This window comes from Streptomyces sp. 1331.2, assembly GCF_900199205.1.
Classification (GTDB): Bacteria; Actinomycetota; Actinomycetes; order Streptomycetales; family Streptomycetaceae; genus Kitasatospora.
This window is the reverse complement of record NZ_OBMJ01000001.1, coordinates 2,810,169-2,865,059: the sequence shown is the minus strand read 5'-3', so window position 1 is coordinate 2,865,059 and position 54,891 is coordinate 2,810,169. Positions and strand designations below refer to the sequence as shown.

Below are 54,891 nucleotides of genomic sequence, written 5' to 3'. Positions count from 1 at the left end.
GGGGCGTCGGGTGGGCGTTGTCAGATTCGCGGCTGCTCAATGCTGCTCTGCTCCGGGTTCGCGGGCGGGCCGTGCGGCGCGACCGCGGTTCGTGGGCGCCGGGCCCGGCTGGGGCGGGCGGCGGTCGGGTACGGCGTTCTGCGGGACCACCATACTGGGAAGAACTGAGCGGTGAACGGCTTCGGACAGATCCTGATACGTCCGGTTCCTCCGGTATGAGAGTAAGGCCGTGTGTTCCTGACTGCGCGTCGTACGCGGTGCCGTACGGCGTGCGCGGCCGGGGTCAGCGCGGAGGGCCGGGTACCCCGGGGAACCAGCTGGTGCGGGTGGGCAGGGTGGCGCAGATCACGCCGAGGACCGAGCCGGCGAACAGCCAGGCCAGCGAGGTCGCGTTGGACCACAGCACGTTGTCGCCCTCGGGTCGGGGCACGATCATCAGCAGCATCGCCACGAACCAGCCGGCCACCGGGGCGGCCGCGCCGAGCCGGGTGCCGGTGACCCGCAGCCCGGCGTAGAAGGTGGCGGCGGTCGCGGCGAGCGCCAGCAGGACTCCCACGGGCGGCCACAGGGCCTGCACAAAGGATCCGCAGACCGACACCGCGAAACCCAGCAGGCAGAACAGGACATAGGCCGCGATCCGGGCGGCGCGCGGGGGTTGGGGCTCGGCCAGCCGCTCCTCGCGGGTGCCGAGGACGGCCGCCGGGATCGAGCGGCGCGGCGGCGGGGCGGCGGGCTTGCTCATCGGACGCCCTCCCCGGCGCTCGCGGTGGCGTCGTCGAGTTCCGCCTCGACGGGGGCGGTGGGGTCGAGGCCCGCGAACAGGTCGTCCTCCGGCTCGCCCGGCCCGGCCTGGCCGCGCACCAACTGGTAGTACTCGGTGGCGAGCAGCGGCTGGCCGAGGTCGTTGGAGAGCGCGAAGAAGGCGCCGTCCACGGTGATCTGGGTGGCGTGCGCGGCCATCGCGGCGGCCTTGGCCCCGGCGTACGCGGCGCCGTCCAGCACCGTGGTGACCACCTCGTCGGCGACCACGCCGGGGACGTCGGACGGCTGCGCGACGCCCGGGAAGCGGGCCGCGGCGGCGGTCTCGGCGAGCCCGGCCTCGATCACCGAGCGGGGCATCCGGTTCCAGTACACCTTGGCGATCCGCCAGGCCGGGCCCGCCTCCGGGCGGTGCGCCGGATCGGCGGCCAGGTCGTACGCGCGCATCGCGACCCGGTGGGCCTGGATGTGGTCCGGGTGCCCGTAGCCGCCGTTCTCGTCGTACGTGACCAGCACCTGCGGCCGCACCTCGCGGATCACCGCGACCAGGTGGCCGGCCGCCTCGTCCACGTCCGCCTGCCAGAAGCAGCCGGGCGCGTCGTTCTCGGGCACGCCCATCATCCCGGAGTCGCGGTAGCGCCCGGGGCCGCCGAGGAAGCGGACGTCGGTGACGCCGAGGGCGTGCATCGCCTCGGTCAGCTCGCCGATGCGGTACGCGCCGAGGGTGTCGTCCCGATCGGCCGTCAGGTGGGCCAGCTCCGGGGGGATCACCTCGCCGCCCTCGCCGAGGGTGCAGGTCACCAGCGTGACCCGGGCGCCCTCGGCGGCGTACCGGGCCATGGTGGCGCCGTTGCCGATCGACTCGTCGTCGGGGTGCGCGTGCACGAGGAGGAGTCGGCGGCCGGTAGTCGCGGTCATGGGAGGAAGCCTAACGACCGGGCGGTACGGGTCTGGTCGCTCGGGGGTCAGAGCTTCAGGCCATTGATCATTCCGGCGAGGTTGCTGGTGACCTGGCTGATCGACGGGGCGATCGAGCTGGAGGCCAGGTAGAAGCCGAGCAGTGCGCAGACGATCGCGTGCGCCAGCTTCAGGCCGGAGCGGCGGATCAGCACCACCACGATGACCAGCATCAGCACGACTGCGGAGACGTTCATGGCCATGTCGGCTCACACCCCTTCTCGGGCGCGCCACCCCCTGGGGAGGGGCGGCGGTGGGACGGTGCGGGACTGAGGCTGCGGGCGGTCGGGGCCCGGGACGGGGCGACGATCACTCGCCTGACAAGTCATACCCGATGGGTAAGGGACGCATTACCTTCGGTGAGCCCCGGCGTGCCGGGGCGTCGCGGCACTCGCGGGGCGCATGGGCCGGTCGGAGGCGGTTTGGACCTCTTTGGGGCGTACTTGGCGACGATGCTCCGAACGAGTGATCACCAGCCTCCCGGCAGCGGCAGTTCGGCGTCGTAGGGTCTGGTGCCATGACCTCCCACACCCCTGCGGACACCTTCCCCCGGCAGTACGCGCGGACCCTGCGCTACACCGTCGGCGCCCCCCGTTCGTTCTCCGTCGCACCGGACGGCTCGCGGGTCGTCTTCCTCCGCTCGCGCTCGGGCAGCGACCGGGCCAACCTGCTCTGGAGCCTGGACACCGCCACCGGCGAGGAGCGGATCGCCGCCGACCCGGCCGCGCTGCTCGGCGGCGGCGAGGAGGACCTGTCGCCGGCCGAGAAGGCCCGCCGCGAGCGCAGCCGCGAGGGCTCGGCCGGCATCGTCGGCTACTCCCTGGACGCGGCCGGCGCGCGGGCCGCCTTCGCGCTGTCCGGCCGGCTGTTCACGGCCGACCTGGTCACCGGCTCCACCGCCGAACTGCCCGCCCAGGGGCCGCTGTTGGACCCGCGGATGTCGCCGGACGGCGGGTACGTCGCCTACGCCAACACCGCCGGAGAGCTGCGGCTGACCCGGACCGACGGCAGTGGCGACAAGGTGCTCGCCGAGCCGGACGGCCCGAACGTCACCTGGGGGCAGGCCGAGTTCATCGCCCAGGAGGAGATGGACCGCGCCCGCGGCTTCTGGTGGTCCCCGGCGGGCGACCGGCTGCTGGTCGAGCGGGCCGACGACAGCCCGGTGGGCCGCTGGTGGATCGCCGACCCGGCCAACCCGGACCGCGAGCCCGCCGAGATCGCCTACCCGGCGGCCGGCACCGCCAACGCCGAGGTCGGGCTGTGGGTGCTCGACCTGGACGGCGGGCGCACCGAGGTGGTCTGGGACCGTACGGCCTTCCCGTACCTCGGCCGGGTGCACTGGTCGGAGGGCGGCGTGCCGCTGCTGCAGGTGCAGTCCCGCGACCAGCGCAGCCAGCGGATCCTCGGTCTGGACGTGGCCACCGGCGCCACCGAGGTGCTGCACGAGGAGAAGGACGGCACCTGGCTGGAGCTGTTCCCGGGCGTCCCGGCGTGGACCCCGGACGGCAAGCTGGTGCGGATCTCCGACGAGGGCGGGGTGCGCGCGCTGGTGGTCGGCGACCGGGCCGTCACCGGGACCGACCTGCACCTGCGGTCGGTCGTCGCGGTCACCGCGGACGAGGTGTTCTTCACCGCCTCCGGAGGTGAGACCGAGACCGACCCGGAGCCCGGCTGGATCGCCGTCGGCCGGATCAGCCACGACGGCAAGCGGCTCGGCTGGGAGTCCTCCAACGGGCGGCCGTTCACCTCCGTCACCAGCGCGGTGCACGGCGGCGGGATCACCGTGCGCGCCACCGCCGAGCCCGACCTGCCCGGCGCCCTCGTCCAGGTCGCCCGGGACCTGCCGGAGGGCGTGGTCGTCGACGACGTCGCCACCATCGCCTCGTACGCCGAGACCCCGGTCATCACCGCCCGCCCGGTCTTCCGCTTCGCCGGCGAGCGCCGCATCCCGACCGCCGTCTTCCTGCCCACCGGCTACGACCGCGAGCGCGACGGCCTGCTGCCCGTCCTGATGGACCCGTACGGCGGCCCGCACGGCCAGCGCGTCGTCCAGGCGCACAACCCGCACCTCAACTCGCAGTGGTTCGCCGACCAGGGCTTCGCGGTGGTCGTCGCCGACGGGCGCGGCACCCCCGGGCGCGGGCCGGCCTGGGAGAAGTCGATCGCCTTCGACTTCGCCGGGGCCACCCTGGACGACCAGGCGGACGCGCTGCAGGCGCTCGCCGAGGAGTTCCCGCTGGACCTCGGCCGGGTGGCGATCCGCGGCTGGTCGTACGGCGGCTACCTCGCCGCGCTGGCCGTGCTGCGCCGCCCGGACGTCTTCCACGCGGCCGTCGCCGGCGCGCCGGTGACCGACTGGGCCCTGTACGACACCCACTACACCGAGCGCTACCTGGGCGACCCGGCCGAGCGGCCCGAGGTGTACGCCGCCAACTCGCTGGGCGGGTACGCGGCCGGGCTGGAGCGCCCGCTGATGATCATCCACGGGCTGGCCGACGACAACGTGCTGGCCGCGCACACCCTGCGGCTCTCCTCGGCGCTGCTCGCCGCCGGGCGCCCGCACACCGTGCTGCCGCTGTCCGGCGTCACCCACATCACGCCGCAGGAGGAGGTCGCGGAGAACCTGCTGCTGGTCCAGGTCGACTTCGTGAAGCGCTCGCTGGGACTGTGAGCGAGCCGGGGGCGGCAGGCCGCCCCTGACCCGCCCCTTCGCGGCCGGTGCCCCCTGACCGGGGTACCGGCCGCCGGCATGACATCCGTCATACCGAAGGCACGACGGCGGACACTGCCGCCGGGACCGGCCCGCGCGGGACTCTGAGGTGGTGCGAACAGCACCGACCGTGACATCACGAGCGTGACACCATCAGGGAAGAGGAGCCGGGCGATGGACACCGAGGTGGCCGCCTTCCGCGGCGTGGGCAAGAGCTACGGGCGGGTACAAGCCGTGGACGGACTGGACCTCGTGCTGCGGCCGGGCGAGACCGTCGCCCTGCTCGGCCCGAACGGCGCCGGCAAGTCCACCAGCCTGGACCTGCTGCTCGGCCTGCGGGAGCCCGACCGGGGCAGCGTGACGCTGTTCGGCGGCACCCCGCGGGCGGCGATCGCGGCCGGCCGGGTCGGGGCGATGCTGCAGAGCGGCGGGCTGATGTCCGACGTCAAGGTGCGCGAGCTGGTCCAGCTCGCCTGCGACGTGCATCCGCGCGGGCGGTCGGTCACGGGGGTGCTGGCCGACGCGGGGATCACGGAACTGGCGGAGCGCCGGGTCGACAAGCTGTCCGGGGGCCAGGAGCAGCGGGTCCGCTTCGCGCTGGCGATCGCCGGCGACAACGACCTGATCGTGCTGGACGAACCCACCACCGGCATGGACGTCAGCGTCCGGCAGGCGTTCTGGGCGAGCATGCGGGCGCAGGCCGACGCCGGGCGCACGGTGCTGTTCGCCACCCACTACCTGGAGGAGGCCGACTCGATCGCCGACCGTGTCCTGGTCCTGCACCGGGGCCGGCTGATCGCCGACGGCAGCTCCGCCGAGATCAAGGCGCGGGCCGGCGCCCGCCGGATCGCCTTCGAACTCCACGACGCGGACGGGCAGTTCGCGGAGAGCGTGCTGCGCGCCCTGCCGGGCGTGCAGTCGCTGGACGTCACCGCCCGGGTCCCCGGGGTGCGGACGGTGCGGATCCGGACCGCGGACTCCGACGCGAGCGTGGCCGGGCTCTACCGGGCGGGCCTGTACCCGCGCGGGCTGGAGGTCACCGGCGTGGGCCTGGAGCAGGCCTTCCTGACCATCACCGGCGAACTGGACCAGTACGAGGCAGCCATGGAGAGTGCGCGATGACCACCCTGATCAGGCTGGAGATCCTGCGGACCCTCCGTAACCGGCGCTACCTGCTCTTCACCATCGCCTACCCGGCGCTGATGTACTTCTTCTTCATCCACGCCTACGGCACCACCAAGCTGGCCGGCGGACTGCCGGTGAAGACCTACTTCATGGTCTCGATGGCCACCTTCGGAGCCGTCGGCGCGGTGCTCACCGGCAGTGCGCAGCGGATCTCGTTGGAGCGCAAGAGCGGCTGGGTGCGCCAGCTGCGGCTGACCGCGCTGCCCGGCCGGGCGTACACCGTCGGCAAGATCGCGGCGAGCGCGGTCACCACCCTGCCGTCGATCCTGGTGGTCTTCGCGGTCGGCGCGAGCCAGGGCGTCTCGCTCACCGCGGCGCAGTGGGCCGGGCTGGCGGTGGCGCTGTGGCTGGGCAGCTTCGTGTTCGCGGCGCTCGGCGTGGCGCTCGGGTACGCGGCGGCGCCGGACTCGGTGCAGACCATCGTGATGATCACGTACATGCTGATGTCGCTGTTCGGCGGCACCTGGTTCCCGGTGACCGGCACGCTGGAGAAGTTCGCCCGGTTCAACCCGGTGTACCTGTACAACCACCTGGCCACCTTCACCCGGCCCGGGAACTCCCTGGACCTCGTCGCGGTCGCCGGTCTGGCCGGCTTCCTCGCGGTGTTCGTCGTCGCCGCGGCGGCCCTGTACCGCCGCGACACCCGCCAGGCATGATGATCCACATGAGCGACGCGCGTCAGACCCACCGCCCCGACGAGCATCCGGAGGTGGGTGTGGCGCGTGCGTCGTTCATGAACGTCCCCGGCGCCCCGGTGGAGACCCGGCGGCAGATGCTGGTCAAGGTCGCCTGGATGCTGCTGTGGATGCTCTACCTGGCCTACCCGGCGGGCGACCTGCTGAGCGGGAACCACAGCACGGCCGGGAAGGTGTTCGGGTGGTGCTGCCTGGCCGGGTTCGTGGCCGCCTACGTCCTGCTGGTGATCTTCCGCTCGCAGGCGGGGATGCGGCCGCGCGCCTGCGTGGCGATCGTGGCGACGATGATCGGGCTGGCGACCGCCGCCTCGGTGGTGCTCGGCGGCGCGTTCCTGACGCTGTTCATCTACGCCTCGGTGTGCCTGGCGATCATCATCCCGGCGCAGTACGCGCTGCGGGCCCTGCTCGCCCTGGCCGTGCTCACCGCGGCGGTCGGGCTGGGCATCGGCGCCGGCAACGACAACATCACCACCTTCGCGCTCAGCGCCTTCCTCTCCGGCGTCGCGATGACCGGCCTGCAGCGGCTGGTCGCCACCATGAAGGAACTGCGCGAGGCCCGGGCCGCCGTCGCGCACCTGGCCGCCTCCGAGGAACGGCTGCGGCTCGCCCGCGACCTGCACGACCTGCTCGGGCACTCGCTGTCGCTGATCACGCTGAAGAGCGAGCTGGCCGGGCGGTTCATGGACGCCGGCAAGGACGAGGCGGCGCGGGCCCAGGTCGCCGACATCGAGCAGGTCGCCCGGCAGTCGCTGATCGACGTCCGGGAGGCGGTGACCGGCTTCCGCCGGCCCACCCTGCCGGTCGAACTCGCCGCCGCCCGTACGGCGCTGGCCGCCGCCCAGGTCCGGCTGGAGGCCGCGCCCGAGCTGGTGGACCGCTGGCCGGGGCTGGCCAACGAGGAGGCGGGCGCGCTGGCCTGGGCGCTGCGCGAGGCCGTCACCAACATCGTCCGGCACGGCGAGGGCGCCACGGTCTGCACGGTCACGGCGGACGAGAGCTGGGAGTCGGGCGGCGAGCGCTACGCCGTCCTGGAGATCGCCGACAACGGGCGCGGGCCGGGCAAGTCCCAGCCGGGGAACGGGCTCTCCGGGCTGGAGGAGCGGCTGGCGCTGGTCGGCGGGCGGCTGGAGACCGGGCCGGGGGAGCGCGGGAAGGGCTTCCGGCTGCGGGCCTCGGTGCCGTTGCGGACGGTGTCGGCGCCGTCCGAGCCCTCGACGGCGGGTTAGGGCCTGTCCGGGGGCCTGTCTTCAGACCCCCGCCTGCGGGGCTTCAGGCGGACGGGAGTTCCAGCACGAAGCGGGCGCCGCGCGGCGCGTGGGCGACCCGCAGGGTGCCGCCGTGCCGGGTGGCGACGTCGGCCGCGATGGCCAGGCCCAGGCCGCTGCCGCCCGCGTCCCGGCTGCGGGCCTCGTCGAGCCGGGTGAACGGCTCGAAGATCCGCTCGCGGTCCTCCGGCGGCACGCCCGGGCCGTCGTCCCGGACCTCCAGGACGCAGCCGCGCGCGGTCTGCCGTACGGACATCGCGACCTCGGTGGCCGCGTGCCGCCGGGCGTTGTCCAGCAGGTTGCGCACCAGGCGGTGCAGCCGGATCCGGCTGCCGCGCACCAGCACCTCGTCGGGCGCGTCCACCCGCAGGGCGAGCCGGGGGCCGAAGGCCGGGCGGTACTGGTCGGCGAGTTCGCGCAGGACGGCGGACAGGTCGACGGTGGCGGGCCGGCCGGCCGTCTCCGGACGGGTGCCCCTGGCCAGGAACAGCAGGTCCTCGGTGAGCTGTTGCAGCCGCTCGACCGAGGTGAGTGCCTCCTGGGTGGCGGCCGGCCAGTCGGTGCGCTCGGGGTGGGCCAGCGAGACCTCCAGGTTGGTGCGCAGTGCCGCGATCGGGCTGCGCAGCTCGTGCGAGGCGTCCGCGACGAAGCGCTGCTGCTGGGCGGCCGAGCGCTCCAGGCGGTCCAGCGTGGCGTTGGTGGTCCGCGCCATCCGGGTGATCTCGTCGCCGGAGGGCGGCACCGGGACGCGACGGTCCAGCCGGTGCTCGCCGATCTCGGCGAGCTCGGCGCGGATCGCCTCCACCGGGCGCAGCGCCCGGCTGGTCGCCAGCCAGGACATCAGTGCGACCAGCAGCGCGGCGGCCGGTACGCCCGCCTGCAGCACCGGGTCGATGGTGCGCAGCGAGGCCTCGGCGGCGAACGGGGTGGCCAGCACGTACACCGTGAACGGGCCGACCTGCGGCTTCACCTGGTAGCCGTCCTTGCGCAGCAGCGGGCTCCAGCTGCCCATCGCGGTGAAGGTGCGACCCGAGTAGCGGTTGGCGGCGGCGCCCCCCGCGGGGCCGACGGTGATCCGTTGCACCGACTGCCAGTCGTCCGGCGCCAGGTGCGGTACGGCGGGCGGCAGCGGCCCGGCCAGGTGCTGGGTGGTCAGCGGACCGCTCATGATCACCACGTGGCCGTCGCTGCCCAGTACCAGGTACGGCAACTGCCCTTTGTCCGCGAGCTGTTGACCGAACTTGTAGCCGGTGCTGATCTCCCGGGCCTGCGTCCTCGCCTCGGACTCGGCGGCCGCCAGCTGCGCGTCGTAGAGGTGGCCGCGCAGCCACCAGGCGCCGCCGCCGAGCAACAGCAGTGCCGCCAGGCCGGCCGCCAGCGAGGTGCGCAGCCGGGTGGAGAGGCGACTCAGCACGACCCGGCCTCCAGCCGGTAGCCGGCGCCGCGCACGGTGGTGATCGAGCGGACGCCGAACGGGGTGTCCACCTTGCGGCGCAGCATGCTCACGTACACCTCGACGATGGACTCCTCGCCGTCGAAGGCGATGTCCCACACCTCGTCGACGATCCGGCGCTTGGACAGCACCTCGCCGGGGTGCTCGGCCAGGCAGCGCAGGACGGCGAACTCGCGTTCGGTGAGCGTGACTTCGGCGCTGCCCCGGCCGCAGCGGCGGGCCGCCGGGTCCAGCCACAGGTCGCCCACCCGCAGCAGCGGGCCCGGCGTCTGGCTGCGGCGGATCAGGGCGCGCAGGCGGGCCAGGAAGACCAGGTAGGAGAACGGCTTGGTGAGGTAGTCGTCGGCGCCCGTGTCCAGGCCCTCGGCCTCGTCGTACTCGCCGTCCTTGGCGGTCAGCATCAGGATCGGGGTGGTCACGCCGTCGGCGCGCAGCGCCTCGCACACCTTGTAGCCGTTCAGGCCGGGCAGCATGATGTCGAGCACGATCGCCCGGTAGGCGTGCCGGCGGGCCAGCCGCAGGCCGGTCAGGCCGTCCGGGGCGAGGTCGACGGTGTAGCCCTCGGCGTCCAGGCCGCGCCGTACGGCCGCGGCGACCTGGGCGTCGTCCTCCACCACCAGAATCTCCATGCGGATCAGCATGCCACCGGGGCCGGATCCGTTCCTTAAACGGGCTTCAGCTTTCTCAGCCTCGCTTCAGGGGTGCTGACGCATGCTCTCGCCGATCTCGCCGGCCTGTTCGGGCCGGCGCCCGCAGCGGGAGGAGCTGGCGGATGACCGTTCTCCAGGAAGTGCGGCCGGTGCCGGTGCGGCCCGTCCCTCCCGTTCCGTCGGCCTCTCCCGGCGCGGCCGCCCGGCACCGGAAGCCGCGGGGGGCCGTCCCGCCCGGCCTGGTGATGGCGGCGGGCACGGTCGTCTCGCGGGCCACCGGCTTCGTCCGCTCGGCGGTCCTCGTGGCCGTCCTCGGCTCGGGGGTGCTCGCGGACGGCTACACCGTGGCCAACACCGTGCCCAACATCCTGTTCGTGCTGCTGATCGGCGGCGCGCTGAACACCGCGCTGGTGCCCCACCTGGTGCGCGCCGCGAAGGAGTCGGCGGACGGTGGCGCGGCGCACCTCGACCGGCTGGTGACGGTGCTGGTCGCCGCCCTGCTGGCGCTGACGGCGTTGGTGGTGCCGGCCGCGCCGCTCGTCGTCCGGGCCTACACCTCGTACGGGGGCGCGCAGTTGGAGCACACCGTGCTGCTGGCGTACCTGTGCTTGCCGCAGGTGTTCTTCTACGGCCTGTTCACGGTACTGGGCCAACTCCTCAACGCCCGGCGGAGGTTCGCGCCGATGGCGTGGGCGCCGGTGCTCAACAACCTGGTCGTGATCGGGGTGTTCGGCGGCTACGTCGGCCGACCGGCGCTGTCCGCCGCGGACCTGACCGTCCTCGGGGCCGGAACGACGGCCGGTGTCGTCGCGCAGAGCCTGGTGCTGCTGCCCTGCCTGCGGGCGGCCGGGGTGCGGCTGCGGCCGCGCTGGGACTGGCGGCAGGCCGGGCTCGGCGAACCCCTGCGGGCCGCCGGGTGGACGCTGCTGCTGGTGCTGAGCGACCAGGTGAGCTACTGGGTGGTGACCCGGCTGTCCACGCTCGCCGGCGAGCAGGCCGCGGCGGCGGGGCTGCCGGGTGTCGGGTACACCGCGTACAGCAGCGCGTACCTGCTGTGGATCGTGCCGCACGGCGTGGTCACGGTGTCCGTGGTCACCGCCGTCGTCCCCGCGATGAGCGCGGCGGCCGACAGCCCGCGCGCCGTCCGCTCGCTGCTGACCCGGACCGTCCGCACCGTCGGGGTGGCCACCGTCCCGGCGGCCTGCGCGCTCGCCGTCCTCGCGCCGCAGCTGTGCGACCTCGCCTTCGGCCACGGCCGGACCGACCCCGCCGATGTCCGGGCGATCGCCGGCATGCTGGCCGCCTTCGCGCCCGGCCTCGTCCTCTACTCGGCCTCGTACGCCCTGACCCGCGCCTTCTACGCGCTCGGCGACAGCCGGACGCCCTTCCTGCTCAACCTGCTGCCCGTCGCCGCCACCGCGCTCGGCGCCCTGCTCTGCCACCGGCTGCTGCCGCTGCGCTGGGCCGTCACCGGGATGGCCGGCTGCTACGGCGCCTCCTTCCTGCTCAGCTGCACGGCCGCCGGACTGCTGCTGCGCCGCCGACTCGGCCCGCTGCGCGTCCTGGCCGTCCACGCCAGGCCGCTCGCCGCCGCCCTGCCGGCCGCGGGCGCCGCCTGGTGGACCGCCCGCTACGGCCTGCTCCCCGCCGGCGCCGTGCTGGCGGCCTGCTACCTGCTCCTCGCCCGGCTCCTCCGCATCGACGAACTGTCCGCCCTCACCACACGATTGCGCCGCTCATGACTCAGCTGCCCGATGACATCGCCCGTACCCTCGACGTCCTCCTCCCGGAGGGCCACCCCCTGCGCGCCCAGGTCCCGCACCTGCGGGTGGAGTCCCGCTGCCGCTGCGGCTGCAGCACGGCCCTGTTCGCCGGGGTGGCGGACGGCGCGCGCTCGGAGGTGGTGGCCGAGGCGGCCATCGGCTCCGACGGCGAGGTCCTGCTGTTCGCCGACGAGGGCCGGCTCTCCTGGCTGGAGGTGTGCTCCTGGACCGACCCCAAGCTCACCCTCGCCGACGTCGCCCGCTTCCTGCGCGGGGAACCTGCCGGGCCGAGCTGATCGTTCGTCCGACCATGACCACTGTTCTCGTCCTCGGCTTCGACCCGCACGCCGTCCCAGGCATGGACGGCGACGGCCTGCGGGCCGTCCTCGACGCCGAACTCGCCCGCTTCGCCGAGCACGGCATCGACGCCGCCATGACCTTGGTCGCCCCCGACGCCACCGCCGAGCCCGCGATCATCGCTGCGCTCGCGGGGCGCGCCTGGGACGTCGTCGTCATCGGCGGCGGCATCCGCAAGCCCGAACCGGCGCTGCCGTTCTTCGAACTCGTCGTCAACCTCGTCCGGCGCCACGCTCCCGGGGCCGCCATCGCCTTCAACACCAGCGGCGCCGACAGCGTCGAAGCCGCCCGGCGCTGGCTGGAGTAGCCCGGCTGGTCCGGCTATGCCGAGGGGCGGAGGTCGGTGAGGTCGCGGCGGTAGGCGAGGCCGGGCCGGCCGCCAAGGCGGCACTCGTGCCTGAACCGGAAGCCGTTGTGGGCGAGGACGGCCCGGGAGGCGGCGTTGTCGACAGTGGTGGCGGCGGTCAGCGCGGTCAGACCGTACGCCGCGGCGGCGAGCCGGCAGACCTCGGCGACGGCGGCCCGCGCCAGGCCGCGGCCGGCCGCGGATTCGGCGATGCGGTAGCCGAGTTCGGCGCTGCCGTCGACGAGGTCGATCAGGTTGACCCGGCCGACGACCCCCCCGTCCGCGCCGCGGATGACGTGGAACCGGCAGACACCCTCGGCCTGTTCGGCGAGGAGGGCGGCGTGGCGGGCGGCGAACTCGGCGAAGTAGGCGTCGCCGCGGTCCGGGATGCTGCGCGCGAAGTAGGCGCGGTTGGCCCGTTCGAAGGCCAGCACGGCCTCGGCGTGGTCGGGGCGGAGGAGTTCCAGCGTCGACATCCGGCCAGTCTGGCGCGGGGAGCAGTCGCGGACCACCGAAATACCCCGCCGCGGACACGCCCTAAGGTCGTGGCATGAGTGACATTCAGAACGGGGCCTCGATCCGCGTGCTGCTCGCCGAGGATCAGGGGATGGTCCGGGAGGCGCTGGCCGCGCTGCTCGGGCTGGAGGGGGACATCGACGTCGTCGCGCAGGTCGGGCGCGGGGACGAGGTGGTGGCGGCGGTGCTGGCGAACGACGTGCAGGTCGCCGTGCTGGACATCGAGATGCCGGGGATCACGGGCATCGAGGCGGCCGCCGAGCTGCGCCGGCGGGCGCCGGGCACCAAGGTCGTCATCGCGACGACCTTCGGCCGCCCGGGCTACCTGCGCCGGGCGATGGAGTCCGGGGCGGACGCGTTCCTGGTGAAGGACGCGCCCGCCTCCGAGCTGGCCGAGGCGATCCGCCGGGTGCTGCGCGGCGAGCGGGTCATCGACCCGGCGCTGGCGGCGGCCGCGCTGGCCGAGGGCGCCAACCCGCTGACCCCGCGCGAGCGGGACGTCCTGGGTGCGGCGGCCGACGGCGCGGTCAACGCGGACATCGCCAAGCGGCTGCACCTGTCCGAGGGGACGGTCCGCAACTACCTGTCGATGGCGATCCAGAAGACCGAGGCCCGCAACCGGACCGAGGCGGTGCGGATCGCCCGCGAGAAGGGCTGGCTGTAACGCTGCGGACGGCCGTCAGTTGAGCCGGTGCCGCGCCGCCCGCGCCTCCTGGCGGACCTTGGCGGCACCGTCCGGGTCGAAGGCGTCCAGGATCTGCGCGTACGCGTCCATCTCGGCCGAGCCGCCGAGGAAGTCCCCCGTGCGGACGAGGAGCTCGGCCCGTTCCAGGCGGAGCTGGGCCGGGTGCCGGGGGAGCAGCAGGGCGAGTTCGGTGGCCCAGAGCTGGGTGCGGGCGTGCTCGGGGCGATCGGCGGCCCAGGCGCGGATGTTGCCGAGCACCCGCAGCACGATGTCCAGCGGTTGGGCCGGGGTGAGCAGGTCGGGCGTGAACTCGACGCCGGCGGCGGCGACCAGGCCCTGGACGTCCTCCTGGTCGAGCAGCCGCCCGCCGTGGAACGGGTCGGCCAGGACGTACTCGTCGCCGCCGGCCGGGCCGCCGACGGCGACGATGAAGTGGCCGGGCAGCGCGATGCCGTGGATGCTGAGCCCGGCCCGCCGCCCGACCGCCGTCCACACCAGCGAGAGCATGATCGGCAGTCCTCGTCGCCGCCGCAGCACCTCCGGCAGCAGCGAGGACTCCAGCCGCCGGTAGTCCGCCTGGCGCCCGTGGAAGCGCTCCCGCCCGCCCAGGACGGCGGCGAGCAGGGCGGCGGTCTCCTCCGGCCCGGCGGGCGCGCGCTCCGCGACGGCCTGCCGTACGGCCGCCGCGTGCCGGTCCAGCGCGGCCTCGCAGGCGGCGAGCAGGGCGTCCACGCCCGGCGGTTCGCCGGGGTCGCCCGGGTCGAGCGCCGGGCGGTGTTCGGCGGCGGCGAGCAGGCAGAGCAGCACCGGGTCGGGCTGCTCGGCGCGGGCGGCGGTCCGGAAGCGGTCTCTGCTCTGCTCGGTCACGGTGACGGCGACGGCTTTCGTACGGCGAACGGAAAGGACGAACGGACAAGACGGACAGGAAGGGCGGAAACGACCCGACCGCTACCCCTGGGGAAGGAGGGCGTAGTGGTAAGTGTGACTGGTCGTGAAGCCGAGTCCGTCATAGAGCGCGATCGCCCCCGCGTTCTCCGCCTCGACCTGCAGGTATCCGCCGCTCGCCCCCTCCTCCGCCGCGCGCGAGGCGAGCACCGCCATGACCGCCGTCCCCAGCCCGGCCCGCCGGGCGTACGGCTGGACCTCGACCGCACCGAAGCAGGCCCAGGGCCCGTCGATGACACAGCGTCCGATCGCCAGCGGCGGCTGCCCGGGTGCGCCCGGCACGGAGGCGAACCAGACCGACGGACCGCCGTGCAGCACCTGCCGGGCCGCCGCCTCCACCGCCGGGTCGCCGCTCACCCGCCGGTACGCCGACAGCCAGGCCGCGTCGGCCGTCCGCGCCAGCCGGACCCGGTCGTGCCCGGAGCCGGCCCGGGCGAGCCCGGCCAGCGGGACGGTGCGGACCAGGGTGGGCGCGTACCCGGCGCCGAGCCGGTCGAGTTCGGACCGCAGCGCGTCCGGCGACCCGGGGGTGACCACCTCGACGTACGCGGGCAGCCCGCGCTGCGCGTACCAGTCGCGGACGGCCGCCAGCGCCTGCGGCAGCGGCGCGCCCGGGTCGCCGAGGGCCTGGACGGAGTTGGCCCGCCGGGTGAACCCGGCCGCGGCGCGCAGCGTCCACTCGCCGAGCGGCTCCTGCTCCACGGCCGGCCAGCCGCGCCCGGCGATCCGCTGCAGTTCGAGCGGCGTGGCGACCGGCAGCGGAGCGCGCCGGGCCGGGAACGGCGGCACGACCTTGCCCGCGACCAGCAGCTTCTCCGGGAAGGAGACCGGTTCGCCGGAGCGGGGCACGATCGTCAACCCGTGTTCGTCCCACGATGTGAGCACGCCGATCGAATCGCGGAAGACCGGACGGTCGTCCACGAACTCCGACAGGCGCCTGACGGACACGCGTCGTCCCACGTCAGAGCGATCTATCCGGACCTCCGGACGGTCGCCCGCGGGGTTCCCGGTCGTCACTTGACCACCTCCTGTGCATTTGCGGTCTCCGACCCGCGATACTAGGGGCGGGCATCGACGACGCCGCGCTCACCGCGCACGCGAGCAGAACAGAACGGGCCGCCAGGCCCTTCCGAGGAGGAACGACAGCGTGACCTACGTCATCGCGCAGCCTTGTGTCGACGTGAAGGACAAGGCGTGCATCGAAGAGTGCCCGGTTGACTGCATCTACGAGGGCGAGCGATCGCTCTACATCCACCCGGATGAGTGTGTCGACTGTGGCGCATGCGAGCCGGTCTGCCCGGTCGAGGCGATCTTCTACGAGGACGACACTCCGGAGGAGTGGAAGGACTACTACAAGGCGAACGTCGAGTTCTTCGACGACCTGGGTTCGCCCGGTGGTGCCTCGAAGCTGGGCCTGATCGAGCGTGACCACCCGTTCATCGCCGCTCTGCCGCCGCAGAACGCCGACCACTGACGATCGGTGGCTACCAAGCTGTGAGCACCAACAGCACGCGCGCGCCGTTCCCGGGCCACCCGGGGGCGGCGCGCCGCGTTTCCGACCGGCTCCCCGTCTTCCCCTGGGACAAGTTGGAGCCGTACAAGAAGACCGCGCTGGCCCACCCGGGTGGCCTCTGCGACTTCTCCGTCGGCACCCCGGTGGACCCGGTCCCCGAGGTGATCCAGAAGGCGCTGGCCGCGCACACCGACACGCCCGGCTACCCGACCGTCTGGGGCCCGCTGGAGCTGCGCGAGGCGATCGCCGGCTGGCTGCACCGCCGCGTCGGCGCCGGGATCGGCCCGCAGGCGGTCCTGCCGACCGTCGGCTCCAAGGAGCTGGTGGCCTGGCTGCCGACCCAGCTCGGCCTCGGCCCCGGCGACCAGGTCGCCTACCCGCGCCTGGCCTACCCGACCTACGAGGTGGGCGCGCGCCTGTGCGGCGCCGAGCCGGTCGAGTACGACTCGGTGGACGAGCTGGACGGCTCCCGGGTGCGCCTGCTCTGGGTGAACTCGCCGTCCAACCCGACCGGCCGGGTGCTGGCCGCGGACGAACTGCGCCGCGCCGTCGAGTGGGCCCGGGAGCACGGGGCGCTGCTGGTCAGCGACGAGTGCTACCTGGAGCTGGGCTGGGAGGCCGACCCGGTCTCCGTCCTCCACCCGGAGGTGTGCGGCGGCGGCCACGAGGGCCTGCTGGCCGTCCACTCGCTCTCCAAGCGCTCGAACCTGGCCGGCTACCGCGCCTCCTTCGTCGCGGGCGACCCGGTGGTGGTCAAGGAGCTGCTGGAGGTGCGCAAGCACGGCGGCATGATCGTGCCCGCCCCCGTGCAGGCGGCGACCGTCGCCGCGCTCGCGGACGACGCGCACGTGGCCGAGCAGCGCGAGCGGTACGCAGCCCGGCGCTCGGCGCTGCGGAGCGCACTGGAGGCGTACGGCTTCCGGATCGAGCACTCGGAGGCGAGCCTCTACCTGTGGGCGACCCAGGACCGCCCGTGCTGGGAGACCGTGGCCGAACTGGCCGGGCTGGGCATCCTGGTGGCGCCCGGCGACTTCTACGGGCCGGCCGGCGAGCGCTTCGTCCGGGTCGCGTTCACCGCGACCGACGAGCGGGTCGCGGCGGCGGTGGAGCGGCTGAACGGGGCACGCTGACCGGCGTACGGCGACCGCACGCCGAAGGGGCTGGTGTTCCGCGGAGGAACACCAGCCCCTTCGGCATGAGGACGGCCGCGCGGGCCGCCCCCGGCGAGGGCCTAGAGCGGGAGGCCGCTGATGCTGCCGCCGTTGACGCCGTTCAGCAGCCCGCCGACCGGGCCGAGCGCGCCGGTCAGGCCGGACAGCGGGTTGTTCGGGCCGAGGTCGGCGCCGCCGAGGCGGTTGGCCGAGCCGTGCTCGGCCAGGCCCAGGACGTCGGTGCCGGGCGCGCCGGCCAGCGTGTGCTCGACCGAGCCGAGCGGCAGCGCACGCTCCACCGAGCCCAGCGGCAGGGCGTCGGTGACGGCGTTGGTGCCGGGGACGGCACCGGAGAGCTTGTCGGCGCCCGGCAGGGCCTGGGCGACGGAGCCCGCCTGGGCGACGGAGCCCGCCTGGGCGAGCCCGCCGACCGGGCTGCTGCCGGCGTTGGCGCTGCGGTTCTCCGCGCCCTTGCCGGTGACGGCCTCGCCGAGCTTGCCGGCCAGCGCCGAGGCGACCTTCGGGGTGACGGCGGAGAGCTGGCCGGTGGTGGCGGCGGTCTGGTCGACCGGCGCGGTCAGCGAGCTGGCCTTCTCGTTCGCCTCGGGGAGCTGGTGGGCGATGATGTTGCCGGCCGCGTCGGCGGAGGCCGGTACGCCCGCGGCGACGGTGGCCGCACCGGTGGTGCCGGCGGCCTGGCCGAGCTGGTGGGTGGTGTGCTGCAGGGTGGAACCGGTGTCGGTGTTGGTCAGCTGGCCCAGCGGCGCCGCGAGGTCGCTCTTGGGCAGCAGGGCGTCCCCGCCCAGTGCGGACGCGGAGCCGGCCGCGACCAGCGGGGTCGCTCCGGCGGCCACGACGAGCGCGGCCTGGGCGATCCGGCGCGTGAGGGGGTGAGACATGGGGCTCCTCGAAGGGGGTCTGGGTCCGTCCCGTCCGCCCGCGAGCGACCGGGTGCGGACGACCGGGCGGACGAGGTTGTTACCGCTTGAGAAGCCAGAAGGTTTCGGCCGGTGCAAGGAAAGTGTCTGACCGACGATCGGATCGTATGACTGCCGCGAGGGCGCCTGCCGGGCCCCGCCGGGCGGCGCCGAACCGGTCGCGGCCAAGGGAAGTGACGGTTCTCCACCGCGGGTCGCCGGAATGGGGGTCGGGTCCACCGGGGTTGACCGGAATCACCCGTCCGGCGGCAACCCGAACGTCTGTGCGTCAGCTCTTGTCGGACGGCGCCAGGGTGACCTGGACGAGCTTGGTCGAGGTGCCCGAGGTCTGCGACTGCCAGCCGTCCCCGGACGTGCTCTTGCGCCAGATCTTCCCGTCGTAGGCCACCGTCGCGATGCCCAACTGCTGGGCCTGGGCCACCGCCCAGTGCGCGACCTCCCAACCGCTGGCCCGCTCGGCGCTCACCCCGCCGTCCGCGCCGGAGTCCGACGAGGAGGTCAGCGCGGCGGTCGCCGGGTCCGGGGTCAGCGAGACCGCGTTCTCGGCCCCCTTGATCGTCGAGGCGTACCCGGTGGCCGGCGTGACCGTACGGCCGAACTCCCGGCGCACCCGGTCGGCCAGCACCTGGGCCCGGTCCGGCACCGCGGCCGGGGTGGCCGAGGCGCCCGCGGCGGGGGCGCCCGCCGTCGGGGAGGCGGAGTCCGCCGGATCCGGCTTGGCGTAGTCGTGCACGATGCAGGAGAACGAGGCGGGCTCACGGCCGGCCAGTGCCGACGTCAGCAGGGTCGCCTTGGTCTCGTGCTTGGCGTAGGCCTGCGGGTAGCCGCTCTTCTGCACCGCCTGGGCGGCGTCGGTCAGCGGCAGCCGGGTGTAGCCGGGGACCTTGACCAGGCCGTCCAGGAACTTGTTGGTCGCGTACACCGGGTCCGAGATCTGCGCCGGGGTGCCCCAGCCCATCGAGGGCCGCTGCTGGAACAGGCCGATCGAGTCCCGGTCACCGCCCGCGAGGTTGCGCAGCTTGGACTCCTGCATCGCGGTCGCCAGCGAGATCGCGGTCGCCCGGTCCGGCAGGCCGCGCGAGCGCGCCACCGCGGCGATCGTCGCCGCGTTGGCGGCCTGCGGCAGCTCCAGGGTGCCGTTGCCGGCCGCGGTCTTCACCGTGCAGCCCTCGGACTCGCCCGGCTTGAAGCCGAACCACCAGATGCCCACGACGGCCAGACCCGCGACCAGCGCGAGGCCCAGCAGCCCGACGATCACCAACAGCAGGGCGCGCAGCGGCCCGCGGCGACGGGCGGGCTCCGTCTCGTCGCCCAGCTCCTCGCTGCTCCTTCTCCTGGCCACCGTCGCCCCTCTCGCACCTGCTCCTTGATCCGACACCGTACCCACTCGGACGGATGTGCGGCGCCCCCCGGTTGCTGCTATTCGCGCCGCTCGCCCTGTGATCCTGCTCGGGGCGGGATTCGCGCCGCTCGCCCTGTGATCCTGCTCGGGGCGGGATTCGCGCCGCTCGCCCTGTGATCCTGCTCGGGGCGGGATTCACGCCGCTCGCTCTGTGATCCTGCTCGGGGCGGGATTCACGCCGCTCGCTCTGTGATCCTGCTCGGGGCGGGCCGCCTGCTGGCCCCCCGGGGTGTACGGCCCGCGGACTAGGCTGGCGCCATGAGCAGCCCGAATCCGACGCCCCTGGACCTCACTCTCGACGGCGGCACGCTGACCGCCCGGCTCGTCGACTTCCCCTCGGTGAGCGGCGACGAGCAGGCGCTCGCCGACGCCGTGGAGGCCGCCCTGCGCGCCTACCCGCACCTCACCGTGGACCGGTACGGCAACAACGTGGTCGCCCGCACGAACCTCGGCCGCGACGAGCGGGTCGTGCTCGCCGGCCACCTGGACACCGTGCCGATCGCCGACAACCTGCCCTCGTACGTCGAGGGCGACCTGCTCTACGGCTGCGGCACCTCGGACATGAAGGCCGGCGTGGCCGTCCAGCTGCGGCTCGCCGCCACTCTGCCCGAGCCCAACCGCGACCTCACCTTCGTGTTCTACGACTGCGAGGAGGTGGAGGCCCACCGCAACGGCCTCGGCCACCTGGTCAAGGAGTACCCGGAGTGGCTGGCCGCCGACTTCGCGGTGCTCATGGAGCCCAGTGGCGGCATGGTCGAGGGCGGCTGCCAGGGCACCCTGCGGGCGCAGGTCCGGCTCACCGGCGTGCGCGCCCACGCGGCCCGCAGCTGGCTCGGCGACAACGCCATCCACCACGCCGCCGAGGTGCTGACCCGGCTGGCGAACTACCAGCCGCGCCGGGTGGAGATCGACGGCCTGGAGTACCGCGAGGGCCTGAACGCGGTGCGGATCGACGGCGGCGTGGCCGGCAACGTGATCCCGGACGAGTGCGTCGTCACGGTCAACTTCCGCTACGCGCCGGACCGCAGCGAGGCGGAGGCGGAGAAGCACGTGCGCGAGGTCTTCGACGGCTTCGAGCTGACCGTGACGGACTTCGCCGCGGGCGCTCTGCCCGGCCTGTCCCAGCCGGCCGCGAAGGCCTTCCTGGCGGCCACCGGCGGCCAGGCCCGGGCCAAGTTCGGCTGGACGGACGTCGCCCGGTTCAGCGCGCTGGGCGTCCCGGCGGTCAACTACGGCCCCGGCGACCCGAACCTGGCGCACAAGCGCGAGGAGTACTGCTCGCTGAGCGCCATCGCGGAAGCCGAGGAGCGGCTGCGCGCCTGGCTGACCAGCTGAGTCCCCACCCCGGGAGGCTGATCCGATCAACGGTCGAACGCCATCTTCCGGTTGCCCAAGCGACCTTCCCCCGTTTCCTGAAAACGGGGGAAGGCGGGCGTAGGGTTTCGTCATGACAGGCACAGGAGACGAGAAGCACTACGGACACGGCCCCGAGCAGGTCGGCGAGCCGCGGAAGAAGAAGGCCTGGCCCGAGAAGCAGAAGGGCCCGGTGCTGGTGCGCCGGGACCAGGTCGGCACGAGCACCACGGACCAGCGCCTGCTGGACACCACGGGCCCCACCGACTGGCTGCACACCGATCCGTGGCGGGTGCTGCGGATCACCTCCGAATTCGTCGAGGGCTTCGGCGCCCTCGCCGAACTCCCGCCCGCGGTCAGCGTGTTCGGCTCCGCCCGGACCCCGGCCGACTCGCCCGAGTACGAGGCCGGCGTGGCCATCGGCCGGGCCCTCGCCGAGGCCGGCTACGCGGTGATCACCGGCGGCGGCCCGGGCGCCATGGAGGCCGCCAACCGCGGCGCCTCCGAGGCCGGCGGCCTCAGCGTCGGGCTCGGCATCGAGCTGCCCTTCGAGCAGGGTCTCAACGAGTTCGTCGACCTCGGGCTGAACTTCCGTTACTTCTTCGTCCGCAAGACGATGTTCGTGAAGTACGCGCAGGGCTTCGTGGTCCTGCCCGGCGGCCTCGGCACCCTGGACGAGCTGTTCGAGGCGCTCACCCTGGTGCAGACGAAGAAGGTCACCCGCTTCCCGGTGATCCTCTACGGCACCGCGTACTGGGGCGGCCTCTTCGAGTGGCTGAAGAACACCCTGGTCGCGCAGGGCAAGGCGGCTCCGCACGACCTGGAGCTTTTCCACATCACCGACGAGGTCGACGAGGTCATGAAGATCCTCGCCGACGCCCGCCGGCCGGTGAACGAGATCTAGCGGCCTCCCAGGCCCTGGCGGCCTCCCACGCCCGGCGCGAGCCGAACGTCAGGAGGGCAGCTCACGCCAGCCCCCGGCGGGCTACCGCCGGGGGGCGGGTGCCCCGGATCGAGGCGACCATGTCCAGCACCTGCCGGGTCTCCGCGACCTGGTGCACCCGGTAGACCTGCGCGCCCAGCCAGGCCGAGACCGCCGTGGTCGCCAGGGTGCCGAGCAGCCGCTCGTCCACCGGCTTGTCCAGGGTCTCGCCGACGAAGTCCTTGTTGGAGAGCGAGACCAGCACGGGGAAGCCGGTCGCGGTCATCTCCGGCAGCCGCCGGGTGGCCTCCAGCGAGTGCCGGGTGTTCTTGCCGAAGTCGTGCCCCGGGTCGATGATCACCGCGTCCCGCCGCACGCCCAGCTGCACCGCGCGCTCGGCCAGGCCGACGGTCACCCGCAGGATGTCCGCCATCACGTCCTCGTACCCGGTCCGGTGCGGGCGGGTCCGCGGCTCGACGCCGCCCGCGTGGGTGCAGACCAGCCCGACGTCGTGCCGGGCGGCGACCTCGGCGAGCTTCGGGTCGACCCCGCCCCAGGCGTCGTTCAGCAGGTCCGCGCCCGCCTCGCAGACCGCCTCGCCGACCTCGTGCCGCCAGGTGTCCACGCTGATCACGGCGTCGGGGTGGCGCTTGCGCAGCTCGGCCACGAACGGGACGGTGCGCCGCAGCTCCTCCTCGACCGTGACCTCGTCGCCCGGCCCGGCCTTCACCCCGCCGATGTCCAGGATCGCCGCGCCCTCGGCCATCGCGCGGTCGGCGGCGGCGAAGGCGGCCTCGTCGGCGAAGGTGGCGCCCTTGTCGAAGAAGGAGTCCGGGGTCCGGTTGACGATCGCCATGATCACCAGCTCGTCGTCACCGAATTCCCGCGGTCCCAGGCGCAGTGCCACCGATGTCTCCTCCAGAGCTCCTGCGGGTGCGATGATGGCCCCCGGCCTCACTAGGGGACCATGCTGTCATGATCAGTCTGGTTCCCCGGCACGTGGACGAGGACCGGCCGGGAGTTCGGGAGGACAGCTCGTGTTCTGGGTGATCGTGGTCGCCATGGCCGTGGTGGTCGGCGGCGCCGCCCTGGTGGCGCTCGGCGGGGGCGGCTCGATGCCGGAGGCGGTACCCGACCGCATCGCCGCGCGGCTGCCGCAGGACCGCCCGCTGGGCAAGGCGGACGTGGACGAGCTGCGCCTGCCGATGGCCCTGCGCGGCTACCGGATGGACGAGGTGGACGACGTCCTGGACCGCCTCGGCGCCGAGCTCGCCTACCGGGACGCGCGGATCGCCGAACTGGAGGCCGCCGCCCACCTGCGCGGCGCGGTCGAGGCGACCAACGGCCCCGACCCGGCAGCCGAACCGCTGCCCGGCCTGGAGCAGTTCGCCAAGGTGGTCGAACCGGCCGTCGCACTCACCAAGCCCTCGGCCGAGCCGTCGGCCCCCGCGCCCGAGGACGCGAAGCCGGTGAAGGACCAGTGACCGAGCCCGCCGTCGCCGGTGCGGTGCTCGGCGCGGACGGCCTGCTCCGCTGCGCCTGGGGCGACTCCACCGACGACTACCGGATCTACCACGACACCGAGTGGGGCCGCCCGGTGCACGGCGACGACGCGCTGTTCGAGCGGGTCTGCCTGGAGGCCTTCCAGTCCGGGCTGTCCTGGCTGACCATCCTGCGCCGCCGCGAGGGCTTCCGGGCCGCGTTCGCCGGCTTCCGGATCGCCGAGGTCGCCGAGTTCGGCGAGACCGACCGGGAGCGGCTGCTCGCCGACGCCGGGATCATCCGCAACCGGGCGAAGATCGACGCGGCGATCGCCAACGCGCGGGTCGCCCGCGAGCTGGAGGGCGGACTGGATGCGCTGATCTGGGGGTTCGCCCCGGAGCCGGGCCGGCCGGCCCCCCGCGCGCTGAGCGAGGTGCCGGCCGTCACGCCCGAGTCGACGGCACTGGCGAAGGCGCTGAAGAAGGCGGGCTTCCGCTTCGTCGGCCCGACCACCGCCTACGCCCTGATGCAGGCCTGCGGCCTGGTGGACGACCACCTCGCGGACTGCCACGTCCGCACCGGCATGCAGGGTCAGGTGCAGAGCCGGGGCCGGGCCTAGGCCGTCAACCGTCCTAGCGGCCCACGTACTTGGGCTTCTCCTTGGCGATGAAGGCGCGCACCGCGATCCGGTGGTCCTCGCTCTCCCCGGCCAGGGTCTGCAACTCGTCCTCCTTGTCCAGGAGTTCGTCCAGCGAGTGCGAGGCGCCGTACGCCAGCGAGGCCTTGACGGCGCCGTACGCGACGGTCGGGCCCTCGGCCAGCTCGCGGGCGAAGACCCGTGCGGTGGCGGCGAGTTCCTCGGCCGGGACCACCTTGGTGGCCAGGCCCAGCTCCATCGCCTCGGCGGCCTTGACCGTCCGGGGCAGCATCAGCAACTCGGTGGCCTTGGCGTGCCCGACGAGCCGGGGGAGCGTCCAGGAGGCGCCCGAGTCGGCGGTCAGGCCGATCCCGGCGAAGGCGGTGTTGAAGCCGGCCCGGTCGGACAGGATCCGGAAGTCGCAGGCGAAGGCGAGCGAGGCACCCGCGCCGGCCGCCACCCCGCCGACCGCGGCCACGGTCGGCTTGCGCATCCCGGCCAGCGCCCTGGTCAGCGGGTTGTAGTGCTCGGCGACGGTCCGCAGCGCACCTTCGCCGGTCTCCTCGGCCTGCTTCAGCATCGCCAGGTGCTCGTTCAGGTCCTGCCCGACGCAGAACGCGCGCTCGCCCGCCCCGGTCAGCAGGACGGCCCGGACCTCCGGGTCCTCGGCCGCGGCGGTCACGGTGTCGCGCAGCGCGACCTTGGTGGCCACGTCGAGGGCGTTCATCGCCTCGGGGCGGTTGATGGTGATGACGGCCAGGCCGCCGTCCAGCTCGTACAGCACGGAATCGGACATGGGCGAGGGCTCCCCGGTGGTCGTCGTGGTGTCGGTGTCGTGTGCCAGGATGCCGGAGCACGCGGTGGCCTGGGGAGTGTGAGGTATCGCACCTTCCCGTACGGCCCGTACCGCCGCCACGCCGGGGCTTATGACGCGAATTGCCACGGTTGGGGGCGGTCCGGCCGAGGTTGCACCGAGAGTGATGTTGGTCATCAGCCCGTGGCATGCGGGATAATGGCTTCCGATCAATGCGTTCGATACCGGCGGTGGACGGACTGCCGGTGCGTAGCTGAGCGGTTGCAGGAAGGGGAACGAGCATGGCGGCCATGAAGCCGCGGACGGGTGACGGCCCGCTCGAAGTCACCAAAGAGGGGCGGGGCATCATCATGCGCGTTCCGCTCGAAGGCGGCGGACGCCTCGTGGTGGAGCTCACGCCTGACGAGGCCGACGCCCTCGGCGAGGCCCTGAAGAAGGCCTGCGGCTGACCGCAGCGGGTGCTCACCATCTCCTGGAGATGCGCTGCCGGGCCCGGGTACGACGTCATGTCGGCCCGGGTCCGCGCGTTTTCCGAGGCCCCGGGAAGGCCCGCCGGGCACGTCGGGAAGGCCCGCCGGGCACGTCCTAACGCTTGACCGCGCAGAGCAGCCCGTCCGAGACCGGCAGCAGCGCCGGCAGCAGGGCCTCGCTCTCCCGGACGTCCCGGACCAGGTCCCGGACCGCGCCGGTCTGCGGGTCCTGCAGTTCCGGCTCGGCCAGCCGGCCCTCCTGGAAGACGCCCTCGAAGCAGACCATCCCGCCCGGCCGCAGCAGTCGCAGCGACTCCAGCAGGTACTCGCGGGACTCGGCCGGGTCGCCGTCGCAGAACACCAGGTCGTACTGCCCGTCGGCGAGCCGGGGCAGCACCTCCAGGGCCCGGCCCGGTATGAACCGGGAGCGGTTGGCCGCGAACCCGGCCGCGTGGTACGCCTCGCGGGCCAGCTGCTGGCGCACCGGCTCGGAGTCGACCGTGGTCAGGACGCCGTCCGGCCGCATCCCGCGCAGCAGGTAGACCCCGGACACCCCGGTGCCGGTGCCGATCTCGGCCACCGCCTTGGCGTCCAGGGCGGCCGCCAGCAGCCGCAGGCAGGCCCCGCCGCTCGGCCCGATCGCCCGTATGCCGGTCCGCGCGGACTGCGCCCGGGCGTAGGTGAGCACGGCGTCCTCGCCCACGTAGGTGTCGGCGAGGGCCGCGCGCGCGGGCCCGAACTCGCTGATGGCTGCCTCTTTCGGAGCCCCGGGTGGCGGCCCGGTGCCGGGGGATGTCGATATTTCCTGCCACAGATTACTGGCCGGGCGGGAACCGCGTACGGCGGCGGGCCGTTGTCATCTCGGACCGGGTACGGGAGACCTCCCGGGCACTTTTATCCGGGCTTGACGGGTGAGGTGGATATGGTGGTGGCCCTGCTGGGCAGAAGAGCCGACCGAGGAGGTGTGGCCGAGGGCGACGTCCCCGTGCGGCGGCACTCCCGCGGCACCGCGTCGGCCCGTACGCCGAAGCCCGTGATGAACCAGCCTGCGCACTCCGATCTGGACCAGCCCGCCGCCGAGACGCCGGCTGCCGGTACCACCGAGGCCCCCGCCCTCGCGACCTTCGCCGAGGGCCCCGACGCGCAGACCTGGACTCCGCCCAGCTGGGAGGAGATCGTCGAGGCGCACAGCGCCCGCGTGTACCGGCTCGCCTACCGTCTGACGGGCAACCAGCACGACGCCGAGGACCTCACCCAGGAGGTCTTCGTCCGGGTCTTCCGTTCGCTGTCCACCTACACCCCCGGCACGTTCGAGGGCTGGCTGCACCGGATCACCACCAACCTGTTCCTGGACATGGTCCGCCGCCGCCAGCGCATCCGCTTCGACGCGCTCGGCGAGGACGCGGCCGAGCGGCTCGCCTCCCGCGAGCCCAGCCCGGCGCAGCACTTCAGCGACACCCACTTCGACGCCGACGTCCAGCAGGCCCTGGACACCCTCGCCCCGGAGTTCCGCGCCGCCGTGGTGCTCTGCGACATCGAGGGCCTGTCGTACGAGGAGATCGCCGCCACGCTGGGCGTCAAGCTCGGCACCGTCCGCAGCCGCATCCACCGCGGCCGCTCGCACCTGCGCGCCGCACTCAAGCACCGTGCCCCCGGCTCGGCCCCCGGCCGTGAGCGCCGCGGCGGCTCGGAGGAGCCGGTGCCGGTCGGCGTCGGCGCGGTGGAGGTCGCGGTCGCGCCCGGTGGGCGCGGACGGAGGCGATCGTGAGCGGAACCAGCCGGTCCGGCTCGGACCGGTCGGACTCGTCCGGCCGGTCCCTGAACCGGCGGGGCTGGGCCCTGCCGGGTCGTCGCGGTACCGACGAACCCGGTGAGCCCGTGCTGCCCGCGCTGGCGCTGCCCGCCGACACGGCCCTGCACGCGCTGCCCGTACGGCCCGCCGAGCCCGCCGCAGAGGAGCACCACCTCGGCGAGCGGCTGTCCGCCTTCCTGGACGGCGAACTCGGCCACGACTCGCGCGAGCGGGTCCAGGCCCACCTGGCGACCTGCCCGCAGTGCCTCGCCGAGGCCGACGAGGGCCGCGCCGTCAAGCACCTGCTGACCGGCACCGGCACGCCCGGCCCGTCCTCCTCGCTGATGGCCCGGCTGATGGCCGTCGGCAACCTCCCCGAGGACGGCCCGGCGGACGGCGGCTGGCCGCCCGGGCACGGGCGCCGCGATGACGACGACGACCTGCCCGGCGGCGGGGTCGCCGCCACCGGCACGCTCGGCGGCAGCCGGCTCACCGGCGGCTCCTTCGGCCGCGGCGCCGGGGCCTCCTTCGGCGCGGGCGCGCTCGGCGCGGACACCCCGGTGCCCGGGGTCGACCCGCGCGCCTTCGGGCGCGGCACCGGGCTGCGGCCGCTGATGGGCCGGCGCTCCGCCCGCCCCGAGCCCGCCGCCGGACCGGACCGGGCCGCCCGGCCGCAGCCGGCCGCCACCGCCGTCCGCACCCCCGCGCGGGGGCGTCGCCTGGTCTTCGCCGCGGCGGGCGCCTTCTCCGTCGCCGCGGTCACGCTCGGCAGCGTCGGCGGGCTCAGCCCGCAGGGCGAGGACCGGCACGGTACGACCGTCAGCCCGGCCGGCGGCAACGCCGGTACCGGCCGGGGCGGCCTCGTCCCGATGAACGCGCAGGTCCCGGTGGACTTCCCCGGCCGCCCGATCGCCGCGACCCGCGAGGCATCCCCGCCGTCGTCCCCGGAGCGCCCCGGCGGCGTCGCCGCCCAGCGCCAGCAGATCCGCTAGCGCCCGTCCCGGAGCGCCCCCGGACAGGCAGCCTCCCCTGGCTCGACGCACCCGGCCACCGGCAGGTCTTTACCACGGCTTCATCGCAGCGTGGACCAGGGACTCGCCGGTGGCCATTACCCTGATAGGAACCGTCGTCCGACGAGCTAGGGAGCAAAGGTGTTCAGCGATGTAGGTGGGCTGGAGATCCTGACCCTGATCGTGATGGCGATCATCATCTTCGGTCCGGACAAGCTGCCGAAGCTGATCCAGGACACCATGGGCTTCATCCGGAAGGTCCGCTCCTTCGCCGACAACGCGAAGGAGGACATCCGCAGCGAGCTCGGCCCCGAGTTCAAGGACTTCGAGTTCGAGGACCTCAACCCCAAGACCTTCGTCCGCAAGCAGCTCATGGGCGGCGACGAGGACCCGCTGGGCCTCAAGGACATGAAGGACTCGCTGGACATCCGCTCCGTCCTGGACGACAAGCCGGCGGCGCCGGTGAACGGCCGCAGCGGCAGCGTCAGCTTCGAGAAGTCCGCCCCGGCGCCCGCCTCCGCCGGGGCCCCGCTAACGGCCGGCGAGCGCCCCCCGTTCGACCCCGACGCGACCTGACCGGCCCCTGACCGCCGCCTGAGCGGCACCTGACGGGGGCTCCGGTACGACGCCCCGGCAGCACGCCACCGCCCCGCCCGGCCGCCCGGCTGAGCGGGGCGGTGGCGTGTGCGCCGCTATTGTGCTGATTGTTCCCGCTGAGCCGTCCGTCACATTCCGCGCCGTCATGGCCCGGGACCGGCCCCCGGGAACGCCGCGGTACGCCACCATGGGAGCGCGCCACGGCAGGCGACGTGCGTTTGAGGAGGCCCGGGGATGGACGCGACGAGTCAGGCGGGAGGGGCGACGGTCACGGCCGGCGGCCCGGTGGTCGGCGGACAGGCCGGCCCGGCGGACCCGCTGGTGCCCTACCTGTCCGCGGACTTCCCCTGGTACGGGCTGGACGAGGGCTGGACCGGCCGCCGCTACCTGATGCAGGCCGGCGCCGGCGGCCGGGCCGCGGGCAGCGTCGACTACGGCTCGCTCGGCCACGGCGACGAGCCGGCCAAGCAGTACGAGCCGCGCGACATGCGCAAGTTCGCGGCCGTGGTCACCATGGCCCGCCGGGACAGCCGCCGCAGCGCCGACAACACCGGCACCCTGGAGGCGACCTCCGCGTCCTCCGCCGCCTGGCTGGCCGGCTCCGGCCTGCTCGCCGCGACCTGGCCCGGCCAGCTGGACCGTACGCTGCGCCAGGACTGGCTGGACCAGCAGAGCAGCCTCGCCTGGGACCTCGCCGACGACCTGGCCGGCCCCGGCTGGTCCACCCTCAGCCTGCCGGTCAACGGCCTGCCGCAGCCCTTCCGCTACCGCGAGTCCGAGTACGGCTGGGTGCTGGCCGGCGAGGCCCCCGGCGTCCTGCTCGGCGCCTACGGCCGCGGTGTCAGCGCCTACGGCATCGGCTTCTGCACCGTCCCCGACCTGGCCGCCTACACCCGGCCGTAGGGCCCGCAGCCGAAACACAGGGGCCGGTGATCCGTGGATCACCGGCCCCTGCCGCTGCTCGCCTCAGCCCTGGGGGCCGAGCCGATCACCGGATCAGAACTTGTTCTTGGGCGTCAGTCCGAGCGACATCCCGGACAGCCCGCGCTGGCGGCCGCCGAGCTTGCCGGCCACCGCGCGCAGGGCGGCGCCGGCCGGGGAGTCGGGGGCGGAGAGCACGACCGGGCGGCCGTCGTCGCCGCCCTCGCGCAGCCGGACGTCGATCGGGATCGAGCCGAGCACCGGGACGGTCGCGCCGACCGTGCGGGTCAGCGCGTCCGCGACGGTCTGGCCGCCGCCGGTGCCGAAGACGTCGATCATCTCGTCGCAGTGCGGGCACGGCATGCCGGACATGTTCTCGATGACGCCGACGATCTTCTGGTGGGTCTGCACGGCGATGGTGCCGGCCCGCTCGGCCACCTCGGCGGCGGCCATCTGCGGGGTGGTGACGATCAGGATCTCCGCGTTGGGCACCAGCTGGGCCACCGAGATCGCGATGTCGCCGGTGCCGGGCGGCAGGTCCAGCAGCAGCACGTCCAGGTCGCCCCAGTACACGTCGGCCAGGAACTGCTGGAGCGCGCGGTGCAGCATCGGGCCGCGCCAGACCACCGGGGCGTTGCCCGGGGTGAACATGCCGATCGAGATGACCTTCACGCCGTTCGCCTGCGGCGGCATGATCATGTCCTGGACCTGGGTCGGCCGGCCCTCGACGCCCAGCATGCGCGGCACGCTGTGGCCGTAGATGTCGGCGTCCACCACGGCGACCTTCAGGCCGTCCGCGGCCATCGCGGCCGCCAGGTTGACCGTCACCGAGGACTTGCCGACGCCGCCCTTGCCGGAGGCGACGGCGTAGACCCGGGTCAGCGTGCCCGGCTTGGCGAACGGGATCTCCCGCTCGGGGGCGCCGCCGCGCAGCAGCTGGGAGAGCTCCTTGCGCTGCTCGTCGCTCATCACGTCGAGCTCGACCTCGACACCGGTCACGCCGGGGATCCTGCCGACCGCCTCGCGGACCCGGGTGACGATGGTGTCGCGCATCGGGCAGCCGGAGACCGTCAGGTAGACCGCGACGCGCACCGCGCCGCCCTCGGCGATCTCGACCGATTTCACCATGCCGATCTCGGTGATCGGGCGGTTGATCTCCGGGTCGTTGACGGTCGCCAGCGCCTGGCGTACGGACTCCTCCGTGACGCCGGCCGCGACCTCTGTCTCGTTGGCCATGCCTTGATGGTACGGCGCCGGGCCAACCGGTTGACCCGTCGGTAGCGTGCCGCGGATCACAGCGGCTCGGGGGCCTCCCGGCGCTCCTCGATCTCCCTGAGCAGGGACTGCAGTTCGGAACGGATGAAGTCACGGGTGGCGACCTCGCCCAGCCCGTGCCGCAGGGCCGCGACCTCGCGGGTCAGGTACTCGGTGTCCGCGATGTTGCGGTCGCTGCGGGCCCGGTCCTGCTCCATGTTGACCCGGTCCCGGTTGTCCTGGCGGTTCTGCGCCAGCAGGATCAGCGGCGCCGCGTACGAGGCCTGCAGCGACAGCGCCAGGGTCAGGAAGATGAACGGGTACTCGTCGAAGCGCACGGGCGCCGGCAGCAGCGTGTTCCACGCTATCCAGATGACGACCACCACCGTCATCCAGACGATGAACCGCCCGGTTCCGAGGAAGCGGGCGATCCGCTCGGACAGGACGCCGAAGGCCTCCGGGTCGTAGGAGGGCAGCGAGAGCAGGCCGGGCCGCTCGGTGCGCGGCTGGTCGAGCCGGGTGCGACCGGTGCCGGTGATCGGGGCGGTGTCCGTGCGCCGCTCCCGGCTGCCCGCGCGGGTGCGCAGCTCGCGGAGCTGGCGCAGCTGCCGCAGTTCGCCCTGGAGGCGCCGGCGCGCGGAGTCGTCCGGCCTGCCGTTGCGGTCACCGTCCACCGGTCACCCCTTCCCTCTCGTCGTGCCGGGTGTCGTCGTCGGCGTGCAGCGCGACGTCGCGCCAGTCCTCCGGCAGCAGGTGGTCGAGCACGTCGTCGACGGTCACCGCGCCGAGCAGGTGGTCCATCTCGTCCACGACCGGCGCGGCGACCAGGTTGTAGGTCGCCAGGTAGCTGGTGATCAGCGACAGCGGGGTGTCCGGCGGCAGCGGGTCCAGGTCGTCGTCCACCAGCGAGCCGACCAGCACGTACGGGGGTTCGCGCAGCAGCCGCTGGAAGTGCACGGTGCCCAGGTAGCGGCCGGTGGGGGTCTCGTTCGGCGGGCGGCAGACGAAGACCTGGGCGGCGAGGGCGGGCTTGTGGTCGCGGACCCGGATCCGGGCCAGCGCCTCGGCGACCGTCGCATCCGGCTCCAGGACGACGGGCTCGGTGGTCATCAGACCGCCGGCGGTGTCCTCCTCGTACGTGAGCAGGCGGCGCACCGGCGCGGCCTCGTCCGGCTCCATCAGCTGGAGCAGCCGCTCCGCCTCGTCGCCGGGCAGTTCGGAGAGCAGGTCGGCGGCGTCGTCCGGGTCCATCGCCTCCAGGACGTCGGCGGCGCGCTCCTCCTGGAGCTTGCCGATGATCTCGACCTGGTCGTCCTCGGGCAGCTCCTCCAGGACGTCGGCCAGCCGCTCGTCGTCCAGGGCGGCGGCGACCTCGGCGCGGCGCTTGGCGGACAGGTGGTGCATCACGCTGGCGAGGTCGGCGGGGCGCAGCTGCTCGAAGGTGGCGAGCAGGTTGGCGGCGCCCTGGTCCTGCTCGGGCAGCGCGAAGCCGGTGACGTCCTGCCAGTCCAGGGTCAGCCGCTCGCCCTTGCCCTTGCGCAGCCGGCCGGCCCGGCCGAGCTGGACGAAGACCTTGCTGATCTCCCACTCGCGCAGCCGGGTCTGCACCATGCCGACGTCCAGCACGGTGACGTCCTCAGCGGTCTTGGACCAGGTGACGGTGCGGTCCAGCAGCTCGGCGAGCACCAGGGTCTCGGACGGGCGCTGCTCGAAGCGGCGCAGGTTGATCACGCCGGTGGTGAGCACCTGGCCGGACTCCAGGCTGGTGACGCGGGTCATCGGCAGGAAGATCCGGCGCCGGCCGACCACCTCGACCACCAGGCCGAGCACGCGCGGCGGACGGCCGCCGAGCCGCAGCGAGACGACGACGTCCCGGACCCGACCGACCTGGTCGCCGTTCGGGTCGAAGACCGCGAGGGCGGAGAGGTGGGAGATGAAGACCCGGGTGCCTGGCCCTGCCATGGACTCCCTCGACTCGTTCGACGCCGTGCGTGGTGCACCGGGCACTCGCGGCCAAGGCTACCCGCGAGCGCGGGGCCCGGCCCGACGAGGCACGGTAGCGGTCACAGGAGTCCTCGGCGTGAACCTTTAACGGCGCTTGAACAGCAGTTTGGGCAGGCCGGCCGGGATCGGGCGGCGGGTGGTGGCCGGGGTGGGCATCGGTTCGGCCGCGTGCGAGCCGTCCGGCATCGCGCCCGGGTGCTCGGTGAGCGCGCCGGTGGGCTCCAGCCGCAGCACCCGGCACTCGCGGGCCCAGCGCTCGGTGATCGCGTCGGTGTCGGGCGCGTTCAGCCGCTTGCCCTTGAGCTCCTCGACGGCGCCCCGCCAGGCCTCGCTCTCCGGCGCCAGCTCGACGACCCGGGCGTTCCAGCCGGTGAGCCGGCCGCCCTTGTCCTTGCTGCGGACGGTCACCACGGCCCCGGCGCCGGGGGCCAGGCCGTGCAGCGGCTGCTCGCCGCCCTCGCCGACCACCACGACCGCGCCGTCGTGCCAGGCGTGCCACAGCGCCCGGGCCTGGTCCTGCCCGTCGGCGCGCACCCAGAGCAGGCCGGACTTCTTCGCGGCCTCCTCCAGCAGGGCCTGGTCGAGGAAGGCGTCGGCGGTCGCGGCGGCGGGCGTACGGTCCATGGCGGACAGCGTACGGGTTTCCCCTCCCCTTCCGTCCGCCGAATGTCTCAGCCTCCGGGCGACAGTTCCATTACGGCGCCATGGGCCTTACCGTATGATCGCCCCGCCCATCGCGACCAGCAGAGGAGCGCCGTGCCCGCCGCCCGGCCCGCGACCGCCCCCGCCGTCACCGCCGACCCCGCCCGCACCGCCGACCCGAGGCGGACGCCGCTCCCCACCCTCGACCTGCTGCTGCTCGCCGTCTCGATCGGCGGCATCTCGCTCTCCGGCCCGCTGATCAGCGCCACCGCCGCGCCCGCACTGGCGATCGCCTTCTGGCGCAACGTCATGTCGGTCGGCGTCCTCGGCCCGTACGCGCTGCTGCGCCACCGGGCCGAGCTGCGCGGGATCGGCCGACGGGCGCTGCTGCTGGCGATCGCGGCCGGGGCGCTGCTCGCCGTCCACTTCGCGCTCTGGATGCCCAGCCTGCGGATGACCTCGGTGGCCTCCGCCACCGCCCTGGTCACCACCACCCCGCTGTGGACCATCCTGCTGATGCGGCTGATGGGCGTCCGGGCGCCGCGCCTGGTCTGGCTGGGCACGATCGTCGCCTTCGCCGGCGTGCTGGTACTGACCGGGGTCGACCTCTCGCTCTCCCCGCGGGCGCTGCTCGGCGACGCCCTCGCCCTCGCCGCCGGCCTGGCCGCGGCCGGCTACATGCTGCTGGGCGCCGAGGTCCGCAAGACCGTCAGCACCACCGCGTACACCCTGGTCTGCTACGCCACCACGGCCCTGGGCCTGCTGGTCATCTGCCTGGTCGCCGGGACTCCGCTGGCCGGGTGGCCGGCCGGGGCGTGGTGGCAGATCGCGCTCCTGATGGTCACCGCCCAGCTGCTCGGCCACTCGCTGAGCAGCCGCGTGGTGCGCAACCTCGGCCCGTCGATCACCTCCACCGCGATCCTGCTGGAGACCCCGGGCGCGGCGCTGATCGCGGCCCTCTGGCTGGGCCAGTGGCCGCCGGCGGCCGCCTACCCGGCGGTGGTGCTGATCCTGCTCGGGCTGGTCCTGGTCGCCCGCGGCGGGCGGCGCTGACCGGCGCGGGCGGTCAGAGCCAGCCGTTGCGGCGGAAGCCCCGGTACATCCCGACGCAGATCAGCGCGATCGCACCGAGCACCATCGGGTAGCCGTACTCGTGGTGCAGCTCGGGCATGTAGTCGAAGTTCATGCCGTACACGCCGGTGATCATGGTGGGCACGGCGAAGATCGCGGCCCAGGCGGTGATCTTGCGCATGTCCTCGTTCTGCGCCACCGAGACCTGCGCCAGGTTGGCCTGCAGCAGCGAGTTCAGCAGTTCGTCGAAGCCGTGCACCTGCTCGGCCACCCGGGCCAGGTGGTCGGCGACGTCCCGGAAGTACTTCTGGATGTCCTGGTCCACCAGGCGCTGCAGCGGCTCGGACAGCTGCTGCATCGGGCGCAGCAGCGGCACCACGGCGCGCTTGAACTCCAGGACCTCGCGCTTGAGTTGGTAGACCCGGCCGACGTCGGCGCTGCGGCCGCCCTTGGCCGAGAAGACGCCGTACTCGATCTCGTCCACGTCGTTCTGCAGCCGCTCGGCGACCAGCAGGTAGTTGTCCACGACGTGGTCGGCGATGGCGTGCAGCACGGCCGCGGGGCCCTTGGCGAGCAGCCCGGACTCGTCCGCGTCGGCCTCCAGGCGGTGGCGCAGCTCCTGCAGCGAGCCGTGGCCGCCGTGCCGCACGGTGATCACGAAGTCCCGCCCGGCGAACACCATCAGCTCACCGGTGTCCACCACCTCGCTGGTGGGCGTGAGCTGGTCGTGCTCCACGTAGCGGATGGTCTTGAAGACGGCGAACAGCACGTCGTCGTAGCGCTCGACCTTGGGCCGCTGGTGCGCGTGCACCGCGTCCTCCACCGCGAGCGGGTGCAGCCCGAAGCGCTGGGCGATCCCCTCGAACTCGGCCTCGGTCGGCTCGTGCAGCCCGATCCAGCTGAACGAACCGGCGCCGTCCGGCAGTTGCTGCTCGGCCTTGACCCGGCGGGCGGCCTCGCGCGGGCTGCAGGTCTCGCCCCGGCGCTTGCCGTGCCGGTAGACCGCGCAGTCCACGATGGCCGAGCCGGCGTCGTCGGTGGCGGCGTCGTACACCCCGGCCGCGCCGCGGCGGCGGTTGGTGCGGACGGCGGCGCGCAGGCTGTTGATCATCGACATGGCGGGCTCCCAGAGGCAGGAGCCGTCACACGGCGGCGTGAAGAGGAAACGTTCGGCCGCGGTACGACGGCGAAGAACACCGGTGAAGGGGGGATGAAGGTGCTCTCCCGGCCGGTCCGTCCGCCGTGGGGCCTGCGCTCGGGGCTACTGCGGCTGAATCAGCCGGTCGGGCCTGCGGGGCGCGGGGTACGGAGGAGTCGGGGCCGGGCAGAGCTGCCGGTACTGCATGGTCGGCCGGTATCCACCGCAACCACCTCCTTCGCGCCGCCGCCCCGAGACGGAAGCATCCCGGTGGCCAGTCGCTCACCCTAACATCTGACCGCCCGTCGGCGACCGGGAGCCCCCAGGGGTTTCCGAAGGCTTTACGGACAGCGCGCCCGGAGCGGCTCGGCCCGACCGCAACCGGGCCGTACCCGCGGGTTACGCTCACCGGCATGGCCCACGACTTCCCGCTCTTCGGCGACCCCCACGGCGGCAGCTCCCCGGAGCTCTCCCGGGAGGCGGTGCTGGCCGCCGTCGAGGCCCGGCTGATCTCCACCTTCGGCGAGCCGAGCGGCCGGGCCGCGGTCACCTTCCTCGGCACCGACCGGATCGAGGTGCTGCGCTTCGGCCCCGACGCCGAGGGCCTGGTGCGCTACGCCACGCTCGGCATGGCCGCCGCCCCGATGGCCGACCCCACCTCGCCGGTCGCCGACCAACTGCGCGGCCCGCGCGTCGAACTGGTGCTGACCGTCCGCGGCGGACGCGACAGCGTGCTGCGCAGCCTGGCCACCTTCGCCGCGACACCGCAGGTCGAGGGCCTGGTGGTGGCCCCCGGCGGCTCGCTGGACCTCGGCGCCCCGCTCTGGGAGGGCGCGCCGTTCACCTCGGTGCTGGCCGCCGAGCCGGGCGGCCTGGTCGAGGACCTGGAGCTGGCCGAGCCGGCCGAAGCGGTCCGCTTCCTGCCGCTGCTGCCGATGACGCCCAACGAGGCCGGCTGGAAGCGGGTGCACGGCGCCGCCGCGCTCCAGGAGCGCTGGCTGAACCAGGGCACCGATCTGCGCGACCCGGACCGGCGCGGCGTCCGGCTGGACTGACGCCCGCTCAGCGGGCGATCGGCTTGCCGCCGGTCGCCTGCGCCAGCAGCGCCTCGTACACCTCCGGGTCGGTGGTGTGCTCGCCGAGCCGCACGGTCTTGCGGGTGCCGTGGTAGTCGCTGGAGCCGGTGACCAGCAGGCCGAGCTCCCCGGCCAGGCCGCGCAGCCGGTCCCTGGTCTCCTCGTCGTGGTCGGTGTGGTCGACCTCCAGCCCGCCCAGCCCGGCCGCCGCGAGCTCGGCGATCACCTGCTCCGGCACGGTCCGGCCGCGCTTGACCGCGCCCGGGTGGGCGAAGACCGGCACCCCGCCGGCCGCCCGGACCAGCCGGACCGCCTCGAAGGGGTCGGTCTCGTGCTTGCGGACGTCCGCCCGGCCGCCGTTGGCCAGCCACTCGCGGGTGAAGGCGTCCGAGACGGTGGCCACCACGCCCGCCTCGACCAGCGCGCTGGCGATGTGCGGGCGCCCGACCGAACCGTTGCCGGCGATCCGCTGCACCTGCTCCCAGTCGATGTCCGCGCCGAGCTCCCGGCAGCGCTCGACGATCGCCCGCCCGCGGCGGAACCGGTCGGTGCGCACCAACTCCCGCTCGCGCGCGAACTCCGGCTCCTCGGGGTCGAACAGGTACGCCAGCAGGTGCATGCTGACGCCGTCCACGACGCAGGACAGCTCCGCGCCCGGGACGACGGTCAGCCGGGTGCCGGCGGGCAGCGCGTGCACCGCCTCGGCGGCCTCGGCGTGCCCGGCCACGGTGTCGTGGTCGGTGAGCGCCACCACGTCGAGGCCTGCGGCGACGGCCGCCGCGACCAGCTCGGCGGGGCTGTCGGTGCCGTCGGACGCGTTGCTGTGGGCGTGCAGGTCGATGCGCACGGATCGGGCTCCTGGAGGCTCGTGGGTGCCGCCAGGATAGGCCGTCCGGGCGAGCCCGCGGAGGCCGCGCGGGGCGCGCGGACGCCGGGCGGCCGGGGAGCGCCGGGGGTCAGCCGAGCAGGCGGGGGGAGAGGGCCCCGCAGGGCAGCAGGTCCAGTTCGGCGCCGGCCTCGCGCAGGTCGGTGAGCACCAGCTCGTCGTACATCACCAGGGCGGACTGCTCGGGCCAGGCGATCGCCCAGAGCCACAGCCCGCGGGCCTCTCCGGCGAACACCGCGCGGTCGGCAGGGGCGTCCGGCACGTGGAACATCGGGGTGGGCCGCCCGGCGGCCATCAGCTTGGCGTCGGCGGGCTTGTAGAGGCCGACGGAGTCGCCCGGGTCGGGCCCGGGGAGGCCGGCGTAGCGGGCGCCGAGCCCGACGCCCAGCTCCTCGGCGACGAGCACCAGCTCGCCGAAGCCGCCGAGCGGCGCCGGGCCGGAGCAGGCGACGGCGGTGGCCCGGGCGCCGGAGACGTCGTCGCCGACGTGGGCGATGCCGGTGTAGAGCCAGCCGACCGGGAGCGGCCAGGGCATCCAGACGGGGACCTGCGAGCGGGCGACGGCGACACCCAGGGCCTCGACACTCGGGGGCAGGACGGGCTGCATCGGGTGCACTGCTCCGTGCCGGTCGCACTGCCAGGTGTCTGAGAACAGACCGGGGGCGCGGACCCGACCGGCGCACCTCGGGCAGCTGGGCTCGCCCCTCATAGCCGACAACGCTCCTCCCTCCGGACCGCCGCGTCAAGGACGATCACCCGTACGGAGGGCTCGGCGGCACCTGTCGGTGGCGGACGCCCGGCCGGTGTTGGGTGGGCGCGGCGCGGACGTTTCCCGTTGGGGGATGTCCCGTGGCGGGCGGCGGCAAACGTCCGGGGCCCGGGGCCGGACGCGGCCGCCCGGGGGCGGACGCACTGACGCCCCGTCATCGGCGATCGCGGTGACGGGGCGTCAGTCTGGTATCGGAACGTCCGGATCGGACGATCCCGGCTCGTCGGCGGCGGGTGAGGGCTCCCGGTCGGAGCGGCCGCGCGGGGTCAGACGGTCGGGCACGGGCGGATGAGCAGGCGTTCGCCGGTGCGGGCGGCGGCCTGGACGTGCTCGCGCACGGTGGCGGCGTCCGCGATCACGCGGTCGGTGGCGGAGCCGTTGACGTCGTCCAGTCGGACGATCTCGAAGCGCATGGTCTTCGTCATGGGCGTCTCCCTTCCTGTCCCCGCGGGGCGGGGCGATTGCGGCTGAGTCGGTATCAGCCCTTTCGGGTTCTTGCGGGTCCGGCGGATCGGCCGGGCCGGGCGGGGCGTACGTGCGGCGCTCTGCTGCGGCAAGGGCTCCCCCTGCTTGCCTGGTGCGTCCAGTGCCTCGTGAACCACGGTGTCGTGGCGGTGCTACCGGGCCGTTGCCCGTCCGTGAAGGTCAGGTTTCGGGTGGTGCGCGTCGGCGCAGCGGCCGGCGATGATTCCCGGACAGAATCAAAGATTACCGTAACTAACGAATTTTGTCCTGTGTTGAAGCCGGTCGAAGTTCGAGAAGTGGTGCAGACCACTCCCGGGAGGGCGTGCGGCGGGGGCCGATCAGGCCCAGAACGCGGCCAGCGCCGCGGCGGTCTCGGCCGGCTTCTCGGCGTTGGGGGAGTGGCCGGCGTCCGCGACCACCACCCGGCGGGCGCCCAGCCGCTCGGCCATCGCGGTCTGCTCCGGGACGGGCCAGGCGTAGTCCCGCACCCCGGACAGCACCAGCACCGGCAGCCCGGCAGTGGCGGCGGCCAGCTCGTCCACGCGGTCCGGCGCCGCGATCAGGTGGCCGCCGGTGACCGACAGCGCCCGCGGCACCCCGGCCACCCAGCGGCGGTGCAGGAACGCGGCGACGGCCGGGTCCAGGCGCGGCCGCGGCTGCCCGCTGTCCGCCTCCATCTGCCGCATGACCTGCCAGATCTCCTCCAGGCCCAGCACCTGCAGGGCGTCCAGCAGCAGCTTGGTGCGGGCCGCCTCGGCCGGGTCGATGGCTCCCGGCCCGGTGGACACCAGGGTCAGCGACCGCCACGGCAACGGGCCCTGCGCGGCGGCGGCGATCACCGCCTCGCGCACCACCTGGCCGCCGAAGGAGTGCCCCAGCAGGTGCAGCGGCCCGCCGTCCGCCGCCAGCACCTCGGTGAGCGCCCGGACGTCCGCACCCAGCGCCCCGACGGTGTAGGCCTCCGGATCGTCCGGCCCGCCGGTCTCGTACTGGCCGCGCTGGTCCACGGCCGTCACCCGGTACCCGGCCGCCGCCAGCGGCTCCAGCAGTCCGATGAAGTCCTCCTTGCTGCCCGTGAACCCCGGCACCAGCAGCGCCGACCCGCGCACCGGCCCGTCCGGCTCCGCCCGCAGCGCCGCGAACTCCCCGCGCCCGGTCACCACCCGCTCGGCCCGCGCACACCCGGGCAACCTCACAAACGGCGGCGTGCTCATGGGCTTTTCTCCCTGCTCTGCTGCGACCCGCGACTCGTCGGACGCCTCCGAGCCTAGGGCCTGCCGTCCCTGGTGGCGGTGGCGGGAACGCCCGAGGGGGCGGGCCGGGCCGGGTGGCCTGGCTCGCCCCCTCGGGGGAGACCGGAAGGGTCAGCTCTCCGGGGTGGCCTCCGGAGTGGCGGCGGCCTTGCGGGCCCGGGTGCGCTTGCGCGGGGCCGGCACCTCCGCGGCGGCCTCGGCAGCCGGGGCCTCCGGGGCGGTCTCCGCGGTGGCGGCGGCCTTGCGGGTGCGGGTCCGGGTGGCCGGCTTCTTCTCGGCCGGGGCCTCGGCGGCCGCGGCCTCGACCGTCTCGACGACCTCGGCCTTCGGCTTGCGGGCCCGGGTGGCGCGCTTCTTGGCCGGCGCCTCGGTGGCGGCGACCTCGACGGCCTCGACCGTCTCCACGGCCACGGCCTCGGCCTTCGGCTTGCGGGCCCGGGTGGCGCGCTTCTTGGCCGGCGCCTCGGTGGCGGCGACCTCGACGGCCGCGACAGCCTCGACGGCCTCGACCGTCTCCACGGCCTCCGCCTTCGGCTTGCGCGTCCGGGTGCGGGTCCGGGCGGCCGGCTTCTCCTCCGCCGGAGCCTGCGCGACGACGGCCTCGGCGACGACAGCCGCCGCGACGATCGCCTCGGCGGCCTCGACGACCGGAGCAGCCTCGACCGCGGCCGCGGCCGCGGTCTCGCCCGCAGCGCCGCCGCGCGAGCGGCGACGGCGACGGCGCGGCGCGGCCTCGCCCTCGGTGCCCTCGACGGCCGGAGCCGCCACGGCGGCCCCCGTCACGGCAGCGGCCTCGCCCTCGCCGACCGACGCGCCCCCACGGGTGCGGCGACGCTCACGGGTGCGGCGCGGCTTCTGCTCCTCGGTCTCGGCCGGGGCGGCGGCACCCGGGCGGCCGGAGCCGTCCTTCGGGCCGCGACCGCGACCGGCACGGCCACCGCGGCCGCCGGTCTCGCCGAGGTCCTCGACCTCCTCCGCGCCGAGGCCCGCCCGGGTCCGCTCCGAGCGCGGCAGGACACCCTTGGTGCCCGGCGCGATCTTCAGCAGCTCGTACAGGTGCGGCGAGGTGGAGTAGGTCTCCTCCGGGTCGTTGAACGACAGGTCCAGCGCCTTGTTGATCAGCTGCCAGCGCGGGATGTCGTCCCAGTCGACCAGGGTGACGGCGGTGCCGGAGGCGCCGGCCCGGCCGGTGCGGCCGATCCGGTGCAGGTAGGTCTTCTCGTCCTCGGGGCACTGGTAGTTGATGACGTGCGTGACGCCCTCGACGTCGATGCCGCGGGCGGCCACGTCGGTGCAGACCAGCACGTCGACCTTGCCGTTGCGGAAGGCCCGCAGGGCCTGCTCGCGAGCGCCCTGGCCGAGGTCGCCGTGGACGGCGCCGGCCGCGAAGCCGCGCTGGGTCAGCTGGTCGGAGACGTCGGCGGCGGTGCGCTTGGTGCGGCAGAAGATCATCGCCAGCCCACGGCCCTCGGCCTGCAGGATGCGCGAGACCATCTCGACCTTGTCCAGCGAGTGGGCGCGGAAGATGTGCTGCTCGGTGTTGGCGACGGTGGCGCCGGTGTCGTCCGGGGCGGTGGCCCGGATGTGGGTCGGCTGGCTCATGTACCGGCGGGCGAGGCTGATCACCTGGCCCGGCATGGTGGCCGAGAACAGCAGGGTCTGCCGCTTGACCGGCAGCATGGTGATGATCTTCTCGACGTCGGGCAGGAAGCCCAGGTCGAGCATCTCGTCGGCCTCGTCCAGGACCAGCGCGCGGACCTTGGACAGGTTCAGCTTCTTCTGCCCGGCCAGGTCGAGCAGTCGGCCTGGGGTGCCGACCACGATGTCGACGCCCTTGGTGAGCGCCTCGACCTGCGGCTCGTACGCCCGGCCGCCGTAGACGGCGAGGACGCGCACGTTGCGCACCTTGCCGGCGGTCTGCAGGTCGTTGGTGACCTGGGTGCAGAGCTCGCGGGTCGGGACGACGATCAGCGCCTGCGGGAAGTCGGAGAGCTGCTCCTCGGTGGCCCGGCCGGCGTCCACGTCGGCGCGCACGATGGCCCGCTCGATCAGCGGGAGGCCGAAGCCGAGGGTCTTGCCGGTGCCGGTCTTGGCCTGGCCGATGACGTCGTGGCCGGTCAGCGCGACCGGGAGGGTCATCTCCTGGATGGGGAAGGGATGGACGATGCCGACGGCCTCCAGGGCCTCGGCGGTCTCCGGGAGGATCCCGAGGTCCCGGAAGGTCGTCTTGATGGGTTCAGCGGTGGTGGACAGGGTGCTGCCTCTTCCGTGTGGAGGGGCCGAGAGCGAGCGGCGGGCGGGCAGCCGCGCGGCTGCGTACGGGCCTGGGCGGCCCTGATGACAGCTGCGCGGACGCACAACCGCGCCGGTCCCTGCGGCCGGCCGGTGCGCGCTGCCCTGATGCGGGGCGCGTCGCCGGCGGCGTCGGGGAGGATTCCCTTGAGGGACCTGCGCGGGACCTCCGCCATGGGGCGTGGTCTCGGCGGCCCTCGCTCGGCCACTGATGCGGTGCCAAGGCTTGAAGTCCAAGCCATGGTCGGAGCCGATCGGCTCTCCGACCGGGCATCCGCGTACGTGAGTCCCCGTGCCTCCGGTGCGGAGTCGTCCGGCTGGACGGTGCCGCTTGGGAGCGGGCTTGCGCGGGGTACCGAGACGGCGGTGACACCGTGCAAGCACGACGGGGCTCCGTACCACCATACAGTCAGGCGACGACTCGAACACGTGACGCGTCTGACATCGCCCCTGGCGACGGGTGCCCGAGCAGGCGATTCGGCAGGTCACCCGGGTGCGGCAGGTGGTGGGGGAGCGGGGTGCACGGGACTAAGCTGGCGGGCCATGGAGACCCATGGTGAGACGCAGGACGCGGCCGGCTCGATCGGCGACTGGGCCGCGTGCTCGGCCGACCCCGGTTACCGGGCGGCGGTGCTGGATCTGCTCGGTGCGCTCGCGTACGGCGAGCTGAGCGCCTTCGAGCGGCTCGCCGAGGACGCCAAGCTGGCGCCCGACCTCGCCGACAAGGCGGCCCTGGCCCGGATGGCCTCCGCCGAGTTCCAGCACTACCAGCGGCTGCACGACCGGCTCGCCGAGATCGGCGCCGACCCGCAGGAGGCGATGCGCCCCTTCGTCGAGCCGCTGGAGCTGTTCCACCGGATGACGGCGCCCTCGGACTGGCTGGAGGGCCTGGTCAAGGCCTACGTCGGCGACGCCATCGCGACCGACTTCTACCGCGAGGTGGCCGTCCGGCTGGACGACGACACCCGCGACCTGGTCCTCGGCGTCATGTCCGACACCGGCCACGCCCAGTTCGCCGTCGACAAGGTGCGCGAGGCGATCGAGGCCGACCCGCGGGCCGGCGGCCGGCTCGCGCTGTGGGGCCGGCGGCTGATGGGCGAGGCGCTCAGCCAGGCCCAGCGGGTCGTCGCCGAGCGGGACGCGCTGTCGAACATGCTGGTCGGCGGCGTGCAGGTGCAGGGCTTCGACCTGGTCGAGGTCGGCAAGATGTTCAACCGCATCACCGAGGCGCACACCAAGCGGATGGCCGCCCTGGGCCTGGCCAGCTGAGGCCCTACGCCGGCCGGTGCCGCCGCGGTGCGCGGTGGGCGCCGGCCCGGTGCGGGTGGTGCCGGTGCGCCGGGGCGCGGCCGGCCGCGAGGTCCGGCCGGGCCAGCAGCGAGGTGAGCACGCCCGAGGCCAGCGCCGCGGCCGCGACCGACACCGCCGGGTACCGCCCGTCCAGGCAGAAGTGCGCGATCACCCCGCCCGCCAGTGCCGCCCCGAGCGCGGTGCCCACGGTCAGCGCGCGGGCTGCCCGGAAGTACGAGGGCAGGGCCAGCAGTGCGGCCCCGGCCGTGACCAGGCCGACGAGGGCGAAGGCGATCGACTCGACCAGCAAGAGTGCCTCCCGGGGACGGGCTTGCGGCACCGGCGCCGCACCCCTCGCCGTACCCCGGCCGACCCGGCCGTACACGCAGCGGTGCCCCGCTCCCTGACGGGAACGGGGCACCGGAACGACCGGGCGCCTCAGAGGGTGCCGAAGCCGACCTTGCGAACGGCCGGCTCGCCGATCTCCACGTACGCCAGGCGCTCGGCCGGGACGATGACGCGGCGGCCGTGCTCGTCGGTCAGCGTGAAGAGCTTCTCCGAGCCCTCCACCGCCTTCGCGACCGCGCTCTGGACCTCATCGGCAGTCTGCGAGCTCTCGATCACGATCTCGCGCGGCGCGTTCTGCACGCCGATCTTGACCTCCACGGCTTCCGTCCCTCCGGGGTTGCAGCCTCCACGCACGGGCACCGAACCGCCTGGGACAAGCGTTCGCGGCGACCGCGCCGTACGGCTTCACCATAGAGCACCGGATCACCGGCCAGGCGAAGATCGGGGGATCACCCCTGGTGGGCGGCCTCACCGGGGTGCTCGCCCGGGTGCATCGGGAAGCCCTTCAGACCGCGCCAGGACAGGCTGGCGACCAGCCGCACCGCCTCGTCGCGCGGGATCTCCAGACCCTGCGAGAGCCAGTACCGGGCGGTGATCTGGGCCAGGCCGCAGACCCCGGCGGCGAGCAGCTTGGACTCCGCCTCGGGCAGGTCGGTGTCCTCCTGGATCACCTTGCTGACCAGCGTCGCGCTCGCCTCGGAGGCCCGCTCGACCCGCTCGCGCACGGCGGGCTCGTTGGTCAGGTCCGACTCGAAGACCAGCCGGAAGGCGCCCGACTCGCTGGAGACGTAGTTGAAGTACGCCTCCATGGTGTTGGCCACCCGCTGCTTGTTGTCGCTGGTCGTCGACAGCGCCTCGCGGGTCGACTCGACCAGGGCGTCGCAGTGCTTGTCCAGCAGCGCCAGGTAGAGCTCCAGCTTCCCGGGGAAGTGCTGGTAGAGCACCGGCTTGCTCACCCCGGCACGGTCGGCGATGTCGTCCATGGCGGCCGCGTGGTAGCCGTGCGCGACGAACACCTCCTGGGCGGCACCGAGCAGTTGTTCACGGCGGGCGCTTCGCGGCAGGCGGGCACCGCGCGGGCGCTCCTGCGCCTCCTGGATGGCCGTCACGGCGCTCCTCACTTCGGGTCTGTTCGGGGCTGGCAAGATGGCCGATTCTACTTTTCGGTAACCACGCCCGCGTTCGGCGAAGGCGAGTAAAGCTGGTCGGCCTGGTTGTCAGGAGCCCACAATACGGCGCTGACCTCGGCCTCGGCAGTGGTGTGACGAGGGACGGGACGAGCGGACCTCCCCGGGCCTCCCTGGGCCGGGCTCACTACCATCGTCCACCATGAGCAGCGCTGAGCAGCAGGTACGTACGGTCGAGGTCCCCGGGGCGGTCCTCGCGGTGCACCGGCCGGCCCCGGAGGGCCCCGCGGACGGGCGCGAGCCGGGCCTCTTCGTGCACGGCCTCGGCGGCTCGGCGGCCAACTGGACGGCCCTGATGGACCGGCTCTCCGGACTCGTCGACGGCGAGGCCGTGGACCTGCCCGGCTTCGGACGCTCGCACCCGCCCACCGACGGCAACCTCACCGTCTCCGGCCACGTCCGGGCCGTGATCGGCTACCTGGAGGCCTCCGGCCGCGGCCCGGTCCACCTGTTCGGCAACTCCCTCGGCGGCGCGGTCGCCGTCCGGCTGGCCGCGCTCCGCCCGGACCTGGTGCGCAGCCTCACCCTGGTCTCGCCCGCCCTGCCCGAGCTGCCCCCGCAGCGCTCCGCCTGGCCGACCGGACTGCTCGCGGTGCCCGGGGTGCCCGCGCTGCTGCGCCGGCTGTCCGCGAACGGGCGCGACGCCGAGGCGGCCACCGAGGACCTGCTGCGGCTGGTCTACGGCGACCCGGGCAGCCTGACCCCGACCGCCCGGGCCGAGGCCGTCGCCGAGTACCGGCGCCGGCTGGAGGTGCCGCACGCGATGCAGGCGCTGGTCGGATCGGCCCGCGGCATCGTTTCGGCGTACACCGAGCGCGGCGACCAGGCGCTGTGGCGGCAGGCCGAGGCGGTGACGGCGCCGGTGCTGCTGGTGTACGGGCTGCGCGACAAGCTGGTCGGCTACCGCTCGGCCCGCCGGGCCTGCGCCGCCTTCGCGGACGCCCGGCTGCTGGTGCTGCCGGAGTCGGGGCACGTGGCGATGATGGAGCACCCCGACCAGGTCGCCCGGGCCGTCCGGGAGCTGATCGCGCACACGGCGGGCTGATCACGCACCGGAGGAGCATCAGGAGGCGTACCCGGAGGCGTACCGGAGGCGCATACCGCGGGCGGCCCCGTATACCGCCCGGTAACGGCCCGGTTCGGGCCGAGGTCACGGGGTTTCACTCGTTCAGGTGGCAGCCAGGCATGTGACCGATGGATTGCCCGGGGCCGGTCCTACCTTTCTGCTGTCGGACCGAACAGGTGTGGGGGCGACGCGGCCGCCGGAGGAACCGGAGGACGGCCGCGGCCGGAGGTCCCGGCGGATCGGGCCCGACCGCCGGAGCGGGCGGGCGCCCGGGCGGTGGTCCGGTGGCGCGGCCCCGGCCGTCCGGCCGTCCCCGCCGTCGTGCGGGGGCTCCCCCGGCCGCTGCCCGGGCCGCCCGGCCCGTCCGTCGATCCGTCCCGTGATCCGCCCGCGAATCCGCTCTGCCCTGGAGGTCTCCCGTGCGCGTTGCCCTGCTCACCGAGGGTGCCCCTGCGCATCCCCAGCGTGGCACCGGAGGCTGGTGCGACCGGCTGGCCGCGGGCCTGCCGGAGCACGAGTTCGAGCGGTATCCGCTGACCGGCCCGCAGGGCCCCGGCGCCGCCGGACAGGCCCTGGCGCCGTGGGGGCGCCGGCCGGGCGGGCGGGCGCAGGGAGCGCTGCGCAGACGCCAGTACGCCGCGGCGTACGAACACCTGGTGCGGGCGCTGGTGCTGCCCGCGGAGCGGGCCGGCTTCGGGCCCGGGCTGTACCGGCTGGCGCTGCTCGCCCGGGAGGACGGCAGGCTGCCCGCCTTCCTGGCCTCCGGGCACGCCCGCCGGATCCTGGAGCGGGCCTGGCGGCTGCCCGGCGCGGACACCTCGGCCGGGCAGCCGCTGGTGCGCGACGTGCTGGTCGCGGCCGAGCTGCTGGAGCAGTGCCTGCGGCCGCTGGCCGCGCCCTGGTACGGCACCGGGCCCGGCGGGCTCGGCGCGGCCGACCTGTGCCACGTGGTCGGCGGCGGTCTCGCCGCGCTGCCCGCCCTGGTGGCCCGGCACGTGCACGGAGTGCCGTTCGTGGTCACCGAGCACCGCCTGCACCTGCGCGAGCAGTACCTCGGTGGCTGGGCCGGGAGTCACGCGCCGTACCGGTGGCCGGTACGGGCGCTGCTGCTGTCCTTCTTCCGGGCGCTCACCGAGGAGACCTACCGGCAGGCCGCCGTGCTGACCCCCGGCAGCGCCCACGACCAGCAGTGGCAGCTGCGCTGCGGGGCCGACCCGGCGCGCACCCGGGTGGTGTACGAGGGGACGCCCGCGGTGGACCGCCCGGCCGCCGGTCCGGAGCCGGCCACGCCGACCCTGGTGTGGGCGGGCGCCCTGGAGCCGGGCCGTGACCCGGAGTCGGCGCTGCACGCCTTCGCCCGGGTCCGCGCCGAGCTGCCCGGAGCCCGCCTGCTGGTGTACGGCGAGGAGACGGCGCCCGGCCACCGGTCGCACTGCGCGGCGGTGGCCGAGCGGCTGGGGGTGGCCCCAGCGGTGCACTTCGCCGGCCGGCCCGGCGAGCTCGCCGCGGTCTGGGAGGCGGGCACGGTGGCCGTCTTCTCGGCGCTCTCCCAGCGCGGCCCCCGACTGCTCGCGGACGCGATGCTCAGCGGCCGGGCGGTGGTGTCCACCGACGTCGGGGTGGCCCGCGAGGTGGTCGGGCCGACCGGGCTGCTGGTGCCCGCCCGCGACCCGCGCGCCCTGGCCGGCGCCTGCCTGGCGCTGCTGCGCGACGAGGAGCGGCGCGCCCGGCTCGGGCTGGCCGGACGGCTGCGGGCGCAGGAACGCTTCGCCATCGAACCGGTGGTCGCCGCCTTCCGGGAGATCTACCTGGAACTGGTCTCCCAGTACCCCGCCTTCCCGGGAGCCGGGGGCGGGCCGCTGCCGCGCCCGTTCGCCCGGCCCGCCGAGTACTGGCTCACCGACGGCCCGCGGGAGCGCCGGGGCGCCACCCCGCAGGACGCGGACGGCAGCGACGGCGCCCGGGAGCCGGCCGCGCTCGCCGAGGCCGTCTGATGTCCGGCGGACCGGCGCTCGGCAGCAGCGCGGACCCGGTGCGGGAGGTCATGGCGCAGCACCGGGAGCTGTGCGAGCGCGCCGTCGACCCGCTGGAGATCGCCGCCGGGCTGGAGGAGGCCGGGCTCGGCCCGGACGCCGCCGCCCGCTGCCGGCACGCCGACCTGTTCTCGCTCGCCGAGGAGCTGTACGCCCGGGTGCCCCGTCGCCCGCCGAATCCCGGGCCGGTACGGCCGCAGCGACGCGGGGCCGATGTCCGGCAGGCCCTGGGCGCGGCCGCGCTGGCCGTGCTGCCCTGCGCGGGGGTGGTCGCGCTCGGCGCCCGCCGGCCGGTGGTGGCGGCCGCCGCCGTCCTGCTGGTGTTGCTGCCCGCGCTGACCGCGCCGCCCCCGGCCGAGCCCGGCGGGCGGGCCGGCCCGCGGTACGGGCCCGCCGCGCTCGGGTACGGGCTGGGGCTGGCCGGGCTGCTGCTGGTCCCCGCGGTGGTGCCGGCCGGGGACCGGGCGCCGGGGGCCGCGCTGGTGCCGGCGGCGGCGCTGTCGGTCGGCTCGGCCGAGCTGGTGGCCCGCTGGTACCGGCGGGTCGGCTGCGGCCACCTCGACGCGGCGGGCACCCTGGCCGAGTTCCGGGCCCGGATGCGGCCGGTGCTGCCGGTGGCGCTCGCCCTGCACCTGGCGGTGCTCGCGGTGCTGAGCTACGCCGCGCTGGCCGTGACGGCGATGCTGGCCCCGGGCCACGGCGGCGGGCTGCTGCAGCTGGCGGCCGAGCGGGCCGGCCCCGGGCGGTGGGCGGCGCAGGGCGTGCTGGGCCTGCTGCTGGTGCTGCCCGCGGTGCTGGCGCACTGCGGCCGGAGGACGGCCGCCGCGCTGGGCGCGGTGGCCGGGGCCGCCGCGACGCTCGGGCTGCTCGCCCTGGGCCGCTCCCTGCCGTCGGCCCTGCTGCTCGGCGGCGGCGCCGTCGCGGTGCTGCTGGCGGCGTACGCCTGGGCGGTGCTCGGCCGGGCCGGCTCGCACCGCTGACCCCTCGTGACCGCTCGTGATCCCTCGTGACCGCTCGTGATCCGCGTTCCCCGTTCCGTCCGTTCGTTGATTTTCAGTCCGCCAGGTCGTCCCCGACCTCGCTTCGTGGAAGGACGCCCCCGATGAGGGTGCTGCTGCTGGGCGCCGACGGCTTCATCGGCCGCCGGGTCACCGACCGTCTGCTGATGGACCAGGAGTTGCAGGTGACGGTGCTCGGCCGGCGCGACTCGGCCGACATCCGCTTCGACCTGACCACCGGGAGCCCGGGTGCGCTGGCCCGGTTCCTGGACGCGGTCGCGCCGCAGGTGGTGATCAACTGTGCGGGCGCCACCTACGGCAGCTCGCGCACCCTGATCCGGTCGAACACGCTGGCCGTCGCGACGGTCTGCGAGGCGATCCGGCGCAGCCGGGAGCCGGCCCGGCTGGTGCACGTCGGCTCGGCCGCCGAGTACGGGCCGGTGCCCGGCGGGGTGCCGGTGTCCGAGCAGGCCGAGCCGCGGCCGGTCGGCCCGTACGGGGTGTCCAAGCTGGCGGGGACGGAGCTGGTGCTGGCCTCCGGCCTGGACGCGGCGGTGCTGCGGGTGTTCGACGTGGTGGGGCCGGGGTCGCCGACCGCCTCGCTGTTCGGCCGGCTGGCCGAGGGGCTGCGGCGGGCGCTGGAGCGGGACGAGGGCCAGGTGCGGATGCCGGACCTGTCCGGATACCGGGATTTCGTGGACGTGCGGGACGTCGCGCGGGCCATCCAGGCGGCCGCCGTGTCGGCCGCCACCGGGGTGATCAACATCGGCAGCGGGCACGCCGTCCGGGCCCGGGACGCGGCCCAGCTGCTGGTGCGGGCCTCGGGCTTCGAGGGGTCGATCGTCGAGGAGAACCGGCAGGTCCTGCTTCCGGCGCAGGTCGGCGGGGCGGGCGGCGACCACGGGTCGGGGCACCACCACCAGCCCGGCCCGTACCTGCCCGGTCACCGGGCGGAGGGCCACCGCGGGGACGGCCACCGCGCGGAGGGCCTGCGGCCGGAGGGCCGGGTGGTGTCGGGCGAGCCGGTGCCGTGGCGGCAGGCGGACGTGCGCACCGCCCGGGACCGTCTCGGATGGCGGACACAGGTGCCGCTGGAGGAGTCGCTGGGGGACGTCTGGCTGGAGACGGCCTGCCGGGTCTGAGCGCGCTCCGGGGGTGTCGCGGGCCCGTGGAGCAGCGGCCCGCGGCGCCTTTCGGGGCCCGCTGGGCGGTCCCACGATCCGGCGTCGCCCGTCTCGCCCATCGGACGGGCTGTCTCGGAATAGCGGTGGGACGTGACACTGTTGGCCTAGAGAGCCACCCGAGTGGCGGAGCAACAACCCCACAGCGAGGCTGGCCCTGGCCATCCGAACAAGACATCCATCGGAGTCCCCGTGTCGTTGCCACCCCTGGTCGAGCCGGCCGACGAGCTCACCGTCGACGAGGTCCGCCGGTACTCCCGCCACCTGATCATCCCCGACGTGGGCATGGCCGGGCAGAAGCGGCTGAAGAACGCCAAGGTGCTGTGCGTCGGCGCCGGCGGCCTCGGTTCGCCCGCGCTGATGTACCTGGCGGCGGCCGGGGTCGGCACGCTGGGCATCGTCGAGTTCGACGTGGTCGACGAGTCCAACCTGCAGCGCCAGATCATCCACGGCCAGGCCGACATCGGCCGGTCCAAGGCGGAGTCGGCGCGCGACTCGGTCAAGGAGATCAACCCCTACGTCGACGTGATCCTGCACGAGGAGCGCCTCGACAACTCCAACGTCATGGAGATCTTCTCCGGCTACGACCTGATCGTGGACGGCACCGACAACTTCGCCACCCGCTACCTGGTGAACGACGCCGCGGTGCTGCTCGGCAAGCCGTACGTGTGGGGCTCGATCTACCGCTTCGACGGCCAGGCCAGCGTCTTCTGGGCCGAGCACGGCCCCTGCTACCGCTGCCTGTACCCGGAGGCCCCGCCGCCGGGCATGGTCCCCTCCTGCGCCGAGGGCGGCGTGCTGGGCGTGCTGTGCGCGTCCATCGGCTCGATCCAGGTCAACGAGGCGATCAAGCTGCTGGCCGGCATCGGCGATCCGCTGGTCGGCCGGCTGATGATCTACGACGCCCTGGAGATGAACTACCGCCAGGTGAAGGTCCGCAAGGACCCGAACTGCGCGGTCTGCGGCGAGAACCCGACGGTCACCGAGCTGATCGACTACGAGGCCTTCTGCGGCGTCGTGTCGGAGGAGGCGCAGGCCGCCGCCGCCGGTTCGACCATCACCTCGGCGCAGCTCAAGCAGTGGCAGGACGACAAGGAGGACATCTACCTCATCGACGTCCGCGAGCCCGGCGAGTACGAGATCGTCAACATCCCCGACGCGGTGCTGATCCCGAAGAACGAGTTCCTGATGGGCGACGCGCTGGAGAAGCTGCCGCAGGACCGGAAGATCGTGCTGCACTGCAAGTCGGGCGTGCGCTCGGCCGAGGTGCTGGCCGTGGTCAAGGCCGCGGGCTTCGCCAACGCCGTCCACCTGGGTGGCGGCGTGCTCGGCTGGGTCAACCAGATCGAGCCGCACAAGCCGGTCTACTGACCGACGCGTCCACGACGAAGGGCCCGCCTGTCCGGCGGGCCCTTCGTCATGCGGTCGGCGCGCGTCCGTCCGGTCAGAGCGCGTGCCTGCGCTGCAGCACGTTGTAGGCGATCCAGCCCGGCAGGACGGGCAGCCAGAAGGTGAGCGCCCGGTAGAGGAACACCGCCGGGGTGGCCACCGCCGGGGACACGTCCGCGACGGTCAGGGCGCCGATCAGGGCGACCTCGACCGGGCCGATGCCGCCCGGGGTGGGGATCGCCGAGCCGGCCGCGTTGGCGGTGAGGAAGACCACCGCGACCGCCGAGAAGCTGACGTCGCCGCCGAAGGCCTGCACCGAGAAGTCCAGGCACGCGGTGAAGGACAGGGTCAGCAGCAGGATGCCGCCGAAGCCGGTGACCAGCTTGCTGGGCGTCTGCATCAGGTCGAGCATCCGCGGCACCACGCCGAAGAACAGCGAGCGCAGCCGGCCCAGCACGAACCGGCGCAGCGGTGCGACGGCCGCCACCACCAGGGCGAGCACGGCCGCCGTCAGCACCCCGATGATCACCGCGCGGGAGGCGGAGAGGTCGCCGTTGGTCTGACTGCCGGTGATCAGGCCGAAGCTGAACAGCAGCAGCAGGTGCCCGGCCAGGCCGGCCAGCTGCGAGGCGCCCACCGAGGCCACCGCCTGCCCGGAGCGGATGCCGGCCTTCTGCAGGTAGCGGGTGTTGAGTGCGATGCCGCCGATCGCGGCGGGGGCGACCAGCTTGACGAAGGACCCGGCCAGCTGGGCGGCGACGGTGCGCCGGAACGGCAGCCGCTCGGGCACGAAGCCGGTCAGGCTCATCGCGGCGGCGACGTAGCTGAACGCGGCCGCCAGCAGGGCGGCCGCCGCCCAGGCCCAGTTCATCTGGGAGAGCTTGAGCTGGGCCGGCTTGATGGTGGTCAGGGCCAGGTAGGCGGCGAAGGTGAGCGCGATCACCATGATCAGCGTCTTCGGCTTCAGCCGTTCCAGCTTGGCCGGCTCCATCGGCGCCTCGGGGGCGATCTGCAGGATCTGGCCGCGGATGCGGCTCAGCAGGTCCTCGCCGGCCGCCGCGATGTCCTCCTCGGCCTGCTGCTGGGTGCGCTCGCCGGCCGCGACCTGCGCCAGCGCCCTGGCCCGGGCGGCGGCCTTGCGCTCCTTGGCGAGCTTGGCGAGGTCGATCCTGGTGGAGCGGCTCATCCCGACCGGCTGGAGCAGCGGCAAGGCCTGCGCCACCCGGTCGGCGCCGAGTACCGCGTTGGCGGCGGCGACGGCCCGCTCCGGGCCGATCCGCAGCGCGAAGGTGGTGAGCAGCTGGGCGACGTCGATGCGCAGGGTGAGGTCGGTGGCGGCGATGTCGCCGCCGGAGAGGTTGACCAGGCAGCCGCTCTTCGCGTCCACCACCAGCAGCGACTCGCCGGTCAGCCGCCGGTGGGCGATCCGGCGCTCGTGCAGGGCGGCCACCGACTGCCAGAGCGAGGCCATCACCTGGTCGGTGACCTCCTCGTCGGCGAGCTCGTCCAGGGTGCGGCCCTCGACGTTCTCGTATACCAGGATCGCGGCGTCCGGGCCGAGCTCGGAGGTGGCGACCAGCTGCGGCGCGTGGGCGCCCGAGGCGGCCGCCGCGTACGCGATCAGGGCCTCCTGCTCCAGCGCCTGGCGCAGCGACTGCGGGCTGCGGCGCACCGCGACCGAGCGCAGCCGCAGCCGCCGCCAGGCCCGGTAGAAGAAGCCGGAGGCCTGCTGCTCGCGGTCGATGATGTGGACGTCCAGCGGCGGGCCGGCCTGCTGGGTGACGTAGTAGCGGCGGGTGCCGCCGGGGGCGTCGGGGGCGCGGTGGGCGCCGTCCGGGGTGAAGCCGACCTTGCGCAGGCCGATCATCAGGTGCTTGCCGGTGGGCCGGATGTTCGGGGAGCCGATCGCGTACAGCGTGCCGTAGGCGACGGACCAGCCGATCAGCACGGTGAGCATCAGCGACAGCGGGGTGGTGTAGCCGCCGAGCAGCTCGGTGACCCCGCTGAAGACCACCACCACCCACAGGGCGACCCGCCAGCGCGGTCTGCTCGACATGCCGACGGCGGTCATGTAGGCGATCACCGGCGCGAGGTAGCCGTGCACCGGGTCGGTGAGGGTGCCGTTGCTGTCCAGCGGCAGTCTGGTCAGCGCGTCCCGGATGTGTTCGGAGGCGCCTTCGGCCACCCACCAGTCGATGCCGAGCGAGACTCCGTACGCGAGCACCGAGGCGAGCACGCCGTCGGCGACCCGCAGGCCGTCGCGTTTGATCAGCCGCTCGACGGCGAAGGCCAGCGGCACGGCGAGCACCGCGACGCTGGAGACCAGGCCGGTGATGGTGGAGAGCACCGCGGAGAAGTGCGGCGCGTTGGTGGCGATGTCCTGCTCGATGCCGGTGGTGGTCGAGGTGGCGATGCCGGCCAGGACGAAGACGGCGACGATCCCGAAGACGCCGGCCAGGAAGCGGATCAGGTCGGACGGGCGGTGCGCGCGGGCGGCGAGCAGCGGCTCGTCGACGTCCAGGTGCGGGGCGTCGTCCAGCGGGTCCAGGTGGTCGGGCGGTGGCTCCGGGGCGCCGGCCGGTGCCGGGACGGCGGCCTTCGGCGGCTCGGCCGGGGGCTCGGGCCGGGTGGGCCGTTCGGGCTGCGCGGGCGCGGGGGTCTTGATCGTCCGGTCCTTGATCAGGGAGACTTCCGGCGCCGGCGCCGGTTCGGGCCGGCCTTCGGCTCCGCCGTCCGGCGCCGGGGGCACGGCGGCAGCGGACTCGTCGGAGTCCTTGTCCACGCCCACGTCAGCCGTCCCGGTCATCTGGTCTTGTCCTCGTATCACCACTCACCGCCCCGAAGATGGTGGCATGCCCCGACCCCCCGTGCTGGACAGGGGGCGGATCGGGCGCGGCGGTTCGTTCGCCCGGAGCCGCGGGTGCGCCCCTGTAGGGAAGAATGCCGCAGGTGACGGACGTAACAGACGACGGCCTCCCGGACGCCCTACCGCCCTTCGCCGAACTGGTGCTCGACCTGACCGAGCGGATTCCACCCGGCCGGGTGATGACCTACGGCGACGTCGCCGAGTACCTCGGCCAGGGCGGGCCCCGGCAGGTCGGCCGGGTGATGGCACTGTACGGCGGCTCGGTGCCCTGGTGGCGGGTCATCCGCGCGGACGGCCGCTTCCTGCCGGGCCACGAACAGCGCGCCCTCGCCCACTACGGCGAGGAGGGCACCCCGCTGCGCGAACTCGCCGACCCGCCCCGGGTCGACCTCAGG

At 74.3% G+C, this 54,891-nt stretch carries 56 protein-coding genes (2 of these 56 running past the window's edge); 28 read left to right on the top strand and 28 right to left on the bottom strand.

Going from position 1 to position 54,891, the window contains the following annotated elements; translation table 11 throughout:
- From CRP52_RS40450 to CRP52_RS12030, 4 genes are all read right to left on the bottom strand, one after another.
- A protein-coding gene (locus tag CRP52_RS40450; protein ID WP_179852767.1) for a hypothetical protein crosses the window boundary here: on the bottom strand, positions 1-40 show its beginning. Its footprint begins 2,351 nt before the window's first position; the window shows 40 of its 2,391 coding nt (coding positions 1-40); the start codon lies at positions 38-40; its stop codon lies off the left edge, out of view.
- Between the two features lie 243 nt (positions 41-283).
- Positions 284-742: a DUF6113 family protein gene (locus CRP52_RS12040; protein ID WP_220783894.1), complete on the bottom strand. Its 459-nt coding sequence runs from the start codon at positions 740-742 to the stop codon at positions 284-286.
- Complete coding sequence (mshB, locus tag CRP52_RS12035) at positions 739-1,677, bottom strand: N-acetyl-1-D-myo-inositol-2-amino-2-deoxy-alpha-D-glucopyranoside deacetylase (protein WP_097236393.1); 939 nt, start codon at positions 1,675-1,677, stop codon at positions 739-741. Before mshB ends, CRP52_RS12040 begins: the two co-directional genes overlap by 4 nt.
- A 47-nt stretch (positions 1,678-1,724) precedes the next feature.
- Positions 1,725-1,919 carry a DUF2304 family protein gene (locus CRP52_RS12030; RefSeq protein ID WP_097236392.1) on the bottom strand — a complete coding sequence of 65 codons (195 nt, stop codon included), beginning with the start codon at positions 1,917-1,919 and terminating at the stop codon, positions 1,725-1,727.
- Positions 1,920-2,233: 314 nt separating this feature from the next.
- Here CRP52_RS12030 and CRP52_RS12025 point away from each other — a divergent pair, with 314 nt between their 5' ends.
- From CRP52_RS12025 to CRP52_RS12010, 4 genes are all read left to right on the top strand, one after another.
- Positions 2,234-4,387 (top strand): S9 family peptidase, encoded by a 2,154-nt coding sequence (locus CRP52_RS12025; RefSeq protein WP_097236391.1) that lies wholly within the window; start codon positions 2,234-2,236, stop codon positions 4,385-4,387.
- A gap of 213 nt (positions 4,388-4,600) precedes the next feature.
- The gene (locus CRP52_RS12020) at positions 4,601-5,548 is read left to right on the top strand and encodes an ABC transporter ATP-binding protein (protein WP_097236390.1); all 948 of its coding nucleotides are present in this window, start codon (positions 4,601-4,603) and stop codon (positions 5,546-5,548) included.
- Positions 5,545-6,267, top strand: a complete 723-nt coding sequence (locus tag CRP52_RS12015; RefSeq protein WP_097236389.1) for an ABC transporter permease — start codon at positions 5,545-5,547, stop codon at positions 6,265-6,267. The genes CRP52_RS12020 and CRP52_RS12015 overlap by 4 nt, the downstream gene beginning before the upstream one ends.
- Before the next feature lie 8 nt (positions 6,268-6,275).
- Positions 6,276-7,532: a sensor histidine kinase gene (locus tag CRP52_RS12010; RefSeq protein ID WP_101948178.1), complete on the top strand. Its 1,257-nt coding sequence runs from the start codon at positions 6,276-6,278 to the stop codon at positions 7,530-7,532.
- A 43-nt stretch (positions 7,533-7,575) separates the two neighbouring features.
- Here CRP52_RS12010 and CRP52_RS40445 read toward each other — a convergent pair whose 3' ends face one another.
- Both CRP52_RS40445 and CRP52_RS12000 read right to left on the bottom strand, forming a co-directional pair.
- Positions 7,576-8,985 (bottom strand): sensor histidine kinase, encoded by a 1,410-nt coding sequence (locus CRP52_RS40445; RefSeq protein ID WP_097236387.1) that lies wholly within the window; start codon positions 8,983-8,985, stop codon positions 7,576-7,578.
- A complete protein-coding gene (locus tag CRP52_RS12000) occupies positions 8,979-9,653 on the bottom strand; it encodes a response regulator transcription factor (RefSeq protein WP_097240027.1) in 675 nt (224 codons plus the stop codon). Before CRP52_RS12000 ends, CRP52_RS40445 begins: the two co-directional genes overlap by 7 nt.
- A 143-nt stretch (positions 9,654-9,796) precedes the next feature.
- Here CRP52_RS12000 and murJ point away from each other — a divergent pair, with 143 nt between their 5' ends.
- Genes murJ through CRP52_RS11985 form a run of 3 tightly spaced genes read left to right on the top strand, consistent with a single transcriptional unit; the run spans position 9,797 to position 12,101 of the window.
- Positions 9,797-11,416 carry a murein biosynthesis integral membrane protein MurJ gene (gene murJ, locus CRP52_RS11995; RefSeq protein ID WP_097236386.1) on the top strand — a complete coding sequence of 540 codons (1,620 nt, stop codon included), beginning with the start codon at positions 9,797-9,799 and terminating at the stop codon, positions 11,414-11,416.
- Positions 11,413-11,733 (top strand): hypothetical protein, encoded by a 321-nt coding sequence (locus CRP52_RS11990; protein ID WP_097236385.1) that lies wholly within the window; start codon positions 11,413-11,415, stop codon positions 11,731-11,733. Before murJ ends, CRP52_RS11990 begins: the two co-directional genes overlap by 4 nt.
- 14 nt (positions 11,734-11,747) lie before the next feature.
- Positions 11,748-12,101, top strand: coding sequence for a hypothetical protein (locus CRP52_RS11985; protein WP_097236384.1), 354 nt, complete (start codon positions 11,748-11,750; stop codon positions 12,099-12,101).
- A gap of 14 nt (positions 12,102-12,115) precedes the next feature.
- Here the strand turns inward: CRP52_RS11985 and CRP52_RS11980 are convergent, their stop codons facing one another.
- Positions 12,116-12,616, bottom strand: coding sequence for a GNAT family N-acetyltransferase (locus CRP52_RS11980; protein ID WP_097236383.1), 501 nt, complete (start codon positions 12,614-12,616; stop codon positions 12,116-12,118).
- A gap of 74 nt (positions 12,617-12,690) precedes the next feature.
- Between CRP52_RS11980 and CRP52_RS11975 the strand changes: the two genes are divergently transcribed.
- On the top strand, positions 12,691-13,320 hold the full coding sequence (locus tag CRP52_RS11975) for a response regulator transcription factor (RefSeq protein ID WP_097236382.1): 630 nt from the start codon (positions 12,691-12,693) through the stop codon (positions 13,318-13,320).
- A 15-nt stretch (positions 13,321-13,335) separates the two neighbouring features.
- Here the strand turns inward: CRP52_RS11975 and CRP52_RS11970 are convergent, their stop codons facing one another.
- Both CRP52_RS11970 and CRP52_RS11965 read right to left on the bottom strand, forming a co-directional pair.
- Positions 13,336-14,208, bottom strand: coding sequence for a transglutaminase-like domain-containing protein (locus tag CRP52_RS11970; RefSeq protein WP_097236381.1), 873 nt, complete (start codon positions 14,206-14,208; stop codon positions 13,336-13,338).
- Between the two features lie 81 nt (positions 14,209-14,289).
- Entirely contained in the window at positions 14,290-15,303 is a 1,014-nt protein-coding gene (locus tag CRP52_RS11965; protein WP_441349056.1) for a GNAT family N-acetyltransferase, read from the bottom strand.
- A gap of 130 nt (positions 15,304-15,433) precedes the next feature.
- On the opposite strand from CRP52_RS11965, the gene fdxA reads away from it, so the two are divergent.
- Positions 15,434-15,760, top strand: coding sequence for a ferredoxin (gene fdxA / locus CRP52_RS11960; protein ID WP_030061559.1), 327 nt, complete (start codon positions 15,434-15,436; stop codon positions 15,758-15,760).
- Between the two features lie 20 nt (positions 15,761-15,780).
- A complete protein-coding gene (gene dapC / locus CRP52_RS11955; protein ID WP_097236379.1) occupies positions 15,781-16,929 on the top strand; it encodes a succinyldiaminopimelate transaminase in 1,149 nt (382 codons plus the stop codon).
- A 101-nt stretch (positions 16,930-17,030) separates the two neighbouring features.
- Here dapC and CRP52_RS40440 read toward each other — a convergent pair whose 3' ends face one another.
- Positions 17,031-17,849 carry a hypothetical protein gene (locus CRP52_RS40440; protein ID WP_306458926.1) on the bottom strand — a complete coding sequence of 273 codons (819 nt, stop codon included), beginning with the start codon at positions 17,847-17,849 and terminating at the stop codon, positions 17,031-17,033.
- 307 nt (positions 17,850-18,156) lie between these two features.
- Positions 18,157-19,230: a hypothetical protein gene (locus CRP52_RS11945; protein ID WP_121174303.1), complete on the bottom strand. Its 1,074-nt coding sequence runs from the start codon at positions 19,228-19,230 to the stop codon at positions 18,157-18,159.
- Positions 19,231-19,548: 318 nt separating this feature from the next.
- Here CRP52_RS11945 and dapE point away from each other — a divergent pair, with 318 nt between their 5' ends.
- Both dapE and CRP52_RS11935 read left to right on the top strand, forming a co-directional pair.
- Entirely contained in the window at positions 19,549-20,625 is a 1,077-nt protein-coding gene (gene dapE, locus CRP52_RS11940) for a succinyl-diaminopimelate desuccinylase (protein ID WP_097236378.1), read from the top strand.
- Between the two features lie 112 nt (positions 20,626-20,737).
- On the top strand, positions 20,738-21,547 hold the full coding sequence (locus CRP52_RS11935; protein WP_097236377.1) for a TIGR00730 family Rossman fold protein: 810 nt from the start codon (positions 20,738-20,740) through the stop codon (positions 21,545-21,547).
- A gap of 61 nt (positions 21,548-21,608) precedes the next feature.
- Here the strand turns inward: CRP52_RS11935 and folP are convergent, their stop codons facing one another.
- Positions 21,609-22,421 carry a dihydropteroate synthase gene (gene folP, locus CRP52_RS11930; RefSeq protein ID WP_179853045.1) on the bottom strand — a complete coding sequence of 271 codons (813 nt, stop codon included), beginning with the start codon at positions 22,419-22,421 and terminating at the stop codon, positions 21,609-21,611.
- 181 nt (positions 22,422-22,602) lie between these two features.
- Here folP and CRP52_RS11925 point away from each other — a divergent pair, with 181 nt between their 5' ends.
- The gene (locus tag CRP52_RS11925; RefSeq protein ID WP_097236376.1) at positions 22,603-23,049 is read left to right on the top strand and encodes a DivIVA domain-containing protein; all 447 of its coding nucleotides are present in this window, start codon (positions 22,603-22,605) and stop codon (positions 23,047-23,049) included.
- Positions 23,046-23,666, top strand: coding sequence for a DNA-3-methyladenine glycosylase I (locus CRP52_RS11920; protein WP_097236375.1), 621 nt, complete (start codon positions 23,046-23,048; stop codon positions 23,664-23,666). Before CRP52_RS11925 ends, CRP52_RS11920 begins: the two co-directional genes overlap by 4 nt.
- Positions 23,667-23,679: 13 nt before the next feature.
- Here the strand turns inward: CRP52_RS11920 and CRP52_RS11915 are convergent, their stop codons facing one another.
- A complete protein-coding gene (locus CRP52_RS11915) occupies positions 23,680-24,480 on the bottom strand; it encodes an enoyl-CoA hydratase-related protein (protein ID WP_097236374.1) in 801 nt (266 codons plus the stop codon).
- A 299-nt stretch (positions 24,481-24,779) separates the two neighbouring features.
- Between CRP52_RS11915 and CRP52_RS11910 the strand changes: the two genes are divergently transcribed.
- Positions 24,780-24,947, top strand: coding sequence for a DUF3117 domain-containing protein (locus tag CRP52_RS11910; protein WP_014137929.1), 168 nt, complete (start codon positions 24,780-24,782; stop codon positions 24,945-24,947).
- 136 nt (positions 24,948-25,083) lie between these two features.
- Here CRP52_RS11910 and CRP52_RS11905 read toward each other — a convergent pair whose 3' ends face one another.
- The gene (locus tag CRP52_RS11905; RefSeq protein WP_097236373.1) at positions 25,084-25,716 is read right to left on the bottom strand and encodes an O-methyltransferase; all 633 of its coding nucleotides are present in this window, start codon (positions 25,714-25,716) and stop codon (positions 25,084-25,086) included.
- Positions 25,717-26,004: 288 nt separating this feature from the next.
- Here CRP52_RS11905 and sigE point away from each other — a divergent pair, with 288 nt between their 5' ends.
- From sigE to CRP52_RS11885, 4 genes are all read left to right on the top strand, one after another.
- On the top strand, positions 26,005-26,736 hold the full coding sequence (gene sigE, locus CRP52_RS11900; RefSeq protein ID WP_097240025.1) for an RNA polymerase sigma factor SigE: 732 nt from the start codon (positions 26,005-26,007) through the stop codon (positions 26,734-26,736).
- Complete coding sequence (locus tag CRP52_RS11895; protein WP_097236372.1) at positions 26,733-27,752, top strand: zf-HC2 domain-containing protein; 1,020 nt, start codon at positions 26,733-26,735, stop codon at positions 27,750-27,752. Before sigE ends, CRP52_RS11895 begins: the two co-directional genes overlap by 4 nt.
- 159 nt (positions 27,753-27,911) lie before the next feature.
- Positions 27,912-28,346 carry a sec-independent translocase gene (locus CRP52_RS11890; protein WP_097236371.1) on the top strand — a complete coding sequence of 145 codons (435 nt, stop codon included), beginning with the start codon at positions 27,912-27,914 and terminating at the stop codon, positions 28,344-28,346.
- Between the two features lie 255 nt (positions 28,347-28,601).
- Positions 28,602-29,270: a hypothetical protein gene (locus CRP52_RS11885; protein WP_179852765.1), complete on the top strand. Its 669-nt coding sequence runs from the start codon at positions 28,602-28,604 to the stop codon at positions 29,268-29,270.
- A gap of 93 nt (positions 29,271-29,363) precedes the next feature.
- On the opposite strand, the gene CRP52_RS11880 is transcribed toward CRP52_RS11885, so the two are convergent.
- The 4 genes from CRP52_RS11880 to CRP52_RS11865 all read right to left on the bottom strand — a co-directional run bounded on the left by CRP52_RS11880 (position 29,364) and on the right by CRP52_RS11865 (position 33,170).
- Positions 29,364-30,524: an Mrp/NBP35 family ATP-binding protein gene (locus CRP52_RS11880; protein WP_097236370.1), complete on the bottom strand. Its 1,161-nt coding sequence runs from the start codon at positions 30,522-30,524 to the stop codon at positions 29,364-29,366.
- Between the two features lie 56 nt (positions 30,525-30,580).
- A complete protein-coding gene (locus tag CRP52_RS11875) occupies positions 30,581-31,156 on the bottom strand; it encodes a DUF1003 domain-containing protein (protein WP_373560555.1) in 576 nt (191 codons plus the stop codon).
- 49 nt (positions 31,157-31,205) lie between these two features.
- The gene (locus tag CRP52_RS11870; RefSeq protein WP_097236369.1) at positions 31,206-32,504 is read right to left on the bottom strand and encodes a magnesium transporter MgtE N-terminal domain-containing protein; all 1,299 of its coding nucleotides are present in this window, start codon (positions 32,502-32,504) and stop codon (positions 31,206-31,208) included.
- A gap of 126 nt (positions 32,505-32,630) precedes the next feature.
- Positions 32,631-33,170: a hypothetical protein gene (locus tag CRP52_RS11865; protein ID WP_097236368.1), complete on the bottom strand. Its 540-nt coding sequence runs from the start codon at positions 33,168-33,170 to the stop codon at positions 32,631-32,633.
- Between the two features lie 132 nt (positions 33,171-33,302).
- Between CRP52_RS11865 and CRP52_RS11860 the strand changes: the two genes are divergently transcribed.
- Positions 33,303-34,241 (top strand): DMT family transporter, encoded by a 939-nt coding sequence (locus CRP52_RS11860; protein WP_373560483.1) that lies wholly within the window; start codon positions 33,303-33,305, stop codon positions 34,239-34,241.
- A 13-nt stretch (positions 34,242-34,254) separates the two neighbouring features.
- Here CRP52_RS11860 and corA read toward each other — a convergent pair whose 3' ends face one another.
- Positions 34,255-35,376, bottom strand: a complete 1,122-nt coding sequence (gene corA / locus CRP52_RS11855; protein WP_097236366.1) for a magnesium/cobalt transporter CorA — start codon at positions 35,374-35,376, stop codon at positions 34,255-34,257.
- Between the two features lie 434 nt (positions 35,377-35,810).
- Between corA and CRP52_RS11850 the strand changes: the two genes are divergently transcribed.
- On the top strand, positions 35,811-36,452 hold the full coding sequence (locus CRP52_RS11850; protein ID WP_097236365.1) for a suppressor of fused domain protein: 642 nt from the start codon (positions 35,811-35,813) through the stop codon (positions 36,450-36,452).
- A gap of 7 nt (positions 36,453-36,459) precedes the next feature.
- Here the strand turns inward: CRP52_RS11850 and CRP52_RS11845 are convergent, their stop codons facing one another.
- The 5 genes from CRP52_RS11845 to CRP52_RS11825 all read right to left on the bottom strand — a co-directional run bounded on the left by CRP52_RS11845 (position 36,460) and on the right by CRP52_RS11825 (position 42,204).
- Positions 36,460-37,320 carry a PHP domain-containing protein gene (locus CRP52_RS11845; RefSeq protein ID WP_097236364.1) on the bottom strand — a complete coding sequence of 287 codons (861 nt, stop codon included), beginning with the start codon at positions 37,318-37,320 and terminating at the stop codon, positions 36,460-36,462.
- A gap of 109 nt (positions 37,321-37,429) precedes the next feature.
- Positions 37,430-38,068, bottom strand: a complete 639-nt coding sequence (locus CRP52_RS11840; protein ID WP_097236363.1) for a DUF6758 family protein — start codon at positions 38,066-38,068, stop codon at positions 37,430-37,432.
- Between the two features lie 326 nt (positions 38,069-38,394).
- Complete coding sequence (locus tag CRP52_RS38155) at positions 38,395-38,553, bottom strand: hypothetical protein (protein ID WP_179852622.1); 159 nt, start codon at positions 38,551-38,553, stop codon at positions 38,395-38,397.
- 378 nt (positions 38,554-38,931) lie between these two features.
- Positions 38,932-39,807, bottom strand: coding sequence for an alpha/beta fold hydrolase (locus tag CRP52_RS11830; protein ID WP_097236362.1), 876 nt, complete (start codon positions 39,805-39,807; stop codon positions 38,932-38,934).
- Between the two features lie 150 nt (positions 39,808-39,957).
- A complete protein-coding gene (locus CRP52_RS11825) occupies positions 39,958-42,204 on the bottom strand; it encodes a DEAD/DEAH box helicase (protein ID WP_373560482.1) in 2,247 nt (748 codons plus the stop codon).
- 477 nt (positions 42,205-42,681) lie between these two features.
- On the opposite strand from CRP52_RS11825, the gene CRP52_RS11820 reads away from it, so the two are divergent.
- Complete coding sequence (locus CRP52_RS11820; RefSeq protein ID WP_097236360.1) at positions 42,682-43,407, top strand: ferritin-like fold-containing protein; 726 nt, start codon at positions 42,682-42,684, stop codon at positions 43,405-43,407.
- A gap of 4 nt (positions 43,408-43,411) precedes the next feature.
- On the opposite strand, the gene CRP52_RS11815 is transcribed toward CRP52_RS11820, so the two are convergent.
- The 3 genes from CRP52_RS11815 to CRP52_RS11805 form a co-directional block, all read right to left on the bottom strand.
- Positions 43,412-43,738: a hypothetical protein gene (locus CRP52_RS11815; protein ID WP_097236359.1), complete on the bottom strand. Its 327-nt coding sequence runs from the start codon at positions 43,736-43,738 to the stop codon at positions 43,412-43,414.
- Positions 43,739-43,866: 128 nt separating this feature from the next.
- Positions 43,867-44,094 (bottom strand): DUF3107 domain-containing protein, encoded by a 228-nt coding sequence (locus CRP52_RS11810; protein WP_097236358.1) that lies wholly within the window; start codon positions 44,092-44,094, stop codon positions 43,867-43,869.
- A gap of 131 nt (positions 44,095-44,225) precedes the next feature.
- Positions 44,226-44,885, bottom strand: a complete 660-nt coding sequence (locus CRP52_RS11805; RefSeq protein WP_097236357.1) for a TetR/AcrR family transcriptional regulator — start codon at positions 44,883-44,885, stop codon at positions 44,226-44,228.
- A gap of 220 nt (positions 44,886-45,105) precedes the next feature.
- Here CRP52_RS11805 and CRP52_RS11800 point away from each other — a divergent pair, with 220 nt between their 5' ends.
- From CRP52_RS11800 to moeZ, 5 genes are all read left to right on the top strand, one after another.
- Positions 45,106-46,008, top strand: a complete 903-nt coding sequence (locus CRP52_RS11800) for an alpha/beta fold hydrolase (RefSeq protein WP_097236356.1) — start codon at positions 45,106-45,108, stop codon at positions 46,006-46,008.
- 440 nt (positions 46,009-46,448) lie between these two features.
- The gene (locus CRP52_RS11795; RefSeq protein WP_101948175.1) at positions 46,449-48,023 is read left to right on the top strand and encodes a glycosyltransferase; all 1,575 of its coding nucleotides are present in this window, start codon (positions 46,449-46,451) and stop codon (positions 48,021-48,023) included.
- Positions 48,023-49,042 (top strand): hypothetical protein, encoded by a 1,020-nt coding sequence (locus CRP52_RS11790; RefSeq protein ID WP_097236354.1) that lies wholly within the window; start codon positions 48,023-48,025, stop codon positions 49,040-49,042. Before CRP52_RS11795 ends, CRP52_RS11790 begins: the two co-directional genes overlap by 1 nt.
- Before the next feature lie 122 nt (positions 49,043-49,164).
- On the top strand, positions 49,165-50,202 hold the full coding sequence (locus CRP52_RS11785; RefSeq protein ID WP_097236353.1) for an NAD-dependent epimerase/dehydratase family protein: 1,038 nt from the start codon (positions 49,165-49,167) through the stop codon (positions 50,200-50,202).
- A gap of 231 nt (positions 50,203-50,433) precedes the next feature.
- Positions 50,434-51,612 (top strand): adenylyltransferase/sulfurtransferase MoeZ, encoded by a 1,179-nt coding sequence (gene moeZ / locus CRP52_RS11780; protein ID WP_097236352.1) that lies wholly within the window; start codon positions 50,434-50,436, stop codon positions 51,610-51,612.
- A 73-nt stretch (positions 51,613-51,685) separates the two neighbouring features.
- Here the strand turns inward: moeZ and CRP52_RS11775 are convergent, their stop codons facing one another.
- Positions 51,686-54,436, bottom strand: coding sequence for a lysylphosphatidylglycerol synthase transmembrane domain-containing protein (locus tag CRP52_RS11775; RefSeq protein ID WP_097236351.1), 2,751 nt, complete (start codon positions 54,434-54,436; stop codon positions 51,686-51,688).
- 134 nt (positions 54,437-54,570) lie between these two features.
- Between CRP52_RS11775 and CRP52_RS11770 the strand changes: the two genes are divergently transcribed.
- Positions 54,571-54,891, top strand: the 5' portion of a protein-coding gene (locus CRP52_RS11770) for an MGMT family protein (RefSeq protein WP_097236350.1). 48 nt of this gene lie beyond the right edge of the window; only the first 321 of its 369 coding nucleotides appear in the window; its start codon is at positions 54,571-54,573; the stop codon falls past the right edge of the window.

What these genes read in the sequence shown, in the direction of transcription:
- CRP52_RS12040 (WP_220783894.1), bottom strand. Translation starts at nt 742, where the DNA reads ATGAGCAAGCCCGCCGCCCCGCCGCCGCGCCGCTCGATCCCGGCGGCC.
- mshB (WP_097236393.1), bottom strand. Translation starts at nt 1,677, where the DNA reads ATGACCGCGACTACCGGCCGCCGACTCCTCCTCGTGCACGCGCACCCC.
- CRP52_RS12030 (WP_097236392.1), bottom strand. Translation starts at nt 1,919, where the DNA reads ATGGCCATGAACGTCTCCGCAGTCGTGCTGATGCTGGTCATCGTGGTG.
- CRP52_RS12025 (WP_097236391.1), top strand. Translation starts at nt 2,234, where the DNA reads ATGACCTCCCACACCCCTGCGGACACCTTCCCCCGGCAGTACGCGCGG.
- CRP52_RS12020 (WP_097236390.1), top strand. Translation starts at nt 4,601, where the DNA reads ATGGACACCGAGGTGGCCGCCTTCCGCGGCGTGGGCAAGAGCTACGGG.
- CRP52_RS12015 (WP_097236389.1), top strand. Translation starts at nt 5,545, where the DNA reads ATGACCACCCTGATCAGGCTGGAGATCCTGCGGACCCTCCGTAACCGG.
- CRP52_RS12010 (WP_101948178.1), top strand. Translation starts at nt 6,276, where the DNA reads ATGAGCGACGCGCGTCAGACCCACCGCCCCGACGAGCATCCGGAGGTG.
- CRP52_RS12000 (WP_097240027.1), bottom strand. Translation starts at nt 9,653, where the DNA reads ATGGAGATTCTGGTGGTGGAGGACGACGCCCAGGTCGCCGCGGCCGTA.
- murJ (WP_097236386.1), top strand. Translation starts at nt 9,797, where the DNA reads ATGACCGTTCTCCAGGAAGTGCGGCCGGTGCCGGTGCGGCCCGTCCCT.
- CRP52_RS11990 (WP_097236385.1), top strand. Translation starts at nt 11,413, where the DNA reads ATGACTCAGCTGCCCGATGACATCGCCCGTACCCTCGACGTCCTCCTC.
- CRP52_RS11985 (WP_097236384.1), top strand. Translation starts at nt 11,748, where the DNA reads ATGACCACTGTTCTCGTCCTCGGCTTCGACCCGCACGCCGTCCCAGGC.
- CRP52_RS11980 (WP_097236383.1), bottom strand. Translation starts at nt 12,616, where the DNA reads ATGTCGACGCTGGAACTCCTCCGCCCCGACCACGCCGAGGCCGTGCTG.
- CRP52_RS11975 (WP_097236382.1), top strand. Translation starts at nt 12,691, where the DNA reads ATGAGTGACATTCAGAACGGGGCCTCGATCCGCGTGCTGCTCGCCGAG.
- CRP52_RS40440 (WP_306458926.1), bottom strand. Translation starts at nt 17,849, where the DNA reads ATGTCTCACCCCCTCACGCGCCGGATCGCCCAGGCCGCGCTCGTCGTG.
- dapE (WP_097236378.1), top strand. Translation starts at nt 19,549, where the DNA reads ATGAGCAGCCCGAATCCGACGCCCCTGGACCTCACTCTCGACGGCGGC.
- CRP52_RS11935 (WP_097236377.1), top strand. Translation starts at nt 20,738, where the DNA reads ATGACAGGCACAGGAGACGAGAAGCACTACGGACACGGCCCCGAGCAG.
- folP (WP_179853045.1), bottom strand. Translation starts at nt 22,421, where the DNA reads ATGGCGATCGTCAACCGGACCCCGGACTCCTTCTTCGACAAGGGCGCC.
- CRP52_RS11915 (WP_097236374.1), bottom strand. Translation starts at nt 24,480, where the DNA reads ATGTCCGATTCCGTGCTGTACGAGCTGGACGGCGGCCTGGCCGTCATC.
- CRP52_RS11910 (WP_014137929.1), top strand. Translation starts at nt 24,780, where the DNA reads ATGGCGGCCATGAAGCCGCGGACGGGTGACGGCCCGCTCGAAGTCACC.
- sigE (WP_097240025.1), top strand. Translation starts at nt 26,005, where the DNA reads ATGAACCAGCCTGCGCACTCCGATCTGGACCAGCCCGCCGCCGAGACG.
- CRP52_RS11885 (WP_179852765.1), top strand. Translation starts at nt 28,602, where the DNA reads ATGGACGCGACGAGTCAGGCGGGAGGGGCGACGGTCACGGCCGGCGGC.
- CRP52_RS11880 (WP_097236370.1), bottom strand. Translation starts at nt 30,524, where the DNA reads ATGGCCAACGAGACAGAGGTCGCGGCCGGCGTCACGGAGGAGTCCGTA.
- CRP52_RS11870 (WP_097236369.1), bottom strand. Translation starts at nt 32,504, where the DNA reads ATGGCAGGGCCAGGCACCCGGGTCTTCATCTCCCACCTCTCCGCCCTC.
- CRP52_RS11865 (WP_097236368.1), bottom strand. Translation starts at nt 33,170, where the DNA reads ATGGACCGTACGCCCGCCGCCGCGACCGCCGACGCCTTCCTCGACCAG.
- corA (WP_097236366.1), bottom strand. Translation starts at nt 35,376, where the DNA reads ATGTCGATGATCAACAGCCTGCGCGCCGCCGTCCGCACCAACCGCCGC.
- CRP52_RS11850 (WP_097236365.1), top strand. Translation starts at nt 35,811, where the DNA reads ATGGCCCACGACTTCCCGCTCTTCGGCGACCCCCACGGCGGCAGCTCC.
- CRP52_RS11840 (WP_097236363.1), bottom strand. Translation starts at nt 38,068, where the DNA reads ATGAGGGGCGAGCCCAGCTGCCCGAGGTGCGCCGGTCGGGTCCGCGCC.
- CRP52_RS38155 (WP_179852622.1), bottom strand. Translation starts at nt 38,553, where the DNA reads ATGACGAAGACCATGCGCTTCGAGATCGTCCGACTGGACGACGTCAAC.
- CRP52_RS11830 (WP_097236362.1), bottom strand. Translation starts at nt 39,807, where the DNA reads ATGAGCACGCCGCCGTTTGTGAGGTTGCCCGGGTGTGCGCGGGCCGAG.
- CRP52_RS11820 (WP_097236360.1), top strand. Translation starts at nt 42,682, where the DNA reads ATGGAGACCCATGGTGAGACGCAGGACGCGGCCGGCTCGATCGGCGAC.
- CRP52_RS11800 (WP_097236356.1), top strand. Translation starts at nt 45,106, where the DNA reads ATGAGCAGCGCTGAGCAGCAGGTACGTACGGTCGAGGTCCCCGGGGCG.
- CRP52_RS11790 (WP_097236354.1), top strand. Translation starts at nt 48,023, where the DNA reads ATGTCCGGCGGACCGGCGCTCGGCAGCAGCGCGGACCCGGTGCGGGAG.
- CRP52_RS11785 (WP_097236353.1), top strand. Translation starts at nt 49,165, where the DNA reads ATGAGGGTGCTGCTGCTGGGCGCCGACGGCTTCATCGGCCGCCGGGTC.
- CRP52_RS11775 (WP_097236351.1), bottom strand. Translation starts at nt 54,436, where the DNA reads ATGACCGGGACGGCTGACGTGGGCGTGGACAAGGACTCCGACGAGTCC.